This window comes from Actinomyces sp. ZJ308 (genome assembly GCF_011752065.1).
Taxonomy (GTDB): domain Bacteria; phylum Actinomycetota; class Actinomycetes; order Actinomycetales; family Actinomycetaceae; genus Actinomyces.
The window spans coordinates 1-57,382 of record NZ_JAAIJY010000020.1 but is presented as its reverse complement, the minus strand read 5'-3'; the positions used below and the strand labels follow the sequence as shown (position 1 = coordinate 57,382).

The 57,382-nt window shown below is 67.5% G+C and carries 50 protein-coding genes and 2 tRNA genes; 10 read left to right on the top strand and 42 right to left on the bottom strand.

Annotated elements, in window-relative coordinates; genetic code table 11:
* Positions 1-233: 233 nt before the first annotated feature.
* From uvrB to polA, 6 genes are all read right to left on the bottom strand, one after another.
* On the bottom strand, positions 234-2,330 hold the full coding sequence (uvrB, locus tag HCR68_RS09510) for an excinuclease ABC subunit UvrB (protein ID WP_167148902.1): 2,097 nt from the start codon (positions 2,328-2,330) through the stop codon (positions 234-236).
* Positions 2,331-2,639: 309 nt separating this feature from the next.
* Positions 2,640-3,320: a transcriptional initiation protein Tat gene (locus HCR68_RS09505; RefSeq protein WP_167148900.1), complete on the bottom strand. Its 681-nt coding sequence runs from the start codon at positions 3,318-3,320 to the stop codon at positions 2,640-2,642.
* A gap of 111 nt (positions 3,321-3,431) precedes the next feature.
* A complete protein-coding gene (gene coaE, locus HCR68_RS09500) occupies positions 3,432-4,025 on the bottom strand; it encodes a dephospho-CoA kinase (protein ID WP_167148922.1) in 594 nt (197 codons plus the stop codon).
* A 135-nt stretch (positions 4,026-4,160) separates the two neighbouring features.
* The gene (locus HCR68_RS09495) at positions 4,161-5,906 is read right to left on the bottom strand and encodes a hypothetical protein (RefSeq protein ID WP_167148898.1); all 1,746 of its coding nucleotides are present in this window, start codon (positions 5,904-5,906) and stop codon (positions 4,161-4,163) included.
* Positions 5,907-6,111: 205 nt separating this feature from the next.
* Positions 6,112-7,569, bottom strand: a complete 1,458-nt coding sequence (rpsA, locus tag HCR68_RS09490; protein ID WP_167148896.1) for a 30S ribosomal protein S1 — start codon at positions 7,567-7,569, stop codon at positions 6,112-6,114.
* Between the two features lie 309 nt (positions 7,570-7,878).
* On the bottom strand, positions 7,879-10,716 hold the full coding sequence (gene polA / locus HCR68_RS09485) for a DNA polymerase I (RefSeq protein ID WP_208320566.1): 2,838 nt from the start codon (positions 10,714-10,716) through the stop codon (positions 7,879-7,881).
* A 188-nt stretch (positions 10,717-10,904) separates the two neighbouring features.
* Here polA and HCR68_RS09480 point away from each other — a divergent pair, with 188 nt between their 5' ends.
* A complete protein-coding gene (locus HCR68_RS09480; protein WP_208320569.1) occupies positions 10,905-11,486 on the top strand; it encodes a PaaI family thioesterase in 582 nt (193 codons plus the stop codon).
* Positions 11,487-11,517: 31 nt separating this feature from the next.
* Here HCR68_RS09480 and HCR68_RS09475 read toward each other — a convergent pair whose 3' ends face one another.
* Positions 11,518-12,126: a response regulator gene (locus HCR68_RS09475; RefSeq protein WP_126413598.1), complete on the bottom strand. Its 609-nt coding sequence runs from the start codon at positions 12,124-12,126 to the stop codon at positions 11,518-11,520.
* A gap of 54 nt (positions 12,127-12,180) precedes the next feature.
* On the opposite strand from HCR68_RS09475, the gene HCR68_RS09470 reads away from it, so the two are divergent.
* Positions 12,181-12,254 (top strand) — tRNA-Leu (locus tag HCR68_RS09470).
* Between the two features lie 54 nt (positions 12,255-12,308).
* Here the strand turns inward: HCR68_RS09470 and pyk are convergent.
* The 16 genes from pyk to HCR68_RS09395 form a co-directional block, all read right to left on the bottom strand.
* Entirely contained in the window at positions 12,309-13,739 is a 1,431-nt protein-coding gene (gene pyk, locus HCR68_RS09465) for a pyruvate kinase (RefSeq protein WP_126413599.1), read from the bottom strand.
* A gap of 124 nt (positions 13,740-13,863) precedes the next feature.
* Complete coding sequence (lgt, locus tag HCR68_RS09460) at positions 13,864-14,826, bottom strand: prolipoprotein diacylglyceryl transferase (protein ID WP_167148894.1); 963 nt, start codon at positions 14,824-14,826, stop codon at positions 13,864-13,866.
* Between the two features lie 54 nt (positions 14,827-14,880).
* Positions 14,881-15,705, bottom strand: a complete 825-nt coding sequence (locus HCR68_RS09455) for an indole-3-glycerol-phosphate synthase TrpC (protein WP_167148892.1) — start codon at positions 15,703-15,705, stop codon at positions 14,881-14,883.
* 112 nt (positions 15,706-15,817) lie between these two features.
* The gene (hisI, locus tag HCR68_RS09450) at positions 15,818-16,180 is read right to left on the bottom strand and encodes a phosphoribosyl-AMP cyclohydrolase (RefSeq protein ID WP_208320564.1); all 363 of its coding nucleotides are present in this window, start codon (positions 16,178-16,180) and stop codon (positions 15,818-15,820) included.
* A gap of 27 nt (positions 16,181-16,207) precedes the next feature.
* Entirely contained in the window at positions 16,208-16,597 is a 390-nt protein-coding gene (locus tag HCR68_RS09445) for a DUF2752 domain-containing protein (protein WP_167148888.1), read from the bottom strand.
* Between the two features lie 86 nt (positions 16,598-16,683).
* Positions 16,684-16,971 carry a DUF4190 domain-containing protein gene (locus HCR68_RS09440; RefSeq protein WP_167148887.1) on the bottom strand — a complete coding sequence of 96 codons (288 nt, stop codon included), beginning with the start codon at positions 16,969-16,971 and terminating at the stop codon, positions 16,684-16,686.
* Positions 16,972-17,096: 125 nt separating this feature from the next.
* On the bottom strand, positions 17,097-17,225 hold the full coding sequence (locus HCR68_RS14455; RefSeq protein ID WP_279586985.1) for a hypothetical protein: 129 nt from the start codon (positions 17,223-17,225) through the stop codon (positions 17,097-17,099).
* Between the two features lie 214 nt (positions 17,226-17,439).
* Positions 17,440-17,775: a DUF4190 domain-containing protein gene (locus HCR68_RS09435; protein ID WP_167148885.1), complete on the bottom strand. Its 336-nt coding sequence runs from the start codon at positions 17,773-17,775 to the stop codon at positions 17,440-17,442.
* A gap of 541 nt (positions 17,776-18,316) precedes the next feature.
* Complete coding sequence (gene hisF, locus HCR68_RS09430; protein WP_167148883.1) at positions 18,317-19,087, bottom strand: imidazole glycerol phosphate synthase subunit HisF; 771 nt, start codon at positions 19,085-19,087, stop codon at positions 18,317-18,319.
* A gap of 8 nt (positions 19,088-19,095) precedes the next feature.
* Positions 19,096-20,187 carry a hypothetical protein gene (locus HCR68_RS09425; protein ID WP_243859033.1) on the bottom strand — a complete coding sequence of 364 codons (1,092 nt, stop codon included), beginning with the start codon at positions 20,185-20,187 and terminating at the stop codon, positions 19,096-19,098.
* A 465-nt stretch (positions 20,188-20,652) separates the two neighbouring features.
* Positions 20,653-22,104, bottom strand: a complete 1,452-nt coding sequence (gene pafA, locus HCR68_RS09420; protein ID WP_208320563.1) for a Pup--protein ligase — start codon at positions 22,102-22,104, stop codon at positions 20,653-20,655.
* Between the two features lie 2 nt (positions 22,105-22,106).
* On the bottom strand, positions 22,107-22,340 hold the full coding sequence (locus HCR68_RS09415) for a ubiquitin-like protein Pup (protein ID WP_167148879.1): 234 nt from the start codon (positions 22,338-22,340) through the stop codon (positions 22,107-22,109).
* A 57-nt stretch (positions 22,341-22,397) separates the two neighbouring features.
* Complete coding sequence (locus tag HCR68_RS09410) at positions 22,398-24,083, bottom strand: proteasome accessory factor PafA2 family protein (RefSeq protein ID WP_167148877.1); 1,686 nt, start codon at positions 24,081-24,083, stop codon at positions 22,398-22,400.
* Positions 24,080-25,768 carry a proteasome ATPase gene (gene arc, locus HCR68_RS09405; protein WP_167148875.1) on the bottom strand — a complete coding sequence of 563 codons (1,689 nt, stop codon included), beginning with the start codon at positions 25,766-25,768 and terminating at the stop codon, positions 24,080-24,082. The genes HCR68_RS09410 and arc overlap by 4 nt, the downstream gene beginning before the upstream one ends.
* Complete coding sequence (locus HCR68_RS09400) at positions 25,761-26,858, bottom strand: tRNA (adenine-N1)-methyltransferase (protein ID WP_167148873.1); 1,098 nt, start codon at positions 26,856-26,858, stop codon at positions 25,761-25,763. Before HCR68_RS09400 ends, arc begins: the two co-directional genes overlap by 8 nt.
* A gap of 47 nt (positions 26,859-26,905) precedes the next feature.
* Complete coding sequence (locus HCR68_RS09395; protein WP_208320562.1) at positions 26,906-27,268, bottom strand: hypothetical protein; 363 nt, start codon at positions 27,266-27,268, stop codon at positions 26,906-26,908.
* 187 nt (positions 27,269-27,455) lie between these two features.
* On the opposite strand from HCR68_RS09395, the gene HCR68_RS09390 reads away from it, so the two are divergent.
* Positions 27,456-27,689, top strand: coding sequence for a hypothetical protein (locus HCR68_RS09390; RefSeq protein ID WP_167148871.1), 234 nt, complete (start codon positions 27,456-27,458; stop codon positions 27,687-27,689).
* Positions 27,690-27,692: 3 nt separating this feature from the next.
* Complete coding sequence (locus tag HCR68_RS09385; protein WP_167148869.1) at positions 27,693-28,007, top strand: type II toxin-antitoxin system PemK/MazF family toxin; 315 nt, start codon at positions 27,693-27,695, stop codon at positions 28,005-28,007.
* Here the strand turns inward: HCR68_RS09385 and HCR68_RS09380 are convergent.
* Positions 27,977-29,263 carry a multidrug effflux MFS transporter gene (locus tag HCR68_RS09380; RefSeq protein WP_208320561.1) on the bottom strand — a complete coding sequence of 429 codons (1,287 nt, stop codon included), beginning with the start codon at positions 29,261-29,263 and terminating at the stop codon, positions 27,977-27,979. The genes HCR68_RS09385 and HCR68_RS09380 overlap by 31 nt on opposite strands.
* A gap of 60 nt (positions 29,264-29,323) precedes the next feature.
* Positions 29,324-30,445 (bottom strand): CBS domain-containing protein, encoded by a 1,122-nt coding sequence (locus HCR68_RS09375; protein ID WP_167148867.1) that lies wholly within the window; start codon positions 30,443-30,445, stop codon positions 29,324-29,326.
* A gap of 154 nt (positions 30,446-30,599) precedes the next feature.
* On the opposite strand from HCR68_RS09375, the gene HCR68_RS09370 reads away from it, so the two are divergent.
* The 4 genes from HCR68_RS09370 (at position 30,600) to HCR68_RS09355 (ending at position 34,302) form a co-directional block, all read left to right on the top strand.
* Complete coding sequence (locus tag HCR68_RS09370) at positions 30,600-31,523, top strand: PD-(D/E)XK nuclease family protein (RefSeq protein WP_243859032.1); 924 nt, start codon at positions 30,600-30,602, stop codon at positions 31,521-31,523.
* Between the two features lie 405 nt (positions 31,524-31,928).
* Positions 31,929-33,014 carry a YeeE/YedE family protein gene (locus HCR68_RS09365; RefSeq protein ID WP_167148865.1) on the top strand — a complete coding sequence of 362 codons (1,086 nt, stop codon included), beginning with the start codon at positions 31,929-31,931 and terminating at the stop codon, positions 33,012-33,014.
* A 50-nt stretch (positions 33,015-33,064) separates the two neighbouring features.
* Complete coding sequence (locus HCR68_RS09360; protein WP_108832928.1) at positions 33,065-33,286, top strand: sulfurtransferase TusA family protein; 222 nt, start codon at positions 33,065-33,067, stop codon at positions 33,284-33,286.
* A gap of 23 nt (positions 33,287-33,309) precedes the next feature.
* Positions 33,310-34,302 carry an aldo/keto reductase gene (locus tag HCR68_RS09355; protein ID WP_167148863.1) on the top strand — a complete coding sequence of 331 codons (993 nt, stop codon included), beginning with the start codon at positions 33,310-33,312 and terminating at the stop codon, positions 34,300-34,302.
* Positions 34,303-34,330: 28 nt separating this feature from the next.
* Here the strand turns inward: HCR68_RS09355 and HCR68_RS09350 are convergent, their stop codons facing one another.
* The 11 genes from HCR68_RS09350 to HCR68_RS09300 form a co-directional block, all read right to left on the bottom strand.
* A complete protein-coding gene (locus tag HCR68_RS09350; RefSeq protein ID WP_167148861.1) occupies positions 34,331-35,089 on the bottom strand; it encodes an ATP-binding cassette domain-containing protein in 759 nt (252 codons plus the stop codon).
* Entirely contained in the window at positions 35,086-36,069 is a 984-nt protein-coding gene (locus HCR68_RS09345; protein ID WP_167148859.1) for an iron chelate uptake ABC transporter family permease subunit, read from the bottom strand. Before HCR68_RS09345 ends, HCR68_RS09350 begins: the two co-directional genes overlap by 4 nt.
* The gene (locus HCR68_RS09340) at positions 36,062-37,009 is read right to left on the bottom strand and encodes an iron chelate uptake ABC transporter family permease subunit (RefSeq protein ID WP_243859031.1); all 948 of its coding nucleotides are present in this window, start codon (positions 37,007-37,009) and stop codon (positions 36,062-36,064) included. Before HCR68_RS09340 ends, HCR68_RS09345 begins: the two co-directional genes overlap by 8 nt.
* Positions 37,010-37,080: 71 nt before the next feature.
* On the bottom strand, positions 37,081-38,175 hold the full coding sequence (locus HCR68_RS09335) for a siderophore ABC transporter substrate-binding protein (protein WP_167148855.1): 1,095 nt from the start codon (positions 38,173-38,175) through the stop codon (positions 37,081-37,083).
* A gap of 231 nt (positions 38,176-38,406) precedes the next feature.
* A complete protein-coding gene (locus HCR68_RS09330; RefSeq protein WP_167148854.1) occupies positions 38,407-38,724 on the bottom strand; it encodes a DNA primase in 318 nt (105 codons plus the stop codon).
* A 72-nt stretch (positions 38,725-38,796) separates the two neighbouring features.
* Positions 38,797-39,897 carry an FAD-dependent oxidoreductase gene (locus HCR68_RS09325; protein ID WP_167148852.1) on the bottom strand — a complete coding sequence of 367 codons (1,101 nt, stop codon included), beginning with the start codon at positions 39,895-39,897 and terminating at the stop codon, positions 38,797-38,799.
* Positions 39,898-39,945: 48 nt separating this feature from the next.
* Positions 39,946-41,997, bottom strand: coding sequence for a M3 family metallopeptidase (locus HCR68_RS09320; RefSeq protein WP_167148850.1), 2,052 nt, complete (start codon positions 41,995-41,997; stop codon positions 39,946-39,948).
* 61 nt (positions 41,998-42,058) lie between these two features.
* A complete protein-coding gene (locus HCR68_RS09315; protein ID WP_167148849.1) occupies positions 42,059-42,625 on the bottom strand; it encodes a TetR/AcrR family transcriptional regulator in 567 nt (188 codons plus the stop codon).
* Positions 42,622-44,142 carry an MFS transporter gene (locus HCR68_RS09310; RefSeq protein ID WP_167148847.1) on the bottom strand — a complete coding sequence of 507 codons (1,521 nt, stop codon included), beginning with the start codon at positions 44,140-44,142 and terminating at the stop codon, positions 42,622-42,624. The genes HCR68_RS09315 and HCR68_RS09310 overlap by 4 nt, the downstream gene beginning before the upstream one ends.
* 50 nt (positions 44,143-44,192) lie before the next feature.
* A complete protein-coding gene (locus HCR68_RS09305; protein ID WP_167148845.1) occupies positions 44,193-45,338 on the bottom strand; it encodes a bifunctional GNAT family N-acetyltransferase/nucleoside triphosphate pyrophosphohydrolase family protein in 1,146 nt (381 codons plus the stop codon).
* A 401-nt stretch (positions 45,339-45,739) separates the two neighbouring features.
* A complete protein-coding gene (locus tag HCR68_RS09300; RefSeq protein WP_167148843.1) occupies positions 45,740-46,996 on the bottom strand; it encodes an MFS transporter in 1,257 nt (418 codons plus the stop codon).
* A gap of 213 nt (positions 46,997-47,209) precedes the next feature.
* Here HCR68_RS09300 and HCR68_RS09295 point away from each other — a divergent pair, with 213 nt between their 5' ends.
* The gene (locus HCR68_RS09295; protein WP_167148841.1) at positions 47,210-47,761 is read left to right on the top strand and encodes a DUF805 domain-containing protein; all 552 of its coding nucleotides are present in this window, start codon (positions 47,210-47,212) and stop codon (positions 47,759-47,761) included.
* A gap of 64 nt (positions 47,762-47,825) precedes the next feature.
* Here HCR68_RS09295 and HCR68_RS09290 read toward each other — a convergent pair.
* Positions 47,826-47,916 (bottom strand) — tRNA-Leu (locus HCR68_RS09290).
* A 110-nt stretch (positions 47,917-48,026) separates the two neighbouring features.
* Positions 48,027-48,941, bottom strand: coding sequence for a D-hexose-6-phosphate mutarotase (locus tag HCR68_RS09285; RefSeq protein WP_167148839.1), 915 nt, complete (start codon positions 48,939-48,941; stop codon positions 48,027-48,029).
* A gap of 69 nt (positions 48,942-49,010) precedes the next feature.
* Between HCR68_RS09285 and HCR68_RS09280 the strand changes: the two genes are divergently transcribed.
* Entirely contained in the window at positions 49,011-50,468 is a 1,458-nt protein-coding gene (locus HCR68_RS09280; RefSeq protein WP_167148837.1) for an AI-2E family transporter, read from the top strand.
* A gap of 26 nt (positions 50,469-50,494) precedes the next feature.
* Here HCR68_RS09280 and HCR68_RS09275 read toward each other — a convergent pair whose 3' ends face one another.
* The 4 genes from HCR68_RS09275 to HCR68_RS09265 all read right to left on the bottom strand — a co-directional run bounded on the left by HCR68_RS09275 (position 50,495) and on the right by HCR68_RS09265 (position 57,354).
* Positions 50,495-53,917 carry an error-prone DNA polymerase gene (locus HCR68_RS09275; protein WP_167148835.1) on the bottom strand — a complete coding sequence of 1,141 codons (3,423 nt, stop codon included), beginning with the start codon at positions 53,915-53,917 and terminating at the stop codon, positions 50,495-50,497.
* Positions 53,918-53,940: 23 nt separating this feature from the next.
* Positions 53,941-55,962 (bottom strand): HNH endonuclease signature motif containing protein, encoded by a 2,022-nt coding sequence (locus HCR68_RS09270; protein WP_279586984.1) that lies wholly within the window; start codon positions 55,960-55,962, stop codon positions 53,941-53,943.
* 62 nt (positions 55,963-56,024) lie between these two features.
* Positions 56,025-56,612, bottom strand: a complete 588-nt coding sequence (locus HCR68_RS14450) for a hypothetical protein (RefSeq protein WP_279586983.1) — start codon at positions 56,610-56,612, stop codon at positions 56,025-56,027.
* 298 nt (positions 56,613-56,910) lie between these two features.
* Positions 56,911-57,354 (bottom strand): integrase core domain-containing protein, encoded by a 444-nt coding sequence (locus HCR68_RS09265; RefSeq protein WP_279586986.1) that lies wholly within the window; start codon positions 57,352-57,354, stop codon positions 56,911-56,913.
* Positions 57,355-57,382: the final 28 nt, after the last annotated feature.

Here is a 57,382-nt window from a genome sequence, read left to right as displayed (position 1 = left end):
TCTCCTCCGGTACGGAACTGGTACCGGAGGTCTCCTCCCGCCACGGGCGCCGGCGCTCAAGGCTCGTGCCGCTCTGGCCGCGACGCCGGGAACGCAGGGCCATTGTGTTCCTGCACCACCGTGATGACGACGTCGCCGTTGGTTGGGAGTACTCCCCTCCGTGTATAACGTCTGAGAGTCTAACGGGCGGCACCCTTCGGTGTAGCCCCATGAGTCCATCCGAGGCTGTGAGATCAGTCCGCGGCGCGCATGGCGCGCAGCTCCTTCTTGAGGTCCTGGATCTCGTCGCGCAGCCGGGCGGCGAGCTCGAAGTGGAGGTCCTCAGCGGCGGCGTGCATCTGCTGGGTGAGCTCGTTGATGAGCTCGACCAGGTCCTCCTGCGCCGCCCCGGCGAGCTTCTCGCGCACCGTGGCCTCGGCCGCGTGCTTGCGCCGTGCCCGCAGCGAGGAGTCCTCATGGCCCCGGTAGCCGCCGGCCAGCAGATCGGCGGTGTCGACGTCCTCGCGGGCGAGCATGTCGGTGACATCGGCGATCTTCTTGCGCAGCGGCTGCGGGTCAATACCGCGCTCGGAGTTGTAGGCCAGCTGCTTGGTGCGGCGCCGCTCCGTCTCCTCGATGGCCTCGGCCATGGCCGGGGTGATGGTGTCGGCATACATGTGGACCTCGCCGGAGACGTTGCGGGCGGCGCGTCCGATGGTCTGGATGAGGGAGCGGGTCGAGCGCAGGAAGCCCTCCTTGTCCGCGTCCAGGATGGACACCAGTGAGACCTCCGGCAGGTCCAGGCCCTCGCGCAGCAGGTTGATGCCGACGAGCACGTCGAAGCGTCCCAGCCGCAGCTCACGCAGGAGCTCGACACGCCGCAGGGTGTCGACGTCGGAGTGGAGGTACTCCACGCGCACGCCCCGCTCGGCGAGGTAGGTGGTGAGGTCCTCGGCCATGCGCTTGGTCAGAGTAGTCACGAGGATCCTCTCCTCGCGCTCGACGCGGGTGCGCACCTCCTCGAGCAGGTCGTCGATCTGCCCCTCGGTGGGCTTGACGACCACCTTGGGGTCCACCAGGCCGGTGGGCCGGATGATCTGTTCGACGACGCCGTCGGAGCGCTGGGTCTCGTAGTCGCCGGGGGTTGCCGACAGGTAGACGGTCTGTCCGATGCGGTCCTCGAACTCGGCGAAGGTCAGGGGCCGGTTGTCCAGGGCGGAGGGCAGGCGGAACCCGTGGTCGACCAGGGTGCGCTTGCGGGAGGCGTCGCCCTCGTGCATGGCTCCGATCTGAGGGACGGTCACGTGCGACTCGTCGATGACCAGGAGGAAGTCCTCGGGGAAGTAGTCCAGGAGGGTGTTGGGCGGGGTTCCGGTCTCACGGCCGTCGATGTGCAGCGAGTAGTTCTCAATCCCCGAGCACATGCCGATCTGCTGAAGCATCTCCAGATCGTAGGTGGTGCGCATGCGCAAACGCTGGGCCTCCAGGAGCCTGCCGTCGTGCTCGAGCTGGGCCAGGCGCTCGGCGAGCTCGGTCTCAATGCCCTCAATGGCCTTCTGCATGCGCTCGGGGCCGGCCACGTAGTGGGACGCGGGGAAGACGAAGACCTGCTCGGCGGTGTCGATGACGTCACCGGTCACGGGGTGGAGCGTGGCCAGGGCCTCGATCTCGTCGCCGAAGAACTCGATGCGGATGGCGAGCTCCTCGTACATCGGGATGATCTCCACCGTGTCCCCGCGCACGCGGAAGGTTCCCCGGGAGAAGTCGATGTCGTTGCGGGTGTACTGCATCGACACGAAGCGACGCAGAAGCTCGTCCCGGTCGATCTGCTGGCCCACCTCCAGGGTCGTCATCCGGTCCACGTACTCCTGGGGGGTGCCCAGTCCGTAGATGCAGGAGACGGAGGAGACGACGACGACGTCGCGGCGGGTGAGCAGGGAGTTGGTGGCGCTGTGTCGCAGGCGCTCGACCTCGTCGTTGATGGAGGAGTCCTTCTCGATGAAGGTGTCCGTCTGGGGGACGTAGGCCTCGGGCTGGTAGTAGTCGTAGTAGGAGACGAAGTACTCCACCGCGTTGTTCGGGAGCAGCTCGCGGAACTCGGCGGCCATCTGGGCGGCCAGCGTCTTGTTCGGCTCCAGGATGAGGGTGGGGCGCTGCACCTGCTCGACGAGCCAGGCAGTCGTCGCGGACTTGCCGGTTCCGGTGGCGCCCAGCAGGACGATGTCCTTCTCCCCCGCCTGAAGGCGCTCGGTCAACTCGGCGATCGCCGTGGGCTGGTCCCCACTGGGCGAGTAGGGACTGACGACCTCGAAGGGCTTGACGGCGCGCTGGAGCTCGGTGACGGGACGCATGCTCCCAGGCTACGCGGTCGCACCGACACCGATGACACCTCCGATCGCACGACCGCCTCGTTCATCTTCCTGCGATCCGAGCGTCACCACACTGATACGTCTTTGTATCCCGTCAGGAACCATTCAATCGAACTCGCCTATTACGGTGGTCCCCGCAGGACGCCAGGTCGTCCCATTCTCATCCCCTGAGCCCAAGGAGCTCTCATGGCCTTCATCGTTGCCGTCTCCGCCACCATCGTCGGCGCCCTCAGCCCCACCCGCACAGGCACTCGACGCAGCAGCTGATCCGTTCGAGTGCGTCCGCCGGCTCTACAGCTCGGTTCCGCCCCACTCGACGGCGGTGAATCCGGTTCGAGCAGGTGCCGGCACCAGGTCCTGCTCCGGAACCGGCGTCCGAGGCACCTCCCCGATGAGGACGTAGACCCGGATGAACGTCTCCGGGAGAACCTCAGCGCCCGACGAGGTGTCCGTGAATCGATAGACGGCGCGACGAGCGTACTCATCAGTGGCGAAGGTGACCAGGGCACTACCACGCTCGGCGATTCGTGGGCCCCAGAAGGTGATGAACTCGGATGCCTCACGCTGGCTGAGCCCCAGGACGGAGAGCTTCTCCTCCAGAAAACCGGTCGCCGCATCGGCGTGAACAACGAAGCCCTCGTCCTGAGTGGAGGAGGCGGGCCCCTCCCCCTCCCAGAACAGTGACGGGTAGTGTCGTCCTGAGGCGTCGGTGAGGTCCCCGTCGGGACTCGCCGTCACCTGCCAGCTGACGCGACCATCGGCCTGGGTCTGCGGCTTCGGATAGGTGTATGTCAGCCTCCCCTGGTAGTCCAGGCTCACCGAGAGATTCGTGGTCACTGAGGGGTAGAGGTACAGGACCGGCTTCTTATCCTGCTGGTCGGGGGCACAGCCCGCGAGCATCCCGATCCCCGTGAGGCTCCCGAGCAGCAGGAGCCTCCGACGAGTGAGGTCGGCCATCGACGATCGCGGCATAACGGCTCCTTCGACTGATACGTCTGCCCTAGCGGCGTCCGGGGCGCCGCAGCTCCTCGTCCCACTGTAGGAGTGGGCGCGATGTCTGCCGATGGGAAGGCGTCCCCGTTGTCAGGCGATGCCTCCCGGCTCCATGATCCGGGTGCTCCAGAGCCTGTCGACGTCCGCACGGAGCTCATCGGTCGACCCGGAGTTGGGCAGGACGGCGTCGGCGACGGCTCGCCGCTCCTCATCAGTCGCCTGCGATGCGATACGGGCCAGAGCCTCATCGCGCCCCATCCCTCGCTCGGCGAGTCGCTTCAGGCGCAGCTCGAGATCGGCCTCAACGACGACGACGAGGTCGAACAGGTCCTGCATCTGTCCCTCGACAAGCAGGGGGACGTCGTAGACCGCCACCTGTCCGGCCGGAACCGTCTCCATCCGGGCCCACGCCTCGGCCGCGATGAGGGGCAGAAGGATCTCCTCCAGGCGCGCCAGGCGCAGCTCATCGGAGAAGACCACACGCCCCAGGGCGCTGCGGTCGAGTGAGCCATCGGAGGCGAGAACGTCGTCTCCGAACTCAGCCACGACCGCCGCGAGACCGTCGCTGCCCGGAGTGACGACGTCGCGAGAGATCTCGTCCGCACTGGTGACGACCGCTCCATGATCCGCCAGCAGGGCGGCGACAGTAGACTTACCAGCGCCGATGCCGCCGGTCAGCCCCACGCGTAGAGCGCGATCCGTAGGACGGTGAGTGGGCCGGGCTGCAGACGTATGATGCATGACCCCATCATGCCGTGACCCGCCTGACCAGGGCCAGCGTGTTTCCGATACTGGTGACTGCGACTACCGCGGGGCCTGTCATCCGGGTTCTGAGACGCCCTCGTCACCAACCTTGATCGTTGTCATCGAGCCCGGACGTCTTCTTCCTCCTCGTCCCCGGCCGTAGGGGGCGATGCGCTCCTCGACCTTGGCCAGGGCCTCAGCAGCCCTGCGTGGAGGACTCACACAGCGGGAGACCTGGGTCGAGGCCCGCGAGATGACCTCTCGGACGATCGGGGCCCGAGAGCTGTCCTCCTCCACCCCTTCAACGAGAACCTCCGCCAGGGCGGAGAGCACCTGTACCGCAATGAGCGGGTCACCGACGGCGTCGATCAGCATCCCGCAGCGTTCCCCCGGACGGTTCAACGGCCAGCTCGCCATCGCCTCGCAGCACCGCTGCCATGCCCGCAGGCTGGAGGCGTTGTCACCACGCGCCTGGGCTGCGTGGGATGCCAGGGCCAGTGCGGCGCAGGCAGTCTCCGTCCACCCCTGGCTCAGACTCAGCTCCGCCGTGTCGAGGTGCTCCTTCTCCGCGCGCTCGTTGGCGCCGAGCGCGGCCAGGAGTCGCCCGAAGGCCAGTCGAAGGTCGACGACCAGCTCCAGGGCGGTGTCGTCAACCACGTCAGACAGTGAGGCACTGACAGTTTCAGCCGTCGTCATGGCGCGTTGACGCACCGACTCCATGCCGTAGCCGCGAGACAGGGTGAGCAGCTCGCGGACCTCCTTGAGCAGGGCTCCTTGGTTACGCAGTCGCGAACGGTCCGCCGGCACCGCACTCGTCACCGTCCCGTAGGACCGAGTGGCCAGCCCTGCGGCCTCGGCGGCCATCCTCATCTCGATCCGGTAGGAGACGCCGTTGTTGCCGTTGCGAGTATCGAAGCGGACAGCAATGCCGCGAGCGAAGCTGGTGATGACGTCGTAGGCGTGGGCAACCGTGTCCCATGCGGTCAGCTCCAGATCGCCCCACGGGGTCTTCCAGCTCAACGAGGCGCCCAGGGCGTGATTGCCGTAGCCGGATCTGTTCGCCTCCCTCATCACCAGGGCCAGCCCGACGGCCGTGTTCATCAACCGCCAGGCCGATGCCTCGGCCACACCCTTCAAGTCGGTGTGACGCATGAGTGCAATGGCTCGCTGCCACTGGGAGGACAGGCCGAGGTACTCGAGTCTGTCGCCGAGTGACTGCAGCGAGGCGACGTCGGGCAGGTGAAGCCGGCTCAGGGAGACGAATGCGTCCTCGGCCTCAACGAGTCGTTTGTGCGCCAGATAGGGAATCAGGACAGCCCCCAGACCCTGTGCGCTCTCCACGGGATCGGCTTCGGCACGGTTCGGTGTCGCGGTCGTGGTACTGATGACGCCGGAGTAGTCGTCGTGCATGCGGGCAGTCGCCAGTACCGCTCCGGTATCGGTCTCGCCGAAGGAGAACAGCCTGGCCTCGCGAAGCTGTTCGAGGGCCTCGTCCCTGAGCCCGAGGACGGCGGAGAGCTCGACCCGTGCATAGCGCAGCGGGAGCGTCGAGTAGCCGTGGGCCGCCCTGAGCCTCCGGCAGAAGGAGATCGCCTGGTCGAGGCTCTCCTTGCTCATGTCCGGGTTCTGACCGAGCTGGACCAGCCACGCCCGATCGACGACGGACAGTGCCTGCGCCACCTGGTCGGGTGACTCGTCCGGGGCCGGTCCCTCGGCACCGTCAGCGACGATTGCCTTCCACAGGGCAGCAGCGCTGGCGCGACTGGGGCAGACGGGGTCGACATCCTCCAGGGCACGGGCAATGTCGTCCCAACAGCTCATGTCGCCTCCATCAGTCGTCGCGTACGGGTCGTCCTGTTCCAAGAGAGCCAAGGAGCATCAGCCCCGGCCACAGCCTCGCACGGTGACGCGGTCTGAGCGATGGGGAGAGGGCACCAGCGTCTGAGGGTCTCCACCTGCCTTGCAGGTGGAGACCCTCAGAGGAGCTCAGTGTTCAGTCCTGATCAGTGATGAGAAATGCAGGAGCTCAGTTACCGGTGAGCTTCTCGCGCAAGGCGGCCAGAGCCTCGTCAGAGGCGAGCGTTCCCGAGGCCTCCGAGGGAGCCGAGGAGTAGGAGGTGTTGCCTGCGGGGGCCGCCGCCGGCGCACCGGACTCCTGCTCCTCCTCCAGTGCCTTGGCGACCTGGGCCTTGTGGGCCTCCCACCGGGCGTGAGCCGCCGCGTACTCGGCCTCCCAGGCCTCGCGCTGGGCGTCGTAGCCCTCGAGCCACTCGTTGGTCTCCGGGTCGAAGCCCTCGGGGTACTTGTAGTTGCCCTGCTCGTCGTACTCGGCCGCCATTCCGTAGAGGCTGGGGTCGAAGTCCTCGGAGGCGGGGTCGACACCCTCGTTGGCCTGCTTCAGCGACAGGGAGATGCGACGACGCTCCAGGTCGATGTCGATGACCTTGACGAAGACCTCGTCACCGACCTTGGCCACCTGCTCGGGCACCTCGACGTGACGCTGGGCCAGCTCGGAGATGTGAACCAGACCCTCGATACCGTCCTCGACGCGGACGAAGGCACCGAAGGGAACCAGCTTGGTGACCTTGCCGGGAACAACCTGGCCGATGGCGTGGGTACGGGCGAAGGCCTGCCACGGGTCCTCCTGGGTCGCCTTGAGCGACAGGGAGACGCGCTCGCGATCGAAGTCGACGTCCAGGACCTCGACAGTGACCTCGTTACCGACCTCGACGACCTCGGAGGGGTGGTCGATGTGCTTCCAGGAAAGCTCGGAGACGTGGACCAGGCCGTCGACGCCGCCCAGGTCCACGAAGGCACCGAAGTTGACGATGGAGGAGACGACACCGGAGCGGACCTGCCCCTTCTGGAGCGTCTGAAGGAAGTTGGTGCGGACCTCGGACTGGGTCTGCTCGAGCCAGGCGCGGCGGGAGAGGACCACGTTGTTGCGGTTCTTGTCCAGCTCGATGATCTTCGCCTCGAGCTCACGGCCCACGTAGGGCTGGAGGTCACGCACACGACGCATCTCCACCAGCGAAGCGGGCAGGAAGCCGCGCAGACCAATGTCCAGGATGAGACCACCCTTGACAACCTCGATGACGGAGCCGGTGACGACGCCGTCCTCCTCCTTGATGCGCTCGATGGTGCCCCAGGCGCGCTCGTACTGCGCACGCTTCTTGCTCAGGAGCAGGCGGCCCTCCTTGTCCTCCTTCTGCAGGACAAGAGCCTCGATCTCGTCGCCGACGGAGACGATCTCATCGGGGTCGACGTCGTGCTTGATGGACAGCTCGCGAGCGAGAATGACGCCTTCGGTCTTGTAGCCAATGTCGAGGAGGACCTCATCGCGGTCGACCTTGACAACAGTGCCCTCGACGATATCGCCGTCATCGAAGTACTTGATGGTCTCGTCAACGGCGGCGAGGATCTCCTCGGTCGAGCCGATGTCGTTGACTGCGACCGGGGCGGGGCTGGGCGTAGTGGTTGTCATTGAGTGGATGCTCCGAATACGGATAGTTGGATCGGGTCGATAGAGACTGCGCGCTCCCCAGTGGCGCGAACCGGCCCGGACCAATTCATCACCCTGGTTGGATTACTCTCATAGGAGACGCCCAGGAGCGCACGAGTGAACCTTAGCAGCACGTGACGAATCCGTAACTAGACGATCCTCAAGCATTCTCCCGCATGCGCGTGCAATCGCTCACGTCATCTGACAACTGGGTATCGAAAGGATGACGTCACAGCCTCATTTACGTATCAACGGCTTTTTCCGGCGCTGATCGACGGTCTCGGGAAGAGCCTAGTGGGCAGCCTCACGCCAGGTGCGTCCTCGTCCGACAGCGACATCGAGAGGGACCGAGAGCTCGGCCGCACCCCCCATCTGCTCCTTGAGGAGGGTCTCGACCTCCTCGGCCTCTCCAGGCGCGACCTCGACCAGGAGCTCGTCGTGAATCTGCAGGAGGACGCGACTGCACAGGTCCTGCTCGCTCAGCGCGCGATCGACGTCGATCATGGCCTTCTTGACGATATCGGCGGCGCTGCCCTGGATAGGGGCGTTGAGCGCGGCCCGCTCGGCCATCTCGCGGCGCTGCCGGTTGTCGCTGGTCAGGTCCGGCAGGTAGCGACGACGACCGAACATCGTCTCGGTGTATCCGTCACGACGTGCCTGCTCCACCACGGACTCCAGGTAGTCGTGAACCTTTCCGAATCTGGCGAAGTAGGCGCTCCTCAAGTCCGCGGCCTCGGCGTTGTCGATGCCGAGCTGGCGGGCCAGCCCGAAGGTGGACAGCCCGTAGGCCAGCCCGTAGCTCATGGCCTTGACGTGGCTGCGCTGCTGAGCGGTCACGTCGTCAACCTCGATGCCGTGGACCATGGCGGCGACGTAGCGGTGCAGGTCCTCCCCGCTGCGGAAGGCCTCGATGAGTGCCTGATCACCGGACAGGTGCGCCATGATGCGCATCTCGATCTGGGAGTAGTCGGCGGTCATCAGGCACTCGTAGCCCTCACCGACGGTGAAGGCCTCACGGATGCGCCTCCCCTCCTCGTTGCGGGCCGGGATGTTCTGCAGGTTGGGGTCGGTCGATGACAGGCGCCCGGTGGCCGCGATGGTCTGCTGGAAGGTGGTGTGGATGCGCCCGTCGGTCTGGATCGCCTTGCGCAGGCCCTCCACCGTCTGCCTCAGCTTGATGGCGTCTCGGTGCTCGAGAAGGTTCTCCAGGAACGGGTGTGACGTCTTGGCGTACAACCCGGCCAGGGCCTCGGCGTCGGTGGTGTAGCCGGTCTTCGTCTTGCGGGTCCTGGGCATCTTCAGCTCGTCGAACAGGACGGCCTGGAGCTGCTTGGGACTGGAGAGATTGAGCTCACGCCCGGCAGCGGCGTAGGCGCCCTCAGCGGCGTGGGTGACTCGGGCATCGAGCTCGGTCTCGCGGGCGGCGAGCACGGCGTCATCAACGGCGATACCCGTGTCCTCCATCACTGTGAGGGTCGCGGCCACGGGCATCTCCAGGTCGGTGAAGAGTCCTACGGCGTTGCGGACCGCCATCTGCTCGTCGAGCACCGACTGGAGAGGGAGGAGGACGGCCGCTCGCCGCGCACTGGCCCGATGCGCATCGGGCACGGCCTCGGAGGCCAGGGCCTCGAGGTCGAAGGCGCTCTGGGACGCGCTGGGGCCATCGTCTGTCCGGTCCCCGCCCCCGCTGATGTCTGCCAGGTCGATGCCGAGCCAGCGCTGGGCGAGGGTGTCGACGTCGTAGCTGCGCTGCTCGGGGCGGCACAGGTAACCGGCCAGCGAGGGGTCCGCGATGACACCGTCCAGCGTGAGTCCACGGGCGGTCAGAGCATGCCAGCTCCCCTTGGCGTCGGCGACCAGCTTGGACCGGTCGAGGTCGGCGAGAACCTCGGCGAGGGCGGCCTCGTCCTCGGGCAGGATCTCGGTGAGGTCGATGGCCACCGCGTGGGCGCCGTCGGACAGCGAGACGAGCGTGGCATCGCCCTCCACCGGTTTGAGGACTCCGACGACGTCGACTCCCAGCGAACGGGCCCCGTCGTCGTCGGTCGCAGGCAGGTTGGTCTCCAGCCACTGAGACAGGTTCCCCGCGGGGAGATCGTGGCCGAGCGAGACGATCTCGAGGCTGCTCAGGGCCCCCAGGGGGCCGGACTCCTCTCCTTCTGAGGCCTCGGCATGGTCGGAGATGTCGGTGAAGGTCAGGGTGCGCAGCGCCCGCTGGTGCAGGGTGCGGAACTCCAGGAGCTCGAAGACGCGCGCCAGGTCGGCGCGGTCGGCACCTGAGACACGCAGGTCGATTCGGGGAGCGACTCCCAGCTCCAGGTCGGTGAGCAGACGGTTGAGGCGCCGGTTGCGCATGACGTCGTCGAGGTGATCACGCAGGGACTGTCCCGCCTTGCCCTTGATCTGGTCGGCGTGGGCGATGACTCCGTCGAGCCCGTCGTAGAGGTTGAGCCACTTGGCCGCCGTCTTGGGGCCGACGCCCGGAACCCCGGGAAGGTTGTCGCTGGTCTCCCCCACGAGGGCGGCGAGATGGGGGTAGCGCTCGGGCGTCACCCCGTAGCGCTGCTCGACCTCTTCGGGCGTCATGCGGCGCAGCGTTGAGACGCCTTTGACCGGGTAGAGCACGGTGCAGCGCTCGGTGACGGTCTGGAAGGAGTCTCGGTCTCCCGAGCAGATGAGGACCTCCATACCCTCCGCCTGGGCCGAGCTTGCCAGGGTGGCCAGAATGTCGTCCGCCTCGTAGCCCGCAGCGGTGAGCGCTTTGACGCCCATGGCCTCCAGGACCTCCTGGATGAGCTCGACCTGCCCGAGGAAGGGCTGCGGCGTCTCGTCGCGGGTCCCCTTGTACTCGGCGTACTCCTCGGTGCGGAAGGTGCCTCCCGGCAGGTCGAAGGCGACCGCGACGTGTGTGGGGCGCTCGTTCTCCAGCAGCGAGAGGAACATGGAGACAAAGCCGTGGACGGCGTTGGTGGACTGGCCGGTCGACGTCGTGAAGTTGTCGACCGGCAGCGCGTAGAACGCGCGGAAGGCCATGGAGTGGCCGTCGATGAGAAGAAGACGCTCGGGGGCCGGGTCCGAGGGGTTCTGAGATGTTGGGCTCGTCGCAGGGCTGGTCGCGGTGGTGCTCACCGTGCCAGCCTAGGCCCATGAGCCATCCACAGTCCGACTCGCCCCTCTCCCCCGTCAGTGGAGGAGAGCCATCCGACTCTCAGGCTTCTCCTGTCTCCCCGGCCTCTCCCGTATCCTCCACGCCTCTTGACCCCTCAGGCTCCGCGCGGTTCGACGGGTCCGGTGAGTCCGTCTCCGCCGAGTCCGCGGTGGAGATCGAGACGGTCGAGTCCGCCGACTCCTCCAGCTCACCCGCGATCGTGGGCCCCCTGGGCCCTGTGGGCCGTGTCACGGCGGCCTCCTACTCCGGAGCGAGCACCGCTGCCGTCGCCTTCCCGGATCCGGCTCGCCGCCCATACCCCGATCCTCGCCCCGCCGGTTCCGCCGTCTCCGCCTCCTCCGCGCTGCACGCGGTGCTGGAGGACAGTGAGGAGGGGACGTTGATGGACACGCTCGGGATGGAGGTCGTCAACCGGGACGCGGATCGGACCGAGGTCCGGATGCCGGTCGAAGGAGCACGGCAGGTCGTGGGGATCCTGCACGGTGGCGCCACAGCTGCGCTCATCGAGACGGCCGCCTCCGTGGCAGCGCGTGCGGCGGCACCCGACGGCGCCATCCCGGTCGGGGCGGAGCTGACCGTCAGTCACCTGCGTTCCGTGACCCGTGGCTGGGTGACGGCCGCCGCGACTCCACTGCACCGCGGCCGCCGCACCGTGGTCTACCAGGTGGCGGTGACCGACGAGGACGAGCGGACGATCGCGGTGGGGACGCTTCGCAGCCTGTTCACCTGAGACACCGCGACGGACGTGGCACGGACGTGGCTCAGTCCTTCTTGGCGGCGCCGACCTGCTCAATGACGGCGTCGGCGACCTCGCGCATGGTCAGGCGTCGGTTCATGGAGGTCTTCTGGAGCCATCGGAACGCCTCCGGCTCGCTCAGTCCCATGCGTTCCATGAGCAGGCCCTTGGCCCGGTCAACGCGCTTGCGGGTCTCGAAGCGCTCAGTGAGGTCAGAGATCTCACTCTCCAAGGAGAGGATCTCCTCGTGCCGGGACATGGCGATCTCAAGAGCCGGGATGAGGTCCGCCGGCGTGAAGGGCTTGACGACGTAGGCCATGGCGCCGGCGGCGCTGGCTCGCTCCACGAGCTCGGTCTGGGAGAAGGCGGTCAGCATCACGACGGCGCAGTTGTGCTTCTCAAGAATCCTCTCCGCTGCCGTGATGCCGTCGGTCACCGGCATCTTGACGTCGAGAACGCACAGGTCGGGGGTGTGCTCATCAGCCAGGCGGACGGCCTCCTCCCCGTCTGCAGCCTCAGCGACGATCTCGTACCCGGCGTCGGTGAGGGTCTCGACGATGTCGAGGCGGATGAGGGTCTCGTCCTCAGCGACGAGTACCCGGCGGGACCTGGTGGTGCTGGACTCATTGCTCACGGCTGTGATCCTAGTATGATCTCGCTGTTGGCGCTCTCGCAGAGGGGTGACCGCGCCTCCGTAGCCCAATTGGCAGAGGCATCCGACTCAAAATCGGAGTGTTGTGGGTTCGAGTCCCACCGGAGGTACTCATGACTGAGGGGCCTCCCACCATGCGATGGGAGGCCCCTCAGTGTCGATGCTCAGGCCTTGTAGTCGACCGTCTCACCCACGGTGTGGACACGGATCGAGTTGGTGGAGCCGGGCGTACCCGGAGGCATACCGGCCACGATGACGACGGTGTCGCCCGGCTGTGCCAGGTGCTTGTCCTGGAGGATCTCGTCGACCTGAGCCACCATCTCGTCGGTGTGCTGAACCTCGGGAACCTCATAGCTCTGCACGCCCCAGGAGACAGCGAGCTGGTTGCGCGTCTCGTGCAGCGGGGTGAAGGCCAGCAGCGGCAGGGGCGAGCGCAGGCGCGACAGGCGTCGGGCCGTGTCGCCGGACTGGGTGAAGGTCACCAGATAGGTGACGTCGAGATGCTCACCCATCTCAGCAGCGGCGCGGGTCAGCGCCCCGCCGCGTGTCTGCGGGTAGGAGCCCAGGCCGGGAATGCGCTCGCCGCCGTGCTCCTCGACGTTCTCGATGATGCTGGCCATGGTGCGCACGGCCTCGATGGGGTAGGCGCCCACGGAGGTCTCTCCGGAGAGCATGACCGCGTCGGCGCCGTCGAGGATCGCGTTGGCGCAGTCGGAGGCCTCGGCGCGGGTGGGGCGTGGGTTCTGGATCATGGACTCCAGCACCTGGGTGGCCACGATGACCGGCTTGGCCTGGCGGCGTGCCAGCTCGATGGCGCGCTTCTGCACCAGCGGGACGGCCTCGAGGGGCATCTCCACGCCGAGGTCACCGCGAGCCACCATGATGCCGTCGAAGGTGGAGACGATGTCGAAGAGGTTCTCCACCGCCTGGGGCTTCTCGATCTTGGCGATGACCGGGATGCGCACGCCGACCTCGTCCATGATCTCGTGGACGTCCTTGATGTCGTCGGCATCGCGCACGAAGGACAGGGCGATGAGATCGGCGCCGATCTTGAGCGCCCAGCGCAGGTCCTCACGGTCCTTCTCGCTGAGGGCCGGAACGGAGACGGCGACACCGGGCAGGTTGATGCCCTTGTTGTTGGAGACGTAGCCGGGTACCTCGACCTTGGTGACGACGTCGGTGTCTGTCACGGCCACGACCCGCACCGCCACGTTACCGTCGTCGATGAGGAGCCGGTCACCGGGACGGCAGTCGCCCGGAAGCCCCTTGAAGGTGGTGGAGGCGCGCTTGACGGTGCCGAGAACGTCATCGATGGTGATCGTGAACTCGTCACCCTTGTTGAGCATGACCTTCTGGTCATCGACGAAACGACCCAGGCGGATCTTGGGGCCCTGGAGGTCGACCAGAACGGCGACGGCGCGGCCGGAGGCGGCTGCGGCCTCGCGGATACGGGCGATGACCTCCTCCTGGTCCTCGGCACGGCCGTGGGAGCGGTTGATGCGTGCGACGTTCATGCCGGCGTCCACGAGCGCTTGCACCTGCTCGGGAGAATCAGTGGCGGGTCCGAGGGTACATACGATCTTGGCTCTACGCATGGGGCCAGGATACGGGACACCGGGCCCTGTGCACGAGGACGAATCCCGGCACTGCTCAGGTTGCGACGAGCCTCACCCGGCTTGTCCTCGCACTCAGCATCGAACCGAGTCCTGGAACGGCCGGTCAGGCGCCTGAGGCTGGCCGGGAGCTCGTCGTCCTTGCGTCGGTCCCGGCCGTCGAGGAGTCCTCGGACGAGTCCTTCTCAGCCGACTCGTCTTCCGAGCCGCCGTTGCCCGGGCCCTCCCCCGATCTTTCGATGGCGTCACTGAGGGGACGCCTGGAGGCGATGGCCAGGCCGATGGCGCCGACGAGGAAGATGACGATGGAGGTCCACACGTTCAGCCGCAGGCCGAGAATCGTCTCCGCCTCGTCGATGCGCAGCATCTCGATCCACACCCGGCCGGCGGTGTAGACCATGAGGTAGACCCACAACAGCCGCCCTCCGGTGACCCCGCGGCGGGACAGCATCCTTCGTCCGACCCACACCAGCAGCGCCGCCCCGGCAAGGTTCCACAGGGCCTCGTAGAGAAAGGTCGGGTGAAACAGGGTTCCGGGCGGGTAGCTCGACCCGGGCGGCAGGTGGGCGTCGTCGATCTGCAGCCCCCAGGGCAACGTCGTCGGTGCACCGTAGAGCTCCTGGTTGAACCAGTTCCCCAGTCGACCAATGGCCTGCGCGACCAGCAGTGCCGGAGCGACGGCGTCGGCAAGCGGAGCGATGCGCAGACCACGGTGGCGCAGCAGAAGCACCCCGGCCAGGACACCGCCCGCGATACCTCCCCAGATGCCCAGACCGCCCAACCACACCTGCGGGATCAGAGCCGGGTCGCCGTCCGGGCCGAAGTAGGCCTCGGGCGAGGAGAGCACGTGATAGATCCGGGCGCCGACGATTCCCGCCGGAACGGCCACGATGGCAACATCGAGGGTGACCTCCGGCTGGCCTCCCCTGGACCGGTAGCGACGGTCGGACCACCACACAGCCACGAACACGCCGATGAGAATGCACAGTGCATAGGCCCGCACCGGAATGGGACCGATGTGCCAGACACTTGACGAGGGGCTTGGCAGGCCGGTAGGTGCCGTCGACATGTCGGACACCGCTGACATCGCCGACATCATGGTGGAAAGCGTGGTGACGGACACTCAGAGGACCTCTCGGTGGGCGGAAGGGATCAGCGCCGGGTGCGCCCCGGCGGCGACCAGCTCGGCAACGAACTGCTGAGGATCGGTGGATCGGATGATGGCCTCACCGACGAGAACGACGTCGGCGCCGCAGCGGGCGAAGCTCATGACGTCGTGGGGGCCTCGCACTCCTCCGGCGGCGATGCGCGTGACCTGGGTGGGCAGTACGTCGGTGACCTGGTCGAACCGGCCGCAGTCGACGGCCAGGGAGTCGGGGTCTCGGGTATCGATGGCGATGATACGGGCACCGGCGTCAACCGCAGTCAAGGCCTCGCGACGGGTACGGGCCTCGACGACGGCGCTCATGCCCAGGGAGTGGACCCGCTCGATGAGCCCTTCCAGCACCAGGGTCTCGAGGCGGGCATCGAGCATGAGCAGATCGGCGCCATGAGCCCGGGCCTCGTGAACCTGATAGGGGGTCACCACCAGATCGTTGGCGAGGACGGGGAGATCCACCGCGGCCCTGACGGCATCCAGGTCCTTGAGAGAGCCTCGTGTCGCGCTCGGACCGGTGACCACTGAGACGCAGGCGGCGCCGCCTGCGGCGTAGAAGCAGGCCAGCATCCCGGGGTCACCGACGCCGCTGAGGTCTGCGAACGTGGCCGTGGAGCGCTTGACCTCGGCGATGACCGTGACCGCGCGGTCGTCGGTACGCAAGCTGGACAGGGCACTGATGGCGCTCGGGGCGAGGCGGGAGGACTCTCGTAGACGAGCCAGCGAGACACGCGAAGCGCGGCGGTCGGCAGCCGCCCTGGCATCGGCCACCATCGCCTCGAACGAGGTCATCACGCACCTCCTCGATCTCACCTGCCGGCGCTCCCGGAGGGCGCCTGTCGTACCCATCGTGACGGCCGGGGGCCGTCTGTTGCAAATCGTTGGACCCTCGAGCGCGGAACGGTCAGTCAGGACGCACGCCCCGCCGGGCCCCAAGGTCACCACCCGCCAGGAAGCAGGTGCGCTCGCCGGTGTGGCAGGCCGCTCCGACCTGGTCGACCTCGACCAGGAGAGCGTCCCCGTCGCAGTCCAGACGGACGGTCTTGACGTACTGCGCGTGACCGGAGGTGTCCCCCTTGCGCCAGTACTCTCGGCGAGACCGCGACCAGAAGGTCACGCGCCCCTCGGTCAGAGTGCGCCGAAGCGCCTCGTCATCCATCCAGCCCACCATGAGAACCTCACGTGAGTCGTACTGCTGGACGACGGCGCAGACCAGGCCATCGGCGTTGCGCTTCAGACGCGCGGAGATCCAGGAATCGAGAGCCACGACTGCATTATGCACGTTATTCTCCCGTCACCCCGGAGGCCCCAGCAGCGGACCGAGGTAGACCCACATTCCGGGCAGGTTGCGAACCACGGCGAAAACAACAAGCGCCACGCCAAGAAGAACGCCCTCTCTTCCCGTGATGAACTGCCGACGCCGCCCTCGGGCCGAGGCGATCAGCCAACGCACCAGCAGAAGAACGGCCAACGCCTCGATCACGAGGGCGAAGGGGTTGTAGCTGAGCGCCCCCCACAGGTCACCATGCATGAGCTCCCGAGTCGCCCGCGTGCCGCCACACAGTGGGCACCACAATCCCGTCAACCGGTGGAGCGGACAGAGGTCCGGAAGTCCCGGAGAACTGCGGGGCAGGGTCAGTGCCCTCAGGACAATGAGGCCACCAGGAACAGTGGAGAGAGCCATGAGAAGCCCCAGGCCGACCCGACTACGAGTGGCAGCACGACTGTCACCCGGATAAACACGTCTAGCCATGTCTCGTAAACCAGCCCTCACGCCTGCAACATACCGAGGTAGGCGATGAAGAATAAGAGATAGGCGGCACTGACTGCGGCACCCACACTCCCCAGAACAACCCCAATGATCGACATCGTCTTGTTCGTAGCGCGTCCCTCATCGGCCGCACGCATCCCTTTGACTCCTACAATGATCGCCGGAACTCCGAGCAGCAGGCCCAGGTAACAGGATAGAAGTAAACTCGCGATACCGAGGCCGAGCGCCCACCCGCCCAGGGCGTTGGCCTCATATCGACGCGGATCGTAGGGAACCCCCCAGTACATTCCCGGACCATACGGCGCGTAAGGGCCGTAAGAAGTCGGTGGGTAGGCATACTGCTGACTGTACGGTTGACCGTAGGACTGCTCAGGAGGAGCCGAGTACGGAACCACCTGACCTCCAGGCGGCGTCAAGTACGGGTCAGGCTGACCAGCCGAATAACCGGCACTGTAATACCCGCCCCCGACGGGATCGCCCACCCCATCAGAGAAAGAGCGCCCTTGAGCAGACAGATAATCTTGGTCACCAGAACTTCCATGTGGATAAGGATTCAATTCACTCATTGTTCCTCCGAGCGGGCCACGTGCGACGCGTAGTCCACATGATGGCATGAAATCCCACGGTGCACGTGGAGCTTCCATGGGGACAACACCCCATCACCGCCTCTGCCGCATATAGCTTCGCCACACAAGCCTCAAGCGAGGCTTGTGTGGCGAAGCAAAGCGAGACACAGGCCTGAGCGCCCACGCACGTCAGACCGACTGGAAACTATTGATGGCCTCGGTGATCTGTCCGGTAGCGAAGGCAATAATCAGCCACAGGATCGAGAGTCCTCCCATCACGATTCCGGCGATGGACATCCCCTTATTGGTCGCACGCCCCTCGTTCGCCGCCTGCATCCCCAGGTAACCCACGATCATCGCAGGGATACCAGTGATGACGCTGCAGCAGATCAGGCTGGCGATCCCGAGCCCGAGGGCCCAGCCTCCCAACGAGTTCTTCTCGTCGGGCCTGGGCCCGAAGCCACCTCCGTAGCCTCCGGGCTGCTGGTTGTACGGACCATTGGGGTAGGCACCCATGTTGCTCATAGATTCTCTCCGTGTCGATAGGGTTCGATGAAGTCGATGTGGGCGATGTGTCATCGAAGTGTAACAGGATCCGCCGGGCACGCAAATCCAGACCTCTTGCAGGCCGGCCAGGGCGTTTGCCGCCAGACGGATCCAGCTTCTCACAAGAAGAACAATGAGAGCCCCACAGATTCCATTGACCCCCAAGACAATACCGGCAGTCCCAGCGCCACGATTGGTGGCCCCACCCCGGCCCACTGCCGCCTGCGCCCCCATCCCCAGAACAATGGCTATTACCCCGAGCACGAGTCCGCGACAGAAGATTTCCGCCACACCCAGCCCAAGGTTCCGGCTACCCAAGTAGTTTTTCTCACTGCCCGGACACTCACAGAAACGTCCACCATCCGAGTAATTCGGTTAACTATAGTAAAAATTCGACGCCAGTCTTCCACATGCTGAGGTATCTCACCGGGGTTGAGGGCGTGCGTGACATGAGTGTTGGAATGTCACGGACGGGCTGGTAGGTCCGGGGGACGCGTCTAATTTGGTGAGAAAACCTTATTCAACGCACCGGATGGTCCGCGTCACGCAGAGCCTTCTTGACGTCGCTGATGGTCATCGCGCCGTAGTGGAAGACCGAGGCCGCCAGGACGGCGTCGGCGCCGTGGTCGGCCGCGATCGCGAAGTCCTCAGGACGTCCGGCGCCGCCGGAGGCGATGAGAGGCACTCGGACCTGAGCGCGAACGGCATCGATCATCTCAATGTCGAAGCCGCCGGTAACGCCGTCGGCGTCCATGGAGTTCAGGAGGATCTCTCCGGCGCCCAGCTCCGAGCCCCGAACCGCCCAGGCGACGGCGTCGATTCCGGTCGATACCCGTCCTCCATGGGTGGTGACCTCGTAGCCTGAGGCAGTGGTGACACCGGACGGGCACCTGCGCGCGTCCACGGACAGGACCACCACCTGGTTGCCGAATCGCTGCGCCACCTCTGCCAGCAGCTCAGGACGAGTGATGGCGGCGGTGTTGACACCGACCTTGTCCGCGCCAGCGCGCAGAAGCTGGTCCACGTCATCGACGGTACGCACTCCACCGCCGACGGTCAGGGGGACGAACACCTGCTCCGCAGTACGGGACACCACGTCCAGCATGGTGGAGCGCCCCTCATGAGAGGCCGACACATCCAGGAAGGTGATCTCGTCAGCCCCCTGGGCGTCGTAGCGAGCGGCCAGCTCCACTGGGTCACCGGCATCCTTGAGATCTTGGAAGTTCACGCCTTTGACGACACGACCGTCCTTGACGTCAAGGCAGGGGATGATGCGAATGGCAACACTCATGAGTGATCCTAGGTGGTGGGGCGGGGAGACGAGGAGGCCTGCGGCGGGGCGGTCTGGCTGCCACCCGACTGTCCAGCGGATGCCCCGGAGGCCTTGCCCGGGTCCCTGGCGAGGACGTCGATGACCACGACAACAGGCTCGGTGCCCTGTGCCTGCTCCGCAGGGAGAGAGAGCACCACGCGTGAGCCCACCGTGATGTCGACCAGGTTCTGGGAGACACCCACCAGCGCGTTGCTCATGTCGAGCTGCTTGGGCGGGATCTGGAAGCCGAAGGTCGATTCCTCGAGGGGCTGGCCCGTCGCCCAACTGACCATCGTGGTACGGGCGATGAGCTTGTCCTGGGGACTGATCTGGGGGCCGGTGCCCTTGATGAGAACCGCGGTGGAGGCCTGGGTGGGGGCTGGGAGGCCTGCGGTGCTGACCGTGATGGAACCATCCGATCCTTCGCTGACGGTGGGGCTGCCCGTGGCGGGTTCCCTTGCCTCTCCGGTCGCCGTGGTGGGGAGAAGGTCGACAACAGTGATCTTCGTTGTTCTGGAGCCGTCCTCCTCGTCGGCGGGCTCGCGAAGAACGACCCGGGCTCCCTCGCGCTGGCCCGAGACCGCTGCGTTGATGTAATCGCCCACCTCAGGGCCCAGCATCCCCTGCCACAGCTTGTAGCCGTCATCGTTGCCAGTCGTGTTGCGTCCGTCAATGCCGGAGAACTGGGAGACCTGCAGGATCACCGGCGATCCTTCTGAGACCGCACGTCCCTGGCCGGTCTCGACGACGTCGGTCAGCACGTCACTGGGAGCGGACAGAGAGGCCCCGTTGGTCAGAGCGATGGAGGGGGCCGCGCCCGAACCGAGTCGTCCGTTGATCGTCAGCAGCTGGCTCAAGGGGGCGTTCCCGTCCAGCACAGTCGACTGGGCCACGGTGCTGGCCCCCGAGCCGTTCCTGCCGGAGATGAACTTATTGACGGCCAGCGGCACCAGGATCATCGCGAGGATGACGATACCGATGAGGGCGACGGCCAGGGGCCCCCGGGGCATCCGCCCCAGCGGGCCACCCGGTGTGCGCCGCGGTTGCATCGTCTCCGCATCATCTGCTTCAGCGAGCATGCCCTTACCCGGATGCTCGGGCTCGCCACTGTGATCGGCTCGAAGGTCTCTGGGATAAGCACCATGGTGGGCACCACCGTAATCACGACTGTGATCATGACTGTGATCATCACCACTCGGCCTTGTGGACGCCGGGCCCTCATCGACAGGCCGCCAGGAACGAGAGGCTTCCTGTGAGGGGAGGGTGGACGGCCACCGAGCCTCCGGTCCATCCCCAGACGACGCCGTTGTGCCGGTGGGTCGAGCCCCGGAGGAACGCGTCTCCTCCGCTGGAGGTTGGGAGAGCGCCGGCAGGTTCTCGGTCTGTGCGTCCTGATGAGCCTGCTGGGCCATCTCCTGAGCACGTTCGAGCTCACGGCGCTGGCGCCGGGTCAGGGGTGCGCCTGCTCCGGGGTCCGGGGTGGAGGTAGTGCTCATGTTGCGTCTTCCGTCAGTCGCCTCGCCAGTGCCGTGAACGTCTACCGCTCACACCCCGGCGGGGAGGTCGGTCACCGAGTGCTCCATGCTCTCCAGGAGTGCGTCGATGCGCTCATCTGCAGCGCAGAAGGGATCACTCAGGGTAACAGTCGGACAGGCACCGTCGTCGAGCCGAACACCCACCCAGTCGACCGTCAGGTCCCGGCGAAGGTCCTCGGCCCTGGCGACGACTGCGCCGCGCAGGTGCGCACGTGTGGTGGCGGGCGGGGTGCTCATCGCGCGTCGGCAGCTCTCGTCATCGATGAAACGACGCAGCATGCCTGCGCTCTCCAGACGCTGACGCAGCCCCTGATCGGGAGAGACATCGTGGTAGGCCAGGGCCAACCGGGTAACCCGCGGGTCCGTGAGCCCGGTATCGTGCCGCTGGCAGAAGCGAGTCACCAGCTGGTACTTGGCCGCCCAGTCCAGCTCCGTGGCCACGCGCTCGGGCTGCTGGAGGCGGACGGCCTCGAGCCCCCGTTCCCACAGGTCCAGGGCGGCGGCGTGCAGGCCGTCGACCTCGACCTCTCCTGCGATATGGTCGCGCAGCCGCTCGAGGTGCTCGGTCTGCATCTCCAGCGCCGTCATGGTCCGGCCATCGGCACGTTCCAGGAGCGCACCTCCGCTCAGGTCGCGGCAGGTGTCACGGATGGCCCGCATCGGATCGGCCAGGGCCAGGTCACTCAGGTCTCCCCCGCTCTCCAGGTAGTCCAGGAGCAGGTCCATGGCCGCCACCTTGAGCAGAGTGGATCCCTGGGCGATGTTGGAGTCCCCGACGATGACGTGCATGCGTCGGTAGCGCTCGGCGTCGGCGTGCGGTTCGTCACGGGTGTTGATCAGTGGTCTGGCACGGGTCGTGGCCGAGGAGACCGCGTCCCACATCTGGTCCGCCCGCTGGGAGAAGACGTAACCCGAATGCCAGGGACCGGCGGGTTGCGCCGTTGGACGAGCCTCGTCGTTTCCCGCGATGTGACCGGCACCGACGAGGATCTGGCGGGTCACCAGGTGGGGTACGAGGGTGCGCGCATCGTTCCAGAAGTCGCCGCGACGGCGCACGAGGTAGTTCTCGTGGCATCCGAAGCCGTTGCCCTCGGCGTCGCGGTTGTTCTTCAGCAGGTGGATCCGCCCGGGAACGCCGGCGGCGGTCAAACGGGTGTTGGCCTGCTGGGCCAGGTCCGCCATGACCAGCTCGCCGGCACGGTCCTGGGCGAGCAGGTCCTCGAGGCGGTCGCACTCGGCGGTGGCGAACTCCGGGTGGGAACCCACATCCAGGTAGAGGCGGGCTCCGCCGCGAGTGAAGACGTTCGAGGAGCGCGAGCGCTGGACCACCGGGTCGAAGAGCTCGCGAGCGGCGTGGTCGGCATCCAGGGGTGGTGGACCGTCCCCGGTGGGGGCGCAGGTGATGCCGTACTCGGTCTCCACCCCGATGATGCGCCGCGCCGGGGGCCGTGAGCCGCTCATGCTCACTGGCCGCCCTTCTGGACGAAGCCCTGGACGAAGGCCGCCGCATTGGTCTCGATGACCGAGTCGATCTCATCGAGAATGCTGTCGACGTCACCGACCTGGGTGGTCGACGTCGTCTGTGCCGACGCCGTCGGCGTTCCGACGCCGATCTGCTCCTCAGCGTCCTCGACGGCGGACTCGACGCCGGTGCGACGAACCTGTCCATGAGACTGATTGGCGTACTGCGGCGTCATGTGGTGCTCCTTCACTCGTCCTCTCGAGCAGCGCGTCGCTGGTGGGCGCTGTGGGGGTCAGTCTCTCTCAGGTGCTGCCCGACAACCAATTTCCTCCAGGATGGTCACCGTCTCATCCGGATCCACGGCGACGTCGTCGGGCAGACGCAGGCGCAGCAGCTCGGGGGTACCTGGGACATCGAGAACGAGGCAGGTCCAGGAGGCGCTCACGATCTGGGGGTAACGCCTGATGGCGGTTCCGCGAATGGCGGCGCGCGTGCCCTCAGGAGGGGTGACGGCGGCTCGCTGGACCTCGGCCTCGGAGACCAGTCGGTGGATCCGACCGGCGGCGTCTAGCTTGTCGACCACGGAGCGTCCCGGGCGAAGATCGGCCCACTGGATGTCGAGTGCGGCCAGACGAGGATCGTCCCAGCCGGTTCCCGACCGTCGGCGCAGTCCCTCGCAGAGCTCGTACTTGGCGACCCACTCCACCAGCTGGGCGGCCGGTCCCGTTCCGTCGCGGCTCCACTGCTCCAGGGCGTCGAGGCTCTGGCGCCACAGGTCCAGGGCGCGCTGAGCCTCGGGGTCGCCGCTGCGAGTCACGGCAGGAGTGACGGCGTTGAGACAGGTGCGTTGGATCTCCAGGGCGGTCATCGCCCCACCCCGCGTGGTCAGCTCGTAGGTGAGGGTGGGGTCGTGGGAGACGGCCCAGTGCTCCTCGACGGGGTCCGCGGTGATCGCCATGCGGCCGAGTTCCATCAGGGCGTCCTTGAGCTCGTCGGTTTCCTCGGCGTGCGCCTGCTCCAGGAACCACAGGAGCAGGTCCGTGGTGGCCACCTTGAGGTAGATGGGGACGTCGAAGCGGTTGGCGTCGCCGTTGATGACGTGCATGCGGCGCCAGCGCGCGCCGTCGGCGTGCGGCTCGTCGCGGGTGTTGATGATGGGACGGTTGAAAGTGGTCTGCAGGCCGATCTCGGACTCGACGTAGTCGGCGCGCTGACTGATCTGGAATCCGGGCCGCTCGCTGCGCTGTCCGATCCCGACCCGACCGGCGCCGACGAGGACGGGGCGGGTGACCAGGAACGGGGTCAGGATCGACGCCAGCTCCTCCAGGGGTAGGTCGCGCCGCACGAGGTAGTTCTCGTGGGAGCCGTAGGCCGCCCCCTTGCCGTCCACGTTGTTCTTGTACAGGACGATCTCCTCCGGAGCGCCGGCGGAGCCGCTACCGTCGCTCAGAGCCGTCATGGCGCGCCGGGCAACCACCTCCCCGGCCCGGTCCCAGACGAGGGCGTCACGGGGGGTGAGGACCTCCGGCGAGGAGTACTCGGGGTGGGCGTGATCCACGTAGAGCCTGGCCCCGTTGACGAGAACCGCCGTCGTCGCGTGGGGAAGCGCCGTCTCGGCGGCGCTGGGGCGGGCGCGTGAGCCCCATGGGGCCGGCGGAGGCTCTGCCGTTGCCGCCGCTGTGTCCGCGGCCGGTGAGGCGTCACCCGACGGCGCCGGGCGAGCAGGATCGTCGGTGAGCTGGCTGGGGTGGGCAGCGGCTCGCTGGAGCCTGCCGCCGCGCAGGTCGGCCAGGGGGTCCTCCCCCTCGTAGTCCCATCGCACGGCGGGCACGTCGGCGGCCGTGCAGTAGGCCTCCACCACCTGGCTGGAGAGGACCACGGGATTGGCGTAGAGGTCGCCCGGGCGCAGGACCCCGAACTCGGTCTCCAGGCCGACGGGACGCGTCACCGGACCCGGTTGAAAGCCGACGGCACTCACAGGCTCTCCTTCCCCAGTCTGCGAACGCTGCGGATCTGCGAGGCGCGGGCGCCGATGAGCCGGGCCCAGCCCTCGGGGGTGGTGGCGCCGGTGATCTCCTCGTTCTGTCGGGCCTCGATCTCAACGGCCGAGCGGAGCCTGTCCGCACTCAGGCCCCCTTGTCCCCCGGCGAGCTCGTCCTTGATGGAGGCGGTCTTGGCCCGGGAGATGATGGCGGCCAGCATGGCGCCGCTGGCCAGGTCGGCCAGGTGGAGGGTACGGGTGGTGACACCGGCTGCACGTGCCTCGGTGATCTCCAGGACGGCGGTGGCCTCGTTTCGGGCGTAGAGGGTCTCGACGACGACGTGGCGCAGGAAGGCGGCTGTGGCCTCGTGGTCTCCCCCGTGGGCCGCGAGCTCCGCCGGCGCCAGAGGAAGGTCGGCTCTCAGGTGCCGGGCGAGGATCTCCTCCGCCCCGGTCTCATCGGGCCGGTTGATGCGGATCTTCACGTCGAGGCGCCCGGGGCGCAGGATGGCGGGGTCGATCATGTCCTCACGGTTGGAGGCCCCGATGATGACGACGTTGCGCAACGACTCCACCCCATCGATCTCTGCCAGGACCTGGGGCACGATCATGGTCTCGACGTCGGAGGACACACCGGTGCCGCGGGTGCGGAAGAGCGCCTCCATCTCATCGAAGAAGATGACCACCGGACGGTCCTCGGCAGCGGCCTTACGGGCTTGGTCGAAGATGGCCCGGATCTGCCGCTCTGTCTCGCCGACGAACTTGCTCAGCAGCTCGGGGCCCTTGATGTTGAGGAAGGCGGCCGGGCGGCCCTTCGAGCCGGGTGCGTCTCCGGAACCCGCCAGCGAGGTGGCAACGGCCTTGGCGATGAGGGTCTTGCCGCAGCCGGGCGGGCCGTAGAGCAGCAGCCCCTTGGGGGCGCGCAGCCCGTAGGCCTGGAAGAGTTCCGGGTGGGTGAAGGGCAGCTCGAGGGCGTCGCGGATCTGTTCGATCTGCGGTCCCAGTCCACCGATATCCGCCCAGGAGACGTCGGGGGCCTCGGCGACGACGAGCTGTTCAACACTGGTGCGCTCGATGAGGGCCGTGGCGATATCGGCGCGCAGGTCCGCGGCCAGGGTGTCGCCGGGCTTGAGTCCCTCGCCGGTCCCCGCGATACGGCGCAGAGCGGAGGACAGGGTCAGGATCCGTGTACCTCCTGCACCGGTGGTCACCAGGACGCGGGCGTCATCGAGGGTCTCCTCGAGGGTGACGGCCTCACCGGTCTGTGGCTCGGGGAGGGTGGTGACGACGAGCATCTGGTCGTTGACGGCCACGAGCCGGCCGACCTGGAGGTCGGCGTCGTCGACGGCCGGGTGGACGTGCAGGAGCATCTGGCGGCCGGACAGGCTCACGGCCACCTCGCGCTCCTGTCCGGCGCCCCCGACGTTTCCCTCATCCCTCGTGCTGGGAAGGGCGGTGAGCAGTCCCAGGGTGACCGGGGGCCGGGTGACGGCGTCGAGCTGCTGGCCGAGCTCTGTGATGCGCTCGCGGGCGGTGCCCAGGGCGGCGACGAGGCGCTCGTTCTTGGAGGCCAGGCTGACGGCCTGGGCCCGGGCCTCGCGCAGCTGGTGACTGGTGAAGTCCCTGGCGGGCATGCCCAGCGACTGAGTCCTGTCCGCACCGGTTGCAGAGGCCTCAGGCATGATCTCCATCCCCGGTGGGCTCGGCGGTCCCGTTCTGGACGGGAGTAGCATCAGTGGGCTGTTTTGCCCGGCAGTCGCGCAGGACGCGACGCACCTTCTTGTCGGTGCTGGTGCGCTCCTTGACGTCGTCGGGCAGCCAGTAGCCGCCCTCGTCATAGGCGCCGCGGGCGGGCGGGCGCTTGCGGGTCAGGGGCCGGGAGCCGGAGGCCAGGCGTCTGGCGGTCAGGAGGAAGCCGGTGTGCGCCACCATGCGGTGGTCGGGGCGCACGGCCAGGCCGTCGACGTTCCAGGTGCGCACCATGGACTCCCAGGACTCGGGCTCGGTGAACAGCCCACTGTGGCGCAGGGCCTCCACGGTGCGCGAGAGCTGGGTGACGGTGGCGACGTAGGCCAGGAAGAGCCCACCCGGCGCCAGCGCGGTGGAGGCGGCCTCAACATTCTCCCAGGGGGCGAGCATGTCCAGGACCACCCGGTCGATGCTGCCCGCCTCCACCCGGGCGGCGACGACGTCGGCGAAGTCGCCGGTGCACAGCTCCCAGGCGGGGTGGTGGCGGCCGAACCAGGCGTCCACGTTGGAGGCGGCGATCTGGGCGAAGTCCTCACGACGCTCGATGGACAGCAGGTGGCCGCTCTCCCCGATGGCGGAGAGCAGGTTCATGGTCAGCGCGCCCGAGCCGACCCCGGCCTCCAGGACTCGGGCGCCGGGGAAGATGTCACCCATGGCGATGACCTGGCCGGAGTCCTTGGGATAGACCACCTGCGCGCCGCGGGGCATGGACAGCACGTAGTCGGCCAGAAGCGGGCGCAGCAGGAGCAGCTCGTGGCCGGTGTCCGTCTCGATGACGCTGCCCTCGTCCAGGCCGACGACGTCCCGGTGGTAGAAGGAGCCCCGCACGGACTGGAAGTAACCGTGGGGGTCGAGCAGGAAGGTGTTCTTGCGGCCCTTGGTGTCCGTGACCTGGATGCGCTCTCCGTAGCGGAAGGGTCCACGCCGGCCGGCCTGCCCCAGGATGTCCTGGGGGTCCGGACGCCGGGAGGGCGATGGCGCTGCGGGGGCATCGGGCTCTGAGGCGGGCTCGTACTGGCTCATCACCGAGCAGTGTAGTCAGGGCCCACCACCCGGCACTCGCGCGGCTCCTATGGTCGGGACTCGACCGGCCGGCGAGCGACGACGATGAGCTGGAGGGGCAGCATCTCCCGCATCGCCGGGTCTGTGAAACGGAAGCCGCCCTTGCAGGGCTCCATCAGGTCGGGCCAACGGCGCCAGGCGGACACGCGGGTCTCAGCCACCTCTTCCAGGACGAGGCCGGCTCTCAGTAGGGCGGCGAGGATCTCCCCCACCGCGTGGTTCCACTGGTGATTGCGGGTGTGGGCGATCGGCGCGGAGCCCTCGGGTGCCTCCACGTAGGAGCCTTCGTTCTCCCAGGTCATGGGCTCGTCCTGCTGGAAGTAGGGCTCGTGGAGGGTGAGCCCGTGGGAGGTGTCATCCCCCACGGCCATGAAGGCGGGATGGTCGTCACGCAGGACAAGACGCCCGTCGGGGCGCAGCGGCGCGGTTGTCGGCGAAATAGGCGCGATGCGCGACGTCGGGCTCCGTCTCCATCATGACGTCAGGGTAACGGGTCACCGGTCGGCACTGGATTCTTCATGCATCCCATAACGGGATGCACTTCGGTATCATGTCGGTATGTCTGTGCAGATCGCCGTTCGGCTCCCCGATGACATGGTCTCCTTTCTCGACGAGGCCGTCGCTCATGGACTCGCTCCGAGCCGCACCGCGCTTGTGACGCAGGCGCTTGAAAGGGAGATGCGCCGGCAGGCGGCGCTCAGAGACACGGAGATATTGGAGCAGCAGGGGGCTTCCGATGAGCTTGACGATCTTGTCGCATGGTCGGCCCGCTCCTTCACGATGGACGAGTGAGACGTGAGAGAGATCTGCTTGGCCCGGCTGGATAAGACGCGCCCCGTCGTCGTCCTGACTCGTCAGGCTGCCCGCGCGAGCATGACCAAGGTGACGGTGGCCCCCATCACCTCGACGATCAAGGGCCTGTCGAGCGAGGTGCTGGTGGGAACTGTCAACGGATTGGATCATCCCAGAGCCATCTCGCTCGATAACGTGCTCACGGTCCCATCACGACTCCTCGGCCGCAGCATCGGTTTTCTCACTGAGACCCAGGAGCACGAGCTGGCTCGCGCCGTCGTCCTTGCCTATGACCTGGAGCTCTCCCTTTTAGTCTGATGTGACGACTTGTGCGACGCCTGAGGGATATGGCGCCCGCCAGATGCATGCCCCACGAGCAGGTAGGCGCACCAGGCCCCACTGACTCCGATGATCATGACGACGACCATGGGCACGGCGCTGCTCCCACCGCCGGAACTCGCCAGCGGGGCGGAGGTGGCGTTGGCCAGTGCCTGTGCCAGTCTGAGGAGGGCGCTGGCCGCTCCGGCCACGTGCGGCACCTGTCCCAGGGCCGTGGCGCTGGAGTTGCCGAAGACGAAGCCCTGCGCGGACATGACCAGAACGAAGCCGGCGCACAGGGGAATGAGAGCCACCTGCAGGGCCAAGACGCTGATCGCAACGATTGTGACCCCGGTGGCCGAGATCATCAGCCCCAGGCCGATCAGTCGGCGGGGCTGCACGCGTCCCACAATGCGCGCGTTGGTGATGGATACCGCCATGAGACAAGCGGAGGTGGAGGCGAAGAAGAGGGAGAAAGCCATGGAGCTCAGGCCCTTGATCTCCTGCAGGACGAAGGATGAGGAGGAGATGTAGGCGAACATGGCGAAGCTGGAGCAGGAGGACGTGAGCATGTAGCCCACATAGCGGCGGTGGGTGAGCAGCTCACGCACCCCGTGAGCGAAGCGTCTGACTCCCCCGGGTTGGCGTCGCGAGGCCGGGAGCGTCTCAGGGACGAAGATGAACGCCATCGCGGTCATGAACAGGCCGAATCCCACAAGGCACCAGAACACGGTGCGCCAGGTGCCGACGGCGAGTACCGCGCCACCGATGACGGGCGCCACCATGGGGGCGACGGCACTGACGGCCATGAGGATGGACATCATGCTGGCGAGCCGATCGCCTCTGGCGATGTCGACCAGGACCGCTCTTCCCACCACGGCCGCGGCTCCGCCGCCGAGTCCCTGGAGGAAACGCCCCAGGAGAAGCACGCCGATACCGGGGGAAACAGCGCAGACAACGGCTCCCGCCGTGCACAGCAGGCCGCCGGTGATCATGGAGAGGCGGCGACCGCGCTGGTCGGATACCGGTCCAGCGACGACCTGTCCCAGTCCCATGCCGATGAAGAAGACCGTCAGAGTCAGGCCCACCGCCGTTGAACTCGTGGACAGAGCGGCCGTTACCTGTGGGAAGGCGGGGCTGTACATATCCGTGGCGAAGGGAGGCACGGCGTTCTGGGTGGCCAGGGCGATGACGAGTCCGCCAGTGACGGCCACGGTCGTGGATCGAGCCGACTCGTCTCGCTTGGAGTTATTCACGATCCCATCGTATCCGGCCACGGACGGTTCTCCCCGGGAGGCTCTAGGACGCTCAGGGGCTCAGCGCGCACCGGTGGGGACGGCTCCTCTCAGAGAGCCCGAGTCCACGAGCACCAACCAGCGCGAGACCTCTCTGGCCCGTTTCATGGCGTCGGCGGCCGCCTGGCCGGTCAGCTCGGTGGTCACCGCCGCTGCCGGTAGCACCGTACAGACCTGCCCTGCGGTCACACCGGCCACGGATGCCGAGTCTGCCGCGTCCTCCAGCCCGAGCTCCTTGAGAGAGGTCTCGTCGATCGTGCCTACGAGCTCAGCCCCGTCAACCACCAGGACGAGGGCCGTACCGTCAACGAACGCCTCGCGTGCCTGGGACAGGGGCGTATCGGGTCCGACGACGTGCACGGGCCGGGCCAGCTCCCGCAGGTCAAGCTTCGAGGCGGCCCGGGCGCCTCCGCCGAGCTCGAGCACCTGCCAGCTGGAGGCCACGATCGACCAGCCCACCATGACGACGAGAATGAGGTTGAAGGCGTCGGGCTGACGCCCCTCGAGCAGAAGCGGACGCAGGATCCACCACCACACGACGCCGCCGACCACGATGAGCCCGCCCCAGCCGGCCACCTTGAGGCCGAGCCGGCGGTTACCGGTCACCTGGACAACGAGTGCAGCCAGGGCGTAGCCGCCGTCGAGCGGGAGCCCCGGCAGGGCGTTGAAGACGGCCAGGGCCAGATTGACCAGGGTCACGGCCCACACGGTGAAGGCGACAGGAACCGACAGGCGCGCTGAGTCCTGCACCTGCGTCCCGATCAACCAGATGAGCAGGTTCGTCGTCGGACCGGACAGGGAGGTGACCAGGTCCTTCCACGCGGTCCACTCTCGTGCCGGTCCGAAGGAGGTCCGCCCTCCCCACAGGTAGAGCTCGTAGCGGGTGGGGCGCCGCCCCATGAGGGTCCCGGCCAGGCCGTGCGCCAGCTCGTGCAGGAGAACCGAGGCGGCCACTCCTAGAACCGTGGCGACCACAACAACCAGTACGGTCGTGGTCCCGAAGGCCCCCAGGGCCGAGGAGACCAGCGGGTACCAGCTGCCGGCGATGAGCAGGCCGAGCAGGAGGGACGTCGGTGAGATGACGACAGGAGCACCACCGATGCGGGCGATCACCCACTCGCCGGTCGATGTGGAGGCAGACATGGGCGCGAGCCTAACGCCGTCGGAGGCGGCATGCCGCATCTGCTCGATCTGCTCGGAGGCCACAGCCGGCTCATGTACCGATAGGAGTGCACGCTGTGGACGGAGGGCCCTGGCCTCCGACACGCTGTCACCTCCTCGCGGTAGCGTCGGCCTCATGCCCCAAGAGCCTCACGCCGTCACCGCCTCCCCCGCCCGGGCCGACGTCAGGCCCACCGGCCCCGGTGCTGCCTCAGGGCGCGGTTCCGGCGGTGGACGTCGAGCCGCCCTGTCCCCGTCCCGGGCCAAGGACTTCATGCAGTGCCCGCTCATGTTCCGCCTGCGTACGGTCGATCGTCTTCCCGAACCCGGTTCCCTGGCCACGCACAAGGGGACAGTCGTTCACGGCGTGCTGGAGCGGCTCTACGACCTGCCGGCATCCGAGCGCCGTCCCGAGGCGGCTCTTGACCTGCTGCCCGGTCAGTGGGAGTCACACCGGGAGAAGAGCCCGGAGGTCATGGGGCTGTTCTCGGACTCCGCCCAGGTGGAGACCTGGCTGGAGGAGGCACGCGGACTCATCCGTACATACTTCACCCTGGAGAACCCGCAGCGTCTGGAGCCGGCTGAGCGTGAGCTCTTCGTTCAGACCGAGACCGGTGACGGACTGCTCCTGCGGGGCTTCGTCGACCGGCTGGACGTGGCGCCCGACGGCGCCATGCGCGTGGTCGACTACAAGACCGGTCGCAGCCCGGGCACGCGCTTCATGGACGAGGCGCTGTTCCAGATGCGCTTCTACGCCCTGGTTCTGTGGCGTCTACGCGGGCGGGCGCCGGCTCGGCTTCAGCTGGTCTACCTCAAGGACGGGCGCGTTCTGACCCACGATCCGCGCCTGACCGAGCTGGAGCGAACCGAGACCCGCCTGGCCCACCTGTGGGACGAGGTCGAGGACTGCGCCCGCACCGGGGCCTTCCGCCCCCGCCGCTCCCGGCTGTGCGACTGGTGCGCCTTCCAGGCCCAGTGCCCGATCTTCGGTGGCACCACGCCGCAGATGCCCGACGACGGGGTCATCCGCCTCCTGAGCGCCCGCCGCGCTGCCGCCTGATCTCAGTCGATCTCAGTCGCCCGGTCTCAGCCCTCGACCCACAATTGCTACGGGGCTCACCCTCGGTTACATTCCCTGGCGGTTGACATCCGTCGCCAACCACACCGCACCGGAGAAGCACATGAACGTCATCCAGGCTCGCACCGCCCGCACCGCCCTGCGCGGGGCCGGCATGTGTATGCGCTGCCTGGTTCGGGCGTTCTGAGGCGGTCTCAGACAGATCGTCCTCTCCGGCTCCCAGCGCCTTCGAGACGGCGCCCGGTCAGCCACGTCCAGCCAGGCACCCACATCACTCCCCACCGGATGACGTGGCCTCCCTCCGTATCTTCTTCTACCTGTGCTGCGTCACCGGTCCCCACGCAGGCTGCTTGCGCCTGAAAGCGGCAGCCGGACAAGGACCACATCGTGCCAACACCCGCCATTCTCACCGGGCTCGCCGTCGGGGCCGTCCTCGGCTTCATCCTTCAACGGGGCCGTTTCTGCATCACCGGGGCCTTCCGCGACCTATGGGTCTCCCGCTCCTGGCGCTGGTTCACGGCCTTCCTGCTGGCCATCGCCGTTCAGGCGGTCGGAGTCACCGTCCTCACCGGCGCCGGTTCCATCGCCCCAGAGATACCCAGGCTGTCCGTGGTCGCCACGGTCGCCGGATCATTCCTCTTCGGAGTGGGCATCGTCCTGGCCGGGGGCTGCGCGACCGGCACCTACTACCGCGCCGGCGAGGGGCTGGTCGGTTCCTGGTTCGCGCTCGTGGCTTACGCCACCACTGCGGCCGCCTCCAAGACAGGGATCCTGTCCGGGGTGACCACATGGGTCAAAGGACTGTGGGTCACCAACCTCACCACCATCCCCGCCACCATCGGTGTGCCTGACTGGATCGGAGTCGTCATCCTGGCCGGGGTCACCGGCCTCGTGGTGCACCGCTTCATCGCACTGGGGCGCAGCCGCGCCGCCCAGGTCCAGCTGCCCGCGCAGCGCACGGGCCTGGCTCATCTGCTGCTGGAGAAGCAGTGGAACCCGCTGGTCACGGGGCTCCTTGTGGGGATCGTCGCCATCGTCGCCTGGCCCACGTCCTGGGCCTCGGGGCGCCCGGACGGGCTCGGGATCACGACTCCGTCGTCGAACCTGGTGAACCTCATCGTCACCGGTGACACCAAGCGACTCGACTGGGGCGTTCTCCTGGTCCTGGGAATCCTCATCGGCTCCTACATCGCCGCCAAGGCCTCCGGCGAGTTCCGCGTGCGCGTTCCCAGCGCCCAGGTCATCCAGCGCTCCATCATCGGCGGCATCCTCATGGGTGTCGGCGCCGCCTGGGCCGGGGGCTGCTCGATCGGCAACGCCCTGGTGCAGACCTCGCTCCTGTCCTGGCAGGGCTGGACCGCCCTCGTCTTCCAGGTTCTGGGAGTCGGGGCCGCAGCCTGGTTCCTTCTCATCCGCCCCCGGCAGCGTCGTCGCGCCGAGCGCGCCGCTTCCCGCGTTCCCGTCACCGTCTGAGACCTCACCGGCACCGCACCGCCACCGCGCTTCAACCTAAGGAGATACTCATGCGCACTGTTCTGGAGACCACCGGTCAGGTCTGCCCCTTCCCCGTCATCGAGGCCGAGGAGGCCATGGAGGACCTCGATGTCGGTGACGAGCTCGTCATCGGCTTCGACTGCACCCAGGGGACCCAGACGCTTCCCGCCTGGGCCGCCGACAACGGCTACACCGTCACCGAGTTCGAGCGCACCGGCGACGCGGCCTGGACCATCACCGTACGCAAGTAGACCGAGCCGCTACGGTTAGGCCTATGGAGCACAGGAGACTCGGCCGAACCGGCCTGCGCGTGTCCTCCGTGGGCCTGGGGACGATGACCTGGGGACGGGACACCGATGAGCTGGAGGCCAAGGAGCAGCTCGACATCTTCCTCGATGCCGGGGGCACCCTCGTGGACACCGCCGCCTCCTACGGAGAGGGCGTCAGTGAGGAGGTCATCGGGGCGCTCCTGCGCGAGCACGTGGACCGTCAGGACCTCGTCCTGGTCTCCAAGGCCGGGGTGCGCACCTGGCGCACCGGGGAACGGTCCTCTGTGGCCGACGCCTCCCGCGGTTCCCTGCTGGACACGCTCGACACCAGCCTGTCCCGCCTGGGCACCGACCATCTCGACCTGCTGCTGGTTCAGGTGCCCGACCCCACGACCTCTCTGGAGGAGACGGCCCACGCACTGAGCCTGGCCGTCTCCTCCGGGCGCACCCGCTACGTGGGCATCGCCAACCACCCGGCCTGGGCCTCGGTACGCATGCACGACCTGCTCAGCGGCCTCGTCGGTGAGGGCGGGATGGGGCCGGGACTGGCGGCCGTCGAGGTGGAGCACTCTCTGCTCTCCCGGGGAATCGAGCGCGAGCTCATGCCCGCCTCCCAGGCCCTGGGCTTCGGAGTGCTGGGGTACGCGCCCCTGGGTCGGGGGGTTCTCACGGGTAAGTACCGGGCGACAATTCCGCCGGACTCAAGGGCTGCCTCACCCCACCTGCGCTCCTACGTGTCCCCCTACCTGGGTGACCCGCACCGGGGTGTCGTCGAGGCCGTGGCCACCGCGGCCTCGGGCCTGGACCGCAAACCGGCAGAGGTCGCGCTGGCCTGGGCCCGCGACGCAGTCGGGATCGCCGCCACCATCGTGGGGGCGCGCACACCGGCTCAGCTCCAGGGCGTGCTCTCAGCCGACGACCTGGAGCTTCCGGTCCAGATCCGCCACGCCCTGGACGAGGTCACCTCGGTGCAGCTCGGCTACCCCGAGCGATTCTGATCCGCTCGGGGTAGCCGACACCGCGGATTCAGCCCCACACGAGGGCGACGCGCTTTCCATCGACCTCGTGGACGGGCACGTCCATGCCGAAGACCTCGCTGAGGCACTCCCTGGTCATCGTCTCCTGCGGGGTCCCCTGAAGGATGACTCTGCCATCACGCATGGCGACGATCCGGTCCGACCACGCGGCGGCCATATTGATGTCGTGCATGACGATGACCACTGTGCGCTCGAGCTCGTGGGCGGCGGCGCGCAGGCGACGCATCATGGCGACCGAGTGGACCATGTCCAGGTTGTTGAGGGGCTCGTCCAGGAGCATGTAGGGAGTCTCCTGAGCGAGCACCATGGCGACGAAGGCGCGCTGTCGCTGTCCGCCGGACATCTCGTCGAGATAGCGGTCGGCCAGGTCGGTGAGGTCCATCCACTCCAGGGCCTGCTCGACGACGGTCTCGTCGTGCTCGGTGGGGCGTCCCCGGTTGTGCGGGTAGCGACCGAAGCCCACCAGGTCACGCACGGTCAGCCGCACTGCGAGGTGGTTGTCCTGCTTGAGGACGGACAGGACGGTGGCGAGCTGACGTCCCGGAGCCGTGGCGACGTCCAGGCCACCGATCTCCACCGTGCCGGCGTCGGATCCCAGAAGGCGAGCCATGACGGACAGGAGCGTGGACTTGCCGGCCCCGTTGGCGCCGACCAGCCCGATGACGCCCCCGGCGGGCAGGTCGAGGTCGACGTCGGACAGGACCTGGCGCTGCCCGTACGACTTTGCGAGGCCACGGACTCGGATCATGAACGCCTCCTGGAGCTGATGATCAGGACGATGAGGGTGAGCCCGCCAAGGAACTCGATGATGACGGACAGGACGTTGTCGGCGTCCAGGACATGGGCCAGCACCGTCTGGCCCACCACGAGCACGAGCATGGCCATCAGCGCCGACATGGGCACGGTGATGACATGGCGGTTGGTGCCGGAGGCCCGATAGGCCAGGTGGGCCACGAGCAGTCCCAGGAACATGATGGGCCCGACCAGGGCCGTGGACACGGACACCAGAACGGCCACCATGACTATGAGGCGCCGGCAGACGCGTCGGTGATCGACTCCCAGCGCGGTAGCGATGTCGGGACCGAGGGCCACGACGTCGAGTACCCGCAGATCCCGGATCGCCAGGAGCGAGACCACCGCGGTCAGAACCAGCGAGAGCACCAGCAGGTCCGGGTTGACCGAGCCGAAGGAGGCGAAGAGCCGGTCCTGGAGGATGAGGAAGTCGTTGGGAGCCAGGAGCCGCTGGATGAAGGTGGTCCCCGAGCGCAGGAAGGTCCCCAGCACGATGCCCAGCAGCACCAGCGTGGTCACCGACCGTCTGGCGCCGAGCACGGCCCCCATGAGGGCCACGGACACGCCGATCATCACCAGGAGCGTCAGGCCGAAGGCCACCAGGTCAGGCAGAGCGGAGAATCCCGCGGCACCCAGCACGACGAGCAGCACCGTCTGCAGCAGGGCGTAGAGCGCGTCCAGGCCGAGCACGGAGGGTGTGAGAATCCGGTTGCCGGTGACTGTCTGGAACATGACGGTCGAGACGCCGCTGGCCCAGCCCACGCACACGAGCGCTCCCAAGGAGGGCAACCGGTAGGGCAGGACCAGGAGCGGATCGAAGGCGTCAATGACCAGGAAGGTCGCGCCGGCCAGCAGGACCAGGCCCAGCACGGCCGTCAGGCGGAGGGCGGCCTGCCGGTTCTCGCGGCGGCGACGCCCGGAGAGCACATCAGCCACGTTCCACTCCTCGCAGGATCAGCACGGCGAAGACGCCGGCGCCGACGACTCCCATGATGACGGACAGGGGAACTTCGTAGGGGTAGCGGACCACGCGTCCGACGACGTCGCATCCCACAGTCAGAACGGCACCGCCCACAGCGATGACCGGAAGACTTCGACGCAGGTTGTCCCCCATGAGCCTGGAGACGATGTTGGGCACCACGAGTCCCAGGAAGGGCAGGCTTCCGACCACGACGACGCTGACCGCCGTCATGACGGCTGCGGCCATGATCGTCAGGTTGATGGTGCGGTGGTAGCTCAGGCCGAGCCCGGTGGCGGTCTCGGCCCCCAGGCTGGCCACGGTGAGACGGTCTGCGGCGAGGTAGAGCAGCAGAACCATGAGGGCCACCAGCCAGAGCAGCTCATAGCGACCGGCAAGCACCCGGGAGAGGTCACCGGCGGTCCAGGCCCCCAGTGACTGCAGCAGGTCGTAGCGCCAGGCCACGAAGGTGGTCCCCGCTCCGACGACCCCTCCGAGCATGAGCCCGATGAGGGGCACGGTGACGTCATCAGAGGTGCGCTGATGAGGCAGCAGGCGCAGCAGCCACAGGAAGACGGCCGAGCCCGCGACCGCGCACAGGGAGGCCACCACCATCTTGCCCAGGACGCTGGTTCCCGGCGCGAGGAGAGCCACGAGCAGCAGTCCGACGACGGCGAACTGGGTCGTACCGGCCGTCGTCGGGGAGACGAAGCGGTTGCGAACGCTCATCTGCATGACGGCGCCCGCCACGGCGATGCCCGAGCCGGAGAGGATGGCCGCCAGGGTTCGCGGCACCCTGGAGACCATGAAGAGGCGCATGGACCGCCCCTGCGAACCGGAACGGACCAGATCGACCGGATCGAAGTCCGCCACTCCGATGCACACCGAAACGAGCCCCAGGACAAGCAGAAGCAGCACACCGCCGATCAGGAGAGGCAGCGCTGCCTGCCGTCGCCTCTGAGCAGAGGCGACGGCAGGGCTCTTCAGACTCATGCGGACAGGTCGCCCTTGATCTCCTGGGCCATGCGCGGACTGGCTGCGAAGCCGGCGCCCAGCAGGTACCAGTCGGGGCCGTTGAGGTAGTGGACCTTGTTGTTCTTCCAGGCGTTGGTGGCGGTGACCAGCTCGTTGTTGAGGATCTCCTTGGCTGAGGAACCCTCCTGCCCGATCGTGGCGTCGCGGTCCAGGACGAAGAGGACATCGGGGTTGGCCTGCCCGATGAACTCGAAGGAGACGGCCTCGCCGTGGGTCGCCTCGTCGATGTTCTCAACGGCCGGGACGACGCCGAACTCGTCGAAGAGGACGTCGAAGCGAGAGCCCTTGCCGAATGCGCTCACCTTGCCGCCGGTGGTCATGAGGCACAGGCCCTTGCCCGCGTTCTTGGCCAGTGCGGCGACCTCGGCGGCGGCATCGGTGAACTCCTTGACCTTGGCCTCGGCCTCAGTCTTCTTACCGAAGATCGCGCCCAGGATCGTGGAGTGGCTGGTGAGAACCTCGGTCATCGATGCGGAGGGCTCGTTCTTCCGGTCCTTCCCACCGCCGTCACCCTGTCCGCCCTGCTCCGGCGTGGTTGCGGTCGAGGCGCCCGCGCTCTGGGGCTTGACGCTCATATCGATCGTGGTGAACCTCTTCGACAGGTTCTCGTATGACTTGGCGGTACGACCGGCGACAATGACCAGGTCAGGCCCGACCTCCGCGATCGCCTCCTCCTTGGGCTCCTTGAGACCACCCATGTCCTTGTACTTCTCATCCTGGAACTGGGAGAGGGACTCGGGCAGGCTGCCGCCGTCCTTCGGGACTCCGACGACGATATCGGCCAGTCCCAGGGCTGCCATGGAGTCCAGGACACCGTAGTCCAGGACGACGACACGCTTGGGCGCCGCCTTGATCGAGGCCTCGCCCTGCGCGTGCTTGACGGTGACGGGGTAGGAGGCCGCCTCTCCGCTCGATCCTGCGGAGGCGGCAGCTCCGGCGCCTGAGGCGGACGAGCTGGACGACCGAGAACCGCAGGCGGCCAGAGCGAGCAGGCCCGCCGTTGCGATGGTCGAGGTCAGCAGCCGGCGACGGGAGAGAGACACGGGCATAGGGATTCCTATCTTCGCGAGTGATGGCCGGACACAGCACATCCGACCACCGTTAATGAGGGAAGGCTTACCTAGGAAGTGTCACCGTATCATATAGACCTACCGGCCACCTAACCTCAGCTCTCACCTGACATAACGTCCTGCATAAGCCCCTGATTCTCAGCAAAAAAGTGGGGCTCGCACACCTGGTGCGAGCCCCACTGCTGGGCGATTACGGACCGAGGAAATTAGTCATTCCTCATCGTCGTAGTCCTCGTCGTCACCCTCCTCGTCGTAGTCGTCATCCTCATCGTCGTCATACTCGCCGTCGTCGTCATAGTCATCATCGTCATCCTCATCATCATCGCCGTCGGAGTCGAAGGCCTCGAAGGGAAGCTCAATGCCGTAGGCGGTGAACAGCGAGTCGTCGTAGGTGAAGAAGGCGTCCTGAAGTGCGTTCTCGGCCGCGACCACGGCCGGGGAGAGCTCATCGCCGGTCGCGGCAGCATCCAGGTGCGCCTCGAAGGCGGCGATGAGTCGGTTGAGCGCGGACCGCGGGTCGTTCGTCATGTAGGACACACTACCGGCTCTCCCCCGCCCGGCGCACAAGCGGGTCGCGACACGGACTCGCGTCGTAGCCGATCAGGCCTCCTGCTCGACCCCCAGCTCCTGGCGAATGAAGCCCAGGAAGAGGTCCTCCCCCTTGATTCTGCTGGTCTCCTCGGGGCCGACGACGACGCGCACGCCATCGCGCAGGATCTGGGAGGCGCCGCCCTCAGGGCCCAGGGGCAGGATGATCCGTTCGGTTCCGGGCGTGTAGGTCGCGGCGGGCTCCCGACCCGCGATGACGTCGGCGATGTTGTCGGCGACGACTCGGGCGTGGGCCCGGGCGGCGTCGGCACGCTTGGACTCGCGCACGTCCGTGATGTCGCCGATGGCCCAGACGCCGGGGTGGTCCACCACTCGCAGGTACTCGTCAACACGGATGGTCCCGTCGTAGTGGCGTACCTCGTCGTAGTCCTCACTGAGGAATCCGGTGGCGGCCGCCGAGCCGTAGGCCCGGAACCACATGTCGGCCTCCAGGGGGCGTCCGCCCTGGGTCGTGACCCGGAAGGGCGAGAGCACGCCGACGTCGACCGGAGGCAGGAAGCTGAGGGAGTCACCGGTGATGATCTCCACCCCGCGCTGCGCGAGCTGATCGGAGATGGCCTCGCGGATCTCCGGCTTGTAGTCCCCGGCGGGCAGGATCCTGTCGGCGGCCTCCAGCATGGTCACCTTGATACCGGGGAAGGCCGAGGTGATCTCTCCGGCCAGCTCGATACCGACGGCGCCGGCCCCCACGATGAGCACTCGCGAGGACTGCTCGAGGTTGGCGTGGACCCGCTCGATACGAGCCTTGGCGATGACGGAGGAGGACTCCATGTGCTTGGCCGGGAAGGGGTAGGCGGTCCCGGTGGCCAGCACCAGGTAGTCGGCCCCGATCGGCCCGTGCCCGGAGACCTCGACGGTGGTGCCGCGAACGGCCAGAGCCGTTCCGTGAACGACGCGTCCGTTGGTCAGGAGCCGGTCGTAGGGCAGGAAGATCTTCTCCGCCCAGTCCCGGTCGACCGCCGCCCGCAGCGCTGCGGCGTGGCTGACGAAGGTGTCCTTCTGCTCCACGAGGGTGACCTCGGCGACGTCGTCGAGGGCCTTGGCGACGGTGATGCCGCCGTATCCACCGCCGACGATGGTGACGCGAGCCATATTGTGTTCCTTCCGGTGATGAGAGGGTGAAAACGCTGACCGCGCTCGTCAGGTGAGTCCGCGGCGCTTGAGAAGGGGCAGGATGCTGGGTTCGCGCCCGGTGAAGGCGCGGTAGGAGTCCAGGGGGTCCCGGGAGTCGCCGCGGGCGAGGAACTCGCGGCGGAAGGTCTCCCCTGACCTACGGTTCAGGCCGAGGTCGCCGTCGATCGCGCCGTCAGTGGTGAACCACGTGATGGCGTCGGCATCCATGACCTCGCTCCAGATGTAGGCGTAGTAGGCGGCGCTGTAGCCGCCGGCGAAAATGTGGGAGAAGTAGGTGGTGCGGTAGCGCGGGGGAACGAGCGCGTCGTTGACGCCGGCCTCGGCCAGAGCCCGGTGCTCGAACTGCTCGACCTCGTTGACATCGCCTGGGACCTGTCCGGGGGCGAGGGTGTGCCAGGCCTGGTCGAGCAGGGCGGCCCCCAGGTACTCCGTGGTGGCGTAGCCCTGACCGAAGGTGCCCTGGCCGCGCAGCCGCTCGGCCAGCTCAGCCGGCAGAGGCTCCCCGGTGTCCACGTGGCGGGCGTAGCCGGCGAGCACCTCGGGGTGAAGAGCCCACTTCTCGTTGAGCTGGCTGGGGAACTCGACGACGTCCCGAGGCACGGCCGTACCGAAGGCCGAGGGGTAACGGGCCTCGGATAACAGGGCGTGCAGAGCGTGCCCGAACTCGTGGAAGCAGGTGATGACCTCGTCCCAGGTCAGCAGGGCAGGGCCGGAGGTGGGCTGCTCGATGTTGCAGCAGTTGATGACGACCGGCCTGCGCCCGGTCAGCCTCGAGCCGGTCACGAGGCTGTCCATCCAGGCGCCTCCGGACTTGCCGGCTCGGGCGTAGTAGTCGCCGACGAAGAGTCCCAGAACCGGGGCGTCCGGTTCTGCCCCGTCACGCACCTCCCAGACCCGCACACCGGGCGCGTACATGTGCTCGGCCAGGTCCTCGCGCTCATGGAAGGTGATGCCGTAAAGACGATTGGCGGCGTAGAAGACCCCCTTGGTGATGACGCTCCACAGCTCCAGGTAAGGGGCCAGGACCTCGTCGTCGACGCCGAAGCGATCCTTGCGCTCAGCGGCCTCGTAGAGAGGCCAGTCGGCGGGGCCGAAGGCCTCGCCCGCCCGGGTCTGGGGATCATGGTCCATGCGGGCGGCGTAGACCTGGGCGTCGCGGCGGGCGTTGGCCATGGCGGGCGGTGTGAGGCGGGCCAGCATCTCGGAGACGGCCTCGGTGGTTCTGGCGGCCGACTCCGCGGCCACAAGAGCGGCGTGGTGCGGGTATCCGAGCAGAGCGGCTCGCTCGGCGCGCAGTGCCGCGAGCTGAAGGACGATGCTTCGGGTGTCACCGGCGCTGTCCCGCCCACCGAGTCCCCTGCTCATGGACCTCTCCAGGAGGGCGAGTCTGGCGCCGTGCGGTCGGGTGGTGGCCAGGGTGGGTGGGACCGTGACGTTCGTGACTTTGGCGGCGTGCATCGCCTCTGTGGCCAGGACGGAGAAACGCATCTTGAGCGCGTTGACGCGGGCGTTGATCTCCTTGAGGGCGGCGGCATCCGACTCCTCCAAGCCGACGCCGTTGCGTTCGAACTCCTCGACGGTCAGACGGATGAGACGAGCGGTCTCGGCGTCGATGACGGCATCGTCGGCGTCGCAGGCGTCCTGGCCATCGGGCGCGGCGGCGACGAGATCGTCAAGGACCTTGAAGCGCCGATAGAGGCGCGAGTCGAGATGGTAGGCGTCGGAGTGCGCCGCCAGTTCAGGAGCGAGCGCCTCCTCGAGCGCATCGAGGTCCGGGCACTCCGTGGCGGAGGTCAGGGCGTCCAGAACCGTCAGAGCCCGTTCCAGCAGCTCACCGGATCGTTCCAGGGCATCAACGGTGTTGGCGATCGTGGGCTCTGCCTCATTGGTGGCGATCGCCTCCCACTCCTGACGCTCGGCAGCCATCCCGGCCCGAATGGCCGGTTCGATGTCGGCATGGTCCACGGCCGTGAAACCGGGAAGCTCCAGGTCGAGCGGCCAGGGCCTGGCGAAGACGTTCGACTCCGGGAGGTCGGTGCCATCGGTGGTCTCGCTCATGGGCCCATCGTGCCATGAGCCCGCGGCTTCTCAAGCACAACAAGCAGACATTTTTGGGTCATTAGTCCTTGTCAACAGCCTCAGCGAGTGCCTGGTCAGGATTGTTTCCTGCTGCCAGGGAGACGATGAGGTCGGCGATGGCGGGCTCGTCGGGGTTACGGCTTCGACTGTCGACAGCGCGGTTGGCCCACCAGCCGTCCACGGCCAGCAGGGCCACGCGCTGCATGGAGGTGAGGTCTGAGACCTCCCCGACCCACTCGCGGCGCAGCGCGTCCCAGGCCTCCTTGAGTTTCTCCGCCTCGGGCGTGGCCGAGAGCATGAAGCTGACCTCGCCGGGGAGGATCTCGCCGTCGACGACGGAACGTACCAGGGCCTCGACCCGCTCGGCACTGCTCGCCTCCTCCAGCGGTTTGCCCAGCGCTTCCAGGGCCTCGTTCCGCCATCGCTCGAAAAAGGCGTCCGCGATCCCCTCCAGGAGCTCGGTCTTGGTGCGGAAGTGGTAGATGACTCCGCCGCGGGTCAGTCCGACGTGCTCGGCCAGCGCCTCGAAGGTGAGCGTGTCGAAGCCGTCACGGTGGGCGAGCTCGAGCGCCCCGGTGATGATGCGGTCCCGTTTGGAGCTTCTCATGAGGCCTCCTCCATCACCTCGCTCGTGGCCGGGACATGCCGCGCGGCCATGACTCCCGCTGCCAGCAGGATAACGGCAGCGATGACGGCCGTGGCCTGCATGGCGTGGGTGAAGGCGGTCTGAGCCTGTGCCAGCAGCTGAGCCTGCCCGGGATCGGTCCGGTCAATGACACCGGACAGGGTGGCCAGGGACTGCTCGGCGGCGTCGACCACCCGACCTGGAATACCTGAAGGAGCCTGCCCGAGCAGGAGCCGGTAACCGACGTCCTGGGTGGTACCGAGCACCGCGATCCCCAGGGCTACACCGAGCTCGAGTCCGGTCTCGGAGATGGCGGAGGCCGCTCCGGCCCGGTCCGCCGGCACGGATCCCAGGACCGCCCCGGTGGAGACCGTGAAGGCCAGACCGATCCCGGCACCGATGACGAGCAGCCCCAGGCAGATCACGACGATCCCGCCGTAGGACTCCCCCACGGCGACGACGATCAAGCCTGCCGCGGCCACCATGAGTCCGCCCCCGAGGGCTCGACCGTTGCCGAGGCGGCGCACGACCGCGGCCACGACCGCGACGACGGCGATGGAGGCCAGCGAGGTGGGCAGCTCGGTCAACCCTGCCTGAAGGGTGGAGTAGCCCCGGACGAGCTGGAGGTACTGGGAGAAGAAGTACAGCAGACCGGCCAGCGAGAAGATCGCCAGGACGGTGGCGAGGATCGCCCAGGTGAAGGCGGGGCGCTTGAAGAGCTCGACGTCGATGAGCGGCGTAGCCAGGGTGCGCTGACGCCTGACGAACAGCCATCCGGTGACAAGCCCCGCGAGCAGGGCTGCTACGGCAGTAACCGTCAAGCCACCGTGTGCGAAGGACTTGACTGCGTAGACGATGGGGACGATGGCCAGCACCGACAGCATCGCGGAGAGCAGGTCGACCGGGCCTCCCTGATCATTCTTCGACTCGGGCAGGAGCCACAGTCCGGTAATGATGACGGCGGCCATGACGGGGACGTTGATGAGGAAGACGCTGCCCCACCAGAAGTGCTCGAGCAGCGCGCCGCCGACCAACGGCCCCAGGGCGGTGCCGCCGGAGCTGCCGGCCGACCAGATCGCGATGGCGGTGGTGCGGTGACGGGCGTCGGGGAAGATATTGCGGATGAGCGAGAGCGTGGAGGGCATGATCGTGGCGCCACCAACGCCCAGCAGGGCGCGGGCGGCGATGAGGGCTCCCGCGCTCGGTGCGAAGGCCGCCATGACGCTGGCCGCGCCGAAGCCGAGGGTGCCGATGAGCAGGAGGCGTCGCCGACCGATGCGGTCGGCGACATTGCCCATGGTCACCAACAGACCCGCCAGGGTGAAGGAGTAAATGTCGCCGATCCACAGCAGCTGGGTGGCCGTGGGGCCCAGGTCTGCACTCAGCGAGGGGATCGCCAGAGCCAGCACCGTGGAGTCGATGGCCAGCAGGGTCACAGCGAGCGTCAGGACGGCCAGAGCCGCACATGCGCGAAGTCCAGGAGTACGAGTCACGACCATAACTTTACTATACGTACAGTGAAGTTAGGGTTGTGACGGTTCACTCTCTCTTAGCGCAGGCGTCGGTGGCGCAGCACCTCGGCCACATCGGGCGCGAAGTAGCCCGGGCCTTTAAGGACCTTGCCGTCCGCGCGGTAGACCGGCTTTCCGTCGGCTCCCAGCTTGGACATGTTGGAGCGCTGCACCTCGGCGAGCACGGCCGCCAGGTCGATCCCGGTCTCCAGGGCCATGCCGTAGATGACGTAGACGAGGTCCGCCAGGGCGTCAGCGGCCTCGACGGCGTCACGTGCGCCGTCGTCGGCGGCCACGGCGCTGCGGTAGCCCAGCTCGATCTCTGAGCGCGCCGCCTGCCCGTAGACGGCGCCGACGAGCTCGGCGAACTCCTCGGCGATGAGGCTCATGCGCATGCTCAGGCTCTCGCGCTCGAGGCTGGCTCCGTCGGTCTGGACGGGCAGTCCGTAGACGTGGTGGAAGCGGCGCACAAGAGCCTCGGGATCATCCCCCTCGCGTTCTCCGACGCCGTCGTGCGCCACGAGGGGAAGGACGCCGTTCGTACCGGCAGGGCCGTCCCAGGGCGCCTGAGGCTCACGAGGGTCACCGGGGAGCAGGGTGGCGATCCATCCGTCATGGAGCCGACCGTTATTGGGGAGCAGACGACGCACCCGTCCTTCCCTCTGGAAGCCGAGGGACCAGGCGACCTTCCAGGAGGCCCAGTTGGGCACCGGGCCGTCGCTTGAGTCGTGGATCTCGCAGCGCCACCACAGTGCAGACAGGCTCAAAGGGCCGTCCGGGTCGAAGGCCGTTTCGATGAGGGCGGCGACGGCGCGGGTCATGGTGCCCCGCCCTCTCGCGGCACCGGTGAGCCAGCATCCGATCTCTCCGGTCCGAGCATCTTCCGGGCCGTTCAGGGTGACGCTCAGCATTCCCACAAGGTTCAAGGTGCTGTCATCACCGGCTTGACGCACCGCCCAGGTGAGCTCACGCCCCTCGTTCCAGCCGCCGGCGACGACCTGCTCGACGAAGAACTGCGCGTCACTGCGCTGGTAACCGCGAGGAGCGAGGGTCCACTCCTGGATGTCGGCCTCCTGGCAGATCTCCGTCATGCGGTCGACGTCCTCCCCGGTGGGCACCGACAGGACGAGAGCGGGCAGACCGGCATCTGTATCTGCGGGAACGGTCATCGCAAAGGGATCCATGGGAGGCGATGGTAACGCCTCCCCCTTCCCCGATCCTGGTGGCAGCCGAAAATCGCCTCCCAGGTCGGTTCATGAGCCCATGCTCGAGAGCAACGCCCCTGAGGAGTCCACCGGCAGTATCCGCAGCGAGCCCCTCATGCCGATCGATGAGTCCGGGCTGGGATCACCAACAGCGCTCGCCCTGGTGAAGGAGCGTCTTACCGTTCCAGCCGGCGCTGCGGAGGAACAGGAGGTTCGTTACGCCATAGAGAAGCGCGACCGCGGCCTACAACCCGGGCACGGCGGCACTTTCCAAGCAGATCAACGGGGACGCAGTGACGCAGCTTTGCAGGCCGTTGCCGGAGTGTTACTCCGAGTCCGGGCTCGGCTCCGGTTCTAGGATCCTCTTGTTCGTGAACGCCTCACGCATCATCCTCTGTACCTCGACGGCGCAGAATCGGCCAGCAGGTGACCATGATGAGGCCTCCCAGCAGGCCGTAGGCCAGGGCCACCCACAGTCCGTGGTCATCGGCGAGCCAGCCGACAACCGGTGGCGCCAAAAGCCCAGTGAGACGAGCCAGCCAGGACACGACGGTCAGGCCCAGACCGGGAGGGAGTCCTTCGACGTCGTCGGCCGCCGAATAGGTCACGGGCACGGCGACGGCGCAGCCGGCTCCGGAGATCGCCATCCCGATCAGTGTCCCGGGAACGGAGGAGAGCAGGAGGGCGATGCTCATGCCAAGAGTCACCAGAGCCCCACCCCAGGCGATGACGGCTCGCGAACCGGCAGCATCGATGATCCGGTCCCCCACCAGGCGTCCGACGATCATCGTCCCCTGGAGCGCCACCAGCCCCAGCCCCACGTGGCCGGCAGTCGCACCCTGCTCGGACAGGAGCAGGGACGACCAGTTCATGGCGACGTCCTCGGGGAACATGGAGGCGGCGCACAGTAGTCCGACGATGCTGAGGACAAGGACCGTCACGGGCAGTGAGCGGTGCGACGAGGCCGGCAGTGACGTCTGATGGGAGTCATCGGAGGCCCCGGGTTGAGCGGGGTCGCGGTCAGCAGAGTCCTGACCGGGCAGGAACCAGCCCGCCAGCAGGGGCCCCACCGAGATGATCAGCAGCAGCACTGCCGTCAGCATCATATGGGTTCCTATTCCCACGCCGGCTCCGGCCATGGCCTGTCCCATGGCCGCACCCAGGACCGCGCCCAGCGACCAGGCGGCATGGAAGCTCGTCACGATGGAGGCGCCCCAACGGCGCTGGACCCGAAGGCCGTGCGCATTCTGTGCGACGTCGACGATGGCGTCCGTTCCGCCCACGACCAGGAGGCAGCCGGCCAGGACGATCCATGAACGGGCCAGGCCTGCGCCGAGAAGCGCCAGAGCCACCACGAGCATGCCCAGGCTGGCGACCTTGGCCGAGGTCAGACGGGAGATGAGCCAGGATGCGGCGAGCCCCGCCACGAGGGCACCGACACTGGCCGCGGCCACGGCCTGCCCGAAGGCCGCCTTGCTCAGACCCAGCTGCGTCACGATCTGAGGAAAACGCGGAACCAGGTTGGCGAAACCCAGGCCGTTGGCCAGGAACACCAGGTAGACCCCGGCTCTGGCACGTATCAGCTCGGGAGCGCGTTGCGGGCTCAGACGGCTGCTCAGTGAGGTGGCGGGACGCATAGTGACCCAACCCTACCGGGGCTACTCGTTCGGGACTCTGTATAGGGACTACTCCCCACTGCGCCAGAGGCAACCGAGGTGACGAGTCGGACCTCTTACCTTTAGGCTGTCGCTCGTATGCCGATCTGAAATCAGAAAGCGCATTCGCCGGGGTGTACTCACTCAGCCATGAAGGCACCCACGATCCCTATCCCCGTCTCACTTGGAGGATTCATGTCCTACGGAAGCGGACCTACCCCCTACGGCGAGCAGCCCCCTTACGGTGGTCAGCCGCCCTACGGCGCCCCCAACCAGTTCGGACAATTCGGGGCCCCCGCCCTGACCCCCGACGTCGCTCCCCTGCCCGGTGCGAGCTTCGGTCAGGCCGCCAAACGTTACTTCCAGCGCTACGCCCAGTTCCGCGGATACGCATCCCAGTCCGAGTTCTGGTGGGCCTTCCTGCTGTACCAGGTCATCATCCCCATCGTCATCTACGTGGTGGCCCTTGTCATTGGTGGTCTTGCAGGAGCGGGAGCCGCATCAGCAGGATCATCGGAGGGGGCGGCTGCCAGCGTTCTCGCTGCCACCGGCCTGATCGCCGTACTGCTGCTTGTCTACAGCCTTGTGATCATCGTGCCGTCCATCGCCGTGATGGTGCGCCGTCTGCACGACACCGGTAAGTCAGGATTGTTCGTGCTGTTCTATCTCATTGGACTGGGGATTGTCCCGCTTGTCCTGTGCTGCTTCGAGTCCCGCCCCGATCTCTACCGCCCTGAGTGGAGCTGAGCCGGCACCCACTGGAACATGACATGATCCCCGGAACCTCAAAGTTCCGGGGATCATGTGTTGGTGGTGTCCGAGGGGGGACTTGAACCCCCACGCCCGTTTAATAAGGCACTAGCACCTCAAGCTAGCGCGTCTACCTATTCCGCCACTCGGACTTGTTGTTCCGCCGCCTGTCAGCGACTGTGCCGCAGACTCGCTCCGGCGACGCAGAGAAACTTAGCATGACGGCTACCGAGGCCACCAAACCACCTTCGAGTGCTTCCCATCACAGTCCGGTGTTCTCAACACTGAGGGTCACCTGCATGGACCAGCTCGCCCCGGGATCGATGGTGGGAGCGTGCTCACGCACCGCCCCGCTCTCGACGCAGACCATGGTGGGGAACTCGTCGTCGGCCATGTCCGGCAGCGGAGCGCTGTAGGTGGACCAGGGATTCCACACGATCGTGGAGGGTGCATTGAGCTTGTCGATGCAGATCGTGCGTTCATGACCCGGATCAGTCACAGTAATCGGCTCCGCGGAGTCGTAGATTCGGTCCACGGGACCGGAGATTCTGAGCTCCCCCTCCTGGACCCGGTGAGACTCCTGGGGACTGCGAGCCAGATTGTCACTGTAGGAGGCTCCGGTCAACCCGCTGATGAGGCTGGCGGTGACATCGTGGACCGAGAGATAGGTGTGGGCAGCGGCCTCAACCGTGCGAGGCTCGTTCCCGTCGTTGCGCAGGCTGAGTCCGAGGTGCAGCTTCTCACCGACCTCGACCTCGTAGAGCGCCGTCAGGTGGTCGCGGCTGACGCTCAGAAGAGCACGAACACCGCCGCCGTCAGTACTGGTGACCATCCGCACCTGCCAGGGTGCGATGCGCGCCCAGCCGTGCTTCGGCACGGCGTCGCCGTTGATGCCGACGCCGAACTCCGGCAGGCACAGAGGAATTCCTCCACGAATGGCGGTGGAGCCGTCGAAGACCGCCTGCCGTGAGGTGAAGATGACCTCCGACCCGCCGCGCGGCACCCATGAGGTCACGGTGGCGCCGTGGAGATAGATCTCCGCGGCGCCGGCGGGAGCGTCGATGAGGAGCCGCGGCTGACCTCCCAGCCCCGGTCCCAGCGCCGCGGTGCGCGGCAGGCGCACCTGGTTCGTCGCTGCGGAGGAGTGAGACTGATTGCTGACATTCGGGGCGGTCATGGGGCCACGCTAGTAGGCTGTGCGTGTTTCGTCAGCCCGTTGACCAGCGAAGGACTGAACGTTTACCCCATGGCAACAACCAGCTCTCCGTCAGAGGAACCGTCAGAGGACACGCAGGCACGGGCTCCCGAGCACTCTCAGAGCCCCGGTTCTCCTAGCTCGGCGCAGGCACCCGGCTCGGGAGAGAAGCCGTCTCGAGACGTTCTGAGCAGCAGCGGCCTCCTCGGACGGCTCAGAAGTGCTCGTACGGCCCTGGACCGGGGGATCGACTGGGCGGAGAGGCGCAGGCAGGCGGATCGCGATTACCGGCTGCACTGGGAGTCTGAACCGGGTGAGGAGACCACCAATCCGGCTACGCCCCCGGTGTCCACCACCCATGTCCGCGTGGCGCCGTCGGTCTCCTTCCCGGAGACGGTGACGACTCGTTCGTCGGTCATGGACTCCCTGCCCTCCTGGCTGGTGCGAGGCGGCATGGGAGCCTGGCTGGGTCTCGGCATCATCATTGTGATCGGCCTTGTCTTCTACGCCACCTCCCAGGTGATTCCGGTATTCATCGGCCTGTTCATGGCACTGGTGTTCACCTCGATCCTCCAGCCGCTGGTGAACCTCTTCGCCAGGATCATGCCTCGCTACCCGGCAACCTTCCTGGCCCTGCTGACCACCATTGGTGCGATCGCCGGTCTGGTCACCTACGTCGTCACGTCGGTCACCAGTCAGTGGAGCTCGCTGGCATCCCAGTTCAGCGACGGTCTCGACACGATCATGGACTTCCTGGAGCGTGGGCCGTTGCACCTGACGCAGCAGCAGGTCTATCACCAGATCCAGCTCTGGTTGCGCCAGGGGCAGCACTATCTGCAGTCCAATGCCCCCTCCCTGGCCTCGGAGGTCGTCTCCAACGCAAGCGCGGTCGTCGATGTGCTCACGGTCCTGGCTCTGGCCCTGTTCGTCACGATCTTCTTCCTCGCCTCCGGGGGCAAGATGTGGCGCTGGTTCCTCAATGAGTTGCCTGCCACGATGCGCGAGTCGACCCACCGGGCCGCGGGTGCCGGCTGGTACACCTTCGCCGGCTACGCGCGCGGCACCGTACTGGTGGCGCTGACCGACGCCATCATGGCCGGGATCTTCCTACAGCTGGTGGGGATCCCGTTGGCGGCGCCTCTGGCGGTGCTCGTATTCATCGGCGCCTTCATCCCAATCATCGGTGCTCCTCTGGCAATGCTTGTGGCCATGGTGGTGGCCCTGGCCTCCGGAGGCTTCGTCACCATGATCGTCGTCGGTGTGGGGGTCGCGGGCATCGGCCAGATCGAGGGACACATTCTCCAGCCCCTCATCATGGGCCGCCAGGTCTCCCTGCACCCGGTGGTGGTGATCATCGGCGTCGCTCTGGGAACCTACGCCTCCGGTCTGCTCGGTGCGATTGTCGCGGTCCCCCTGATCAGCGTGGCCTGGTCCGTCTACTCCGAGCTGCACACCAAGGACGCGCCGGTCACCGGCGAGCTGCCCACGTACTCCTCCCGCAAGGAGTGAGGGGCAGCGAGCGAGGGTCTCCGTATTCAGCACCAGTCCCGGCTGCCGGTGACGGGCACGCCGGGGAGGACCTGGAGGTGCTCGGCCATGAGAGCGACGACCCCGTCTCCCCTCTCCACGGTGCCACGCACGATGAGGGCGCTGGCGCGTCTTCCGATGCTGCGGTAGCGGCGCCACATGCCTGCCCGGCAGACGACGTTGAGCAGGCCGGTCTCATCCTCCAGGTTGAGAAAGATCATGCCGGTGGCCGTGTGGGGCCGCTGCCGGTGGGTGACGACGCCGGCGACCCTCACTCGCCTCCCGTGCTCCTGGCCTGAGAGATCGGCGGCGGTCAGTACGCCGTCAGCGGCCAGGTGGGGGCGCAGCTGCTTGAGGGGAGAGCCGTGTGTGGACACTCCGGTCAGGTTCAGATCGGCGGCCTGGCGCTCATGGTCGGTCATGGTCGGCAGGGTCGGGGCGACGGCGCCGACGGCGGTGCCCGGAAGCGTGGGCTGGAACCATGCCCCGGGCCCCTGGCAGGAGGCGCTACGGCGTCGGCCGTACTCATCGGCCAGGACCCCGGCGGCCCACAGGGCCCGACGGCGTTCCACGCCCAGGCTGGCCAGGGCCCCCGAGGCGGCCAGCATCTCAAGACGAGAGCGGCTCAGGCTCACGCGGCGAGCAAGGTCTGTCAGGTCGCGGTAGGGACCGTGGGCTCGGCGTTCGGTGACGATGGCCTGTGCGACCCGCTCCCCCAGTCCTTTCACTGGCGCCAGGCCGAGACGCACCGCAAGATCGTCATGGACATCAAGCGACGATGGGGCGGCGGGATGGGGCGTGAGCGGTCTCCACTGCTCCTCCATCTCTTGTGACATCCCTGCACCTCGATGCTCCAACTCCTCCCTCTGCTCGACGGTGGCCTGTGCCAGGGAGCGGTTGACGTCTGCGGGAAGGACTCTCACACCGTGGCGGCGAGCGTCGGCCACGAGGGACTGCGGGGACCAGAAGCCCATGGGCTGGGCGGCGAGGACCCCGGCGTAGAAGTCCTCGGGCTTACGCGCCTTGAGCCAGGCCGAGGCGTAGACCAGGTAGGCGAAGGAGAAGGCGTGGGACTCGGGGAAGCCGAACTCGGCAAAGGACCTCAGCTTGCTGTAGATCTTCTCAGCGGTGGGCTCGTCGATGCCTCGATTCCTCATGCCGGCCACGAGCCGGTTGCGGAGGGCCTCCATGCGCTCGATGGACCGTTTGGCCCCCATGGCCTGGCGCAGGGTGTCGGCCTCGGCGGGGCTGAACCCTGCGGCGTCGACGGCGATCTGCATGAGCTGTTCCTGAAAGAGCGGCACGCCCAGGGTCTTGGACAGGGCGGGTTTGAGGGACTCGTGCAGGTAGGTGACCTCCTCGCGCTCCAGCCTGCGACGGATGTAGGGGTTGACCGCGTCGCCCTGGATGGGGCCGGGGCGGATGAGGGCGACCTCGACGACGATGTCGTAGAAGTCCTTGGGCCGAAGCCGGGGCAGGGTGGCCATTTGCGCGCGCGACTCGACCTGGAAGACCCCCACCGTGTCCGCGGCCGTGAGCAGCCGGTAGACGGCCGGGTCCCCCTCGGGAAGGGTGTGCAGGCCCCAGGGACGACCGGTCTGGGAGGTGCGCAGCTCGCCCTCCTTAACGGCGTCGGGCACGGTCTGCCCGCGCTCGGCCAGGGTGGTGAAGGCCAGGCGCAGCGCGGTGAGTGCCCCCAGTCCCAGGAGGTCGAACTTGACCAGGCCGGCCTCGGCGCAGTCGTCCTTGTCCCACTGGAGGACCGAGCGATTGTCCATGGCGGCCCAGCGCACCGGGCACACCTCGGTGACGGGGCGACCGCACAGGACCATGCCTCCGGGATGGACCCCCAGGTGGCGGGGCAGGCGCAGCAGCTTCTCGGCGATGTCGAGGACCGGCTCGGGAACCTCCTCGCCCTGTCCTGTCAGTCCTCCAGGACGCACCGTGGTCCAGCGATCCATCTGCCTGGCCCAGGTGTCCTGCACCCCGGCGGGGTGGCCGAGGGCTCGGGCGGCGTCTCGGACGGCTGATCGGGGTCGGTAGGAGATGACGTTGGCGACCTGGGCGGCGCAGTCTCTGCCGTATCGGGAGTAGACGTGCTGAATGACCTCTTCGCGGCGGCAGGCCTCGATGTCGAGGTCGATGTCCGGGTAGCCGGCTCGCCCCGGGGAGAGGAACCGTTCGAAGAGCATCTTGTGCCGGACGGCGTCGACGGCGGTGATTCCCAGGGCGTAGCAGACTGCGGAGTTCGCGGCGGACCCTCTCCCCTGGCACAGGATTCCCGACTGCGCGCAGAACTCGACGATGGCGTGCACGATGAGGAAGTAGCCGGGGAAGCCCAGGGACTCGATGATGTCGAGCTCGTGGTTGAGGACCTCCCAGGCTCGGGGGTGCTCCTGCGGGGTGCCGTAGCGGCGGGTGGCGCCCTGGCGGGTGAGCTCGCGCAGCCAGCTGGCGGGCGTGTGGCCTTCCGGAACATCGGCATCGGGGAGGTCGGGGGCGATGAGGGACAGGTCGAAGGCGAGGTCGGCGGCGAGGTCCGCAGCAAGGTCGACGGCGTGGGGGCTGCGGCGGTGGAGCCTGGCCATGTCCTGGGCTCCTCTCAGCCAACGGCCGATGGCGGGCAGGTGACCGCGGGCTCCTTCCAGGTCGGTGACCAGGCGGGTTGCGGTGAGGACGTCGGCGAGTCGGGCGTCGGTGGGACGGGCGCAGCGCACCGCGCCAGTGGCCACGAGGGGTAGTCGGTGGGCGCGGGCCAGCCGTGTCAGAGCGTCGGTGAGGGCCGCGTCGGTGGGACCGCCGTCCAGGGTGAGCTCGACGGCCAGGCCCATGGCGGCGTCACCCTCAACGCGTGGGCCGCCGGTGCCTGCACTGGTATCGGAGGGGCGGCCACGGTCAGGAGCGGCGAAGAGCTCGGTGAGACGACCCAGACAGGCGTCTGCCGCCGCCAGGTCCCAAGTACCGGGACGGCGGGGGTCACCCAGGGCCCGGCGTAGGGGGCCGTTGGAGGTGCCGGTGAGAATGAGGCAGGTCCCGCCCGCTCCCCCGGTCTGGTTGGTCGGGGCGGCGCGAAGCGCCGAGGCGAGAGTGGACAGGTCATGGGCCGGTTCTCGGCGTTCTCCGGCGTCCAGGTTGTGCCGGGAGATCGCCGATACCAGGCGGTGGTAGCCGGTGGGGTTGCGAGCCAGGACGGGCAGGCGGGAGCCGTCGGCAAGGGTGAGCTCGGTGCCGTGAATGGTGGGCAGGTTGTGGGCGCGACCTGCCTGGGCGTGCTTGACGATGCCGGGGACACCATCGTGATCGGTGAGGGCGAGAGCCTCCAGCCCGAGTTCAACGGCGGCCGAGGCCAGATCATCGGGCTCGTTGACTCCGTCGAGAAAGGAGTAGGCGGAGTGGGCATGAAGCTCGGCGTAGCGGTGTCGGTTGGTCATGAGTATCAGCGGCACCCAGCGCCTTAGAAGGGTGGGGCGGTGTCGATGAGGGGTGCGAGTCCGAGGGTGTGGGTGGCGTGGGGGTAGGGGGTGGTTTCGTAGTCTCCGGCCGTTTCGCCGGGGGCCGGGCCTCGGGTAGTCAACCGGAGCAGGCCGTTGGTGTTGTCGATGCTGCGGGTGTTGGTCAGGGCGGTGTTGAGCCGGTCGATGAGCTCGATGGTGATCTGGTTGCTCAGGCTGGTGGGTACCTGGGTGCCGGGGATGTGGTGCTGGCGGGGCCCGACCCGTCTGGGCAGGCGGTTGATGGTGCCGTTGGGGTGGCGTTGGTAGACGGTCTTGTCGGGGGTGTGCCAGGACAGCACTCCGGTGTCCTCGTCTCTGGTGAGCGCCCATCCGGGGGTGTGCTTGAGGCGGTGGTGGGCCTGGCACAGGGTGACGAGGTTGTCCAGGCTGGTGGTCCCGCCCTGGTTCCAGGCGGTGAGATGGTCGATGTCGCACCTCTGAGCGGGCATCTGGCAGGTGGGGTAGACGCAGGAGCGGTCGCGGGCGCGCACCAGGTCGGCCAGGCCCGCCGGGGGACGGTAGCGGGAGCGGCCCACGTCGATGACGACGCCGCTGGCCGGGTCGGTGACCAGACGCCTCCAGGTACCCCCGGCCGCCAGGCACCAGGCAGTGGCCGCCGGCACCGCAACACCCCGGGCGCCCACGGAGACCTCAGCAACCTCAACCGGCTCGGCGGTCTCACGGGACTCACTGACGTCGGCGAGCTCGGTGGCTTCAACGGCCTCACGGGACTCGATGGGGTCAGTGACCTCGGTGGGGCCAGTGGGCTCGGTGACCTCGGCGGCTTCGGCGGTTGTGGCAGCGGTGCCGGAGTCAGGGGCGGCCTGCACGGGCGCCGCGGTCACAGACTTCACGGGCGCTGCGGCGGAACCCCGATCAACGAATCCGGCAACGGACAGACTCCTGCCACTGGTGGTGGGCAGATTCCTTCCGCTGGTGGTGGGCGGCTCCCGGTCGGTGAGCCCAAGCGCGTCTGTAGGGCCGCCGCCGGGGCCACCGCTGCCGGGATCGCCACTGCCGATGGGGTCTCCTGGTGGTACCAGGCTGGTCAGGGGGACGGTGACGTTGACGTTGATGCGGATGTTGTCGGGCAGGGGCAGATACCCGGTGGGTGAGGGTCTCCACCAGGGGCTGGTGGATCCCACCAGGGAGCTCAAGGCGCTGAGGAGGCCTTCCAGGGGCACCCCGTCGGGCAGCAACCGCCCCGGGTCAACAGCCACCGCGCCAGCGGCCGCCGCTCCGGGGTCTGCCATCGTGCCGGGCGCCGCAGTCGCGTCAGGATCTCCCATCACGCCGGGCATCATGCTGGGAATCACGCCGGGCATCGTGTCGGGTGTCGGGTTCTCAGGGGCGGGTGGCGCCTCTGGTCTATTGGCACCGGAACTGCCGGGCTCCGCGGTGGTGGATTGGTGATAGGCGGCCATTTGGCTGGTTCGTAGGGTTTGGAGGGTCATGGTGGTCATGGCGTCGGCTCGCAGTTGGGCCAGGGTGCGTTCCTCGCCGGCGGCGCGTGCGCTGGCGGCGATCGCGTCCAGGGTGGCGTCCAGCAGCAGGGCGTCCATGGCCGGCAGCAGCATGCTCACCCGACAGATCCCCTCACCGGCGGGCCGAGGATGCGACACACCCCGCCGCTCCAGGTTGGCTTGGGCGCGCTCGGCGTGACCCTCGGGGTCAAGGCGGATGAGGGCCCGCTCGATGTCGCATCCCAGCTGGGAGAGGCTGCGTCTGGGGGCCTGGGGCAGGACCTGCTCTTGAACCTCCAGGGCCACCAAGGCGGGCACCTCCTCCAGGCGGCGAGTCACCAGCCAGGCCTTGGCCGCGTCCAGCACCCCGCAGCGCTCCATGGCCTCAACCGGCCCGAAAGCAGGGGACATGAGGGCGGTGCCGTGGTCGACGACCTGCCCGGCCCTTGTCCGGGAGACTCCGAGGCGGGCTTGCAGGAGGCAGGTGGTGTTGAAGCGCCGCTCCTCATAGCCCACCACCGGGGACACCGCCCCGTGTGGGCCCCACTGGCCGGGGCGGGTCGACAGCTGCGCGCACCCGGTCAAGCACGCCGCCGCCAGGGCCTCACCCCAAGCAGCCCAGGTCCCCAGGCGGTGGCAGGCCGCGGCCAGCTCCCCCAGACCCCAGCCCCCAGGCCCATGAGCCCCGAGGAGGAGGCCTCCTCCACCCCCAGGACCCGGTACCGCTCACCAGCAGCCACCAGAACCGCATCACCACCAGACTCGCCGACGAACAAGCCCGGAGCCGCCTCACCACCATCACCATCGACAGCGTCCCCGCCGGTGGAGTCCACCCCGGTGGAGTCCGCGCCGGTGCCGCCGGCGGCCTCGGGGTCCTGGACGCGCTGAGCACCGGCGCCGGCACCGGCGGCGTCATCACCGCCAGCGGCGGGGCTTTCGCCGTCGGGACCCTGGGCGCTCACCAGCAGGCGGGACAGCAGGCCCTCGACCACACCGGCCAGCACCCCACCCGCCCCCAGGGACGCCAGCACACCCGCTACATCCCCCACCGGCACCCCAGGAACCAGCGGTTCCGGCTGCGGGTCCGGGTCTGCGACCCCGGCGGGCGCTCCGACCCCACCCGGCACGCTGCCGGCCGGGTCACAGGGAAGCACACCACCATCGAACATATGTACAGTATAGCCCCACCCACCACCACCCGCACCCCGAACGAACGTCTCACATCATTGTGATAGCAACGAGAACCGGCCCTCCCTGAAACCGGCTCTTCGTGTTTGAGGGCGTAGTAAGCGGGTCCTATTGATCTGTTTGGTGGGGGGTGCCCCTATGTGGTGTGTCAAGCGGCGGCGGGTAGTTTCGTGGCTGGTTGTGGGTCGTAGAGGGCTCCATCTCGGATCATGGCGTGCAAGGTCAGGATACGGCGGTGTGGGCTGCTGGGTGTTTTTCGGACACTGCTTGTTTGGTGTTTCAGGCTGCCTTGGTTAGGTCCAGGAATTCTTGCTCGACCTCGTTAGGTGTGCGGTATCCCAGGGCTGAGTGAAGGCGCACATGATTGTATCTCAGCTCGATCCACGAGGCAATATCGTTGATCGCCTTCTGTCTCGTGGGGTACACCATTCTATGCACTCTCTCGTTCTTGAGCGTGGCATTGAAGGATTCCGCCCACGCATTGTCCCAGCACACCCCGGTACGACCCACGGACGGGCGGATACCATAGGACTTCAGGTGGTCCAGAAACTTCTGAGACGTGTACTGACTGCCCCGGTCGGAGTGAAAGACCGTCACACCCTTTTCGACAGGGCACCGTCTGGCCGCCATGTCGATGGCCTCACACACCAGCGAGGTGCGCACATGGCTCGGCCATCGCATACCCCACGACCTTCTTGGTGCAGCAGTCCAGAACCGTAGCAAGATAGACGAACCCGGCCCACGTACTGAT

Bases quoted from the DNA above. Each gene is read 5' to 3' on its own strand.
- uvrB (WP_167148902.1), bottom strand. From the start codon at position 2,330: ATGCGTCCCGTCACCGAGCTCCAGCGCGCCGTCAAGCCCTTCGAGGTC.
- HCR68_RS09505 (WP_167148900.1), bottom strand. From the start codon at position 3,320: ATGCCGCGATCGTCGATGGCCGACCTCACTCGTCGGAGGCTCCTGCTG.
- HCR68_RS09495 (WP_167148898.1), bottom strand. From the start codon at position 5,906: ATGAGCTGTTGGGACGACATTGCCCGTGCCCTGGAGGATGTCGACCCC.
- rpsA (WP_167148896.1), bottom strand. From the start codon at position 7,569: ATGACAACCACTACGCCCAGCCCCGCCCCGGTCGCAGTCAACGACATC.
- pyk (WP_126413599.1), bottom strand. From the start codon at position 13,739: ATGCGTAGAGCCAAGATCGTATGTACCCTCGGACCCGCCACTGATTCT.
- lgt (WP_167148894.1), bottom strand. From the start codon at position 14,826: ATGTCGACGGCACCTACCGGCCTGCCAAGCCCCTCGTCAAGTGTCTGG.
- HCR68_RS09455 (WP_167148892.1), bottom strand. From the start codon at position 15,705: ATGACCTCGTTCGAGGCGATGGTGGCCGATGCCAGGGCGGCTGCCGAC.
- HCR68_RS09445 (WP_167148888.1), bottom strand. From the start codon at position 16,597: ATGGCTCTCTCCACTGTTCCTGGTGGCCTCATTGTCCTGAGGGCACTG.
- HCR68_RS09440 (WP_167148887.1), bottom strand. From the start codon at position 16,971: ATGTACTGGGGGGTTCCCTACGATCCGCGTCGATATGAGGCCAACGCC.
- HCR68_RS14455 (WP_279586985.1), bottom strand. From the start codon at position 17,225: ATGGAAGTTCTGGTGACCAAGATTATCTGTCTGCTCAAGGGCGCTCTT.
- HCR68_RS09435 (WP_167148885.1), bottom strand. From the start codon at position 17,775: ATGAGCAACATGGGTGCCTACCCCAATGGTCCGTACAACCAGCAGCCC.
- hisF (WP_167148883.1), bottom strand. From the start codon at position 19,087: ATGAGTGTTGCCATTCGCATCATCCCCTGCCTTGACGTCAAGGACGGT.
- HCR68_RS09425 (WP_243859033.1), bottom strand. From the start codon at position 20,187: ATGCTCGCTGAAGCAGATGATGCGGAGACGATGCAACCGCGGCGCACA.
- pafA (WP_208320563.1), bottom strand. From the start codon at position 22,104: ATGAGCGGCTCACGGCCCCCGGCGCGGCGCATCATCGGGGTGGAGACC.
- HCR68_RS09415 (WP_167148879.1), bottom strand. From the start codon at position 22,340: ATGACGCCGCAGTACGCCAATCAGTCTCATGGACAGGTTCGTCGCACC.
- arc (WP_167148875.1), bottom strand. From the start codon at position 25,768: ATGCCTGAGGCCTCTGCAACCGGTGCGGACAGGACTCAGTCGCTGGGC.
- HCR68_RS09400 (WP_167148873.1), bottom strand. From the start codon at position 26,858: ATGAGCCAGTACGAGCCCGCCTCAGAGCCCGATGCCCCCGCAGCGCCA.
- HCR68_RS09395 (WP_208320562.1), bottom strand. From the start codon at position 27,268: ATGGCCGTGGGGGATGACACCTCCCACGGGCTCACCCTCCACGAGCCC.
- HCR68_RS09390 (WP_167148871.1), top strand. From the start codon at position 27,456: ATGTCTGTGCAGATCGCCGTTCGGCTCCCCGATGACATGGTCTCCTTT.
- HCR68_RS09375 (WP_167148867.1), bottom strand. From the start codon at position 30,445: ATGTCTGCCTCCACATCGACCGGCGAGTGGGTGATCGCCCGCATCGGT.
- HCR68_RS09370 (WP_243859032.1), top strand. From the start codon at position 30,600: ATGCCCCAAGAGCCTCACGCCGTCACCGCCTCCCCCGCCCGGGCCGAC.
- HCR68_RS09360 (WP_108832928.1), top strand. From the start codon at position 33,065: ATGCGCACTGTTCTGGAGACCACCGGTCAGGTCTGCCCCTTCCCCGTC.
- HCR68_RS09355 (WP_167148863.1), top strand. From the start codon at position 33,310: ATGGAGCACAGGAGACTCGGCCGAACCGGCCTGCGCGTGTCCTCCGTG.
- HCR68_RS09350 (WP_167148861.1), bottom strand. From the start codon at position 35,089: ATGATCCGAGTCCGTGGCCTCGCAAAGTCGTACGGGCAGCGCCAGGTC.
- HCR68_RS09335 (WP_167148855.1), bottom strand. From the start codon at position 38,175: ATGCCCGTGTCTCTCTCCCGTCGCCGGCTGCTGACCTCGACCATCGCA.
- HCR68_RS09330 (WP_167148854.1), bottom strand. From the start codon at position 38,724: ATGACGAACGACCCGCGGTCCGCGCTCAACCGACTCATCGCCGCCTTC.
- HCR68_RS09325 (WP_167148852.1), bottom strand. From the start codon at position 39,897: ATGGCTCGCGTCACCATCGTCGGCGGTGGATACGGCGGCATCACCGTC.
- HCR68_RS09320 (WP_167148850.1), bottom strand. From the start codon at position 41,997: ATGAGCGAGACCACCGATGGCACCGACCTCCCGGAGTCGAACGTCTTC.
- HCR68_RS09315 (WP_167148849.1), bottom strand. From the start codon at position 42,625: ATGAGAAGCTCCAAACGGGACCGCATCATCACCGGGGCGCTCGAGCTC.
- HCR68_RS09310 (WP_167148847.1), bottom strand. From the start codon at position 44,142: ATGGTCGTGACTCGTACTCCTGGACTTCGCGCATGTGCGGCTCTGGCC.
- HCR68_RS09305 (WP_167148845.1), bottom strand. From the start codon at position 45,338: ATGGATCCCTTTGCGATGACCGTTCCCGCAGATACAGATGCCGGTCTG.
- HCR68_RS09300 (WP_167148843.1), bottom strand. From the start codon at position 46,996: ATGCGTCCCGCCACCTCACTGAGCAGCCGTCTGAGCCCGCAACGCGCT.
- HCR68_RS09295 (WP_167148841.1), top strand. From the start codon at position 47,210: ATGTCCTACGGAAGCGGACCTACCCCCTACGGCGAGCAGCCCCCTTAC.
- HCR68_RS09285 (WP_167148839.1), bottom strand. From the start codon at position 48,941: ATGACCGCCCCGAATGTCAGCAATCAGTCTCACTCCTCCGCAGCGACG.
- HCR68_RS09280 (WP_167148837.1), top strand. From the start codon at position 49,011: ATGGCAACAACCAGCTCTCCGTCAGAGGAACCGTCAGAGGACACGCAG.
- HCR68_RS09275 (WP_167148835.1), bottom strand. From the start codon at position 53,917: ATGACCAACCGACACCGCTACGCCGAGCTTCATGCCCACTCCGCCTAC.
- HCR68_RS14450 (WP_279586983.1), bottom strand. From the start codon at position 56,612: ATGTTCGATGGTGGTGTGCTTCCCTGTGACCCGGCCGGCAGCGTGCCG.